The organism is Neobacillus sp. K501 (assembly GCF_053749995.1).
Window position 1 is genome coordinate 171,137 of the sequence record NZ_JBSLYA010000003.1, and the last position, 57,671, is coordinate 228,807.

At 37.9% G+C, this 57,671-nt stretch carries 58 protein-coding genes and 1 riboswitch (2 of these 59 running past the window's edge); of the genes, 25 read left to right on the forward strand and 33 right to left on the reverse strand.

What is annotated here, in order from left to right:
- Positions 1 to 702 carry the 3' portion of a phosphotransferase family protein gene (locus tag ACWM35_RS08855; RefSeq protein WP_454817437.1) on the forward strand. 351 nt of this gene lie to the left of the window's left edge, so only the last 702 of its 1,053 coding nucleotides appear in the window; the start codon falls outside the window, past its left edge; it ends in the stop codon at positions 700 to 702.
- A 160-nt stretch (positions 703 to 862) separates the two neighbouring features.
- Here ACWM35_RS08855 and ACWM35_RS08860 read toward each other — a convergent pair whose 3' ends face one another.
- Positions 863 to 1,402, reverse strand: coding sequence for a helix-turn-helix domain-containing protein (locus ACWM35_RS08860; protein WP_454818154.1), 540 nt, complete (start codon positions 1,400 to 1,402; stop codon positions 863 to 865).
- Between the two features lie 227 nt (positions 1,403 to 1,629).
- On the opposite strand from ACWM35_RS08860, the gene trhO reads away from it, so the two are divergent.
- Complete coding sequence (gene trhO, locus ACWM35_RS08865; protein WP_454817439.1) at positions 1,630 to 2,577, forward strand: oxygen-dependent tRNA uridine(34) hydroxylase TrhO; 948 nt, start codon at positions 1,630 to 1,632, stop codon at positions 2,575 to 2,577.
- 107 nt (positions 2,578 to 2,684) lie between these two features.
- On the opposite strand, the gene ACWM35_RS08870 is transcribed toward trhO, so the two are convergent.
- On the reverse strand, positions 2,685 to 3,836 hold the full coding sequence (locus ACWM35_RS08870; protein ID WP_454817441.1) for a glycoside hydrolase family 18 protein: 1,152 nt from the start codon (positions 3,834 to 3,836) through the stop codon (positions 2,685 to 2,687).
- A 178-nt stretch (positions 3,837 to 4,014) separates the two neighbouring features.
- Between ACWM35_RS08870 and ACWM35_RS08875 the strand changes: the two genes are divergently transcribed.
- From ACWM35_RS08875 to ACWM35_RS08910, 8 genes are all read left to right on the forward strand, one after another.
- On the forward strand, positions 4,015 to 5,118 hold the full coding sequence (locus tag ACWM35_RS08875; protein WP_454817443.1) for a metallophosphoesterase: 1,104 nt from the start codon (positions 4,015 to 4,017) through the stop codon (positions 5,116 to 5,118).
- A 130-nt stretch (positions 5,119 to 5,248) separates the two neighbouring features.
- Complete coding sequence (locus ACWM35_RS08880; protein ID WP_454817445.1) at positions 5,249 to 5,545, forward strand: 4a-hydroxytetrahydrobiopterin dehydratase; 297 nt, start codon at positions 5,249 to 5,251, stop codon at positions 5,543 to 5,545.
- Between the two features lie 28 nt (positions 5,546 to 5,573).
- The gene (locus ACWM35_RS08885; protein WP_454817447.1) at positions 5,574 to 7,304 is read left to right on the forward strand and encodes an aromatic amino acid hydroxylase; all 1,731 of its coding nucleotides are present in this window, start codon (positions 5,574 to 5,576) and stop codon (positions 7,302 to 7,304) included.
- 138 nt (positions 7,305 to 7,442) lie between these two features.
- Complete coding sequence (locus ACWM35_RS08890; protein WP_454817449.1) at positions 7,443 to 8,036, forward strand: DUF6944 family repetitive protein; 594 nt, start codon at positions 7,443 to 7,445, stop codon at positions 8,034 to 8,036.
- A 55-nt stretch (positions 8,037 to 8,091) separates the two neighbouring features.
- Positions 8,092 to 9,006: a CBASS cGAMP-activated phospholipase gene (locus ACWM35_RS08895; RefSeq protein ID WP_454817451.1), complete on the forward strand. Its 915-nt coding sequence runs from the start codon at positions 8,092 to 8,094 to the stop codon at positions 9,004 to 9,006.
- Between the two features lie 175 nt (positions 9,007 to 9,181).
- Positions 9,182 to 10,048: an ABC transporter permease subunit gene (locus tag ACWM35_RS08900; protein WP_454817453.1), complete on the forward strand. Its 867-nt coding sequence runs from the start codon at positions 9,182 to 9,184 to the stop codon at positions 10,046 to 10,048.
- Positions 10,045 to 11,079, forward strand: coding sequence for a hypothetical protein (locus tag ACWM35_RS08905; RefSeq protein WP_454817454.1), 1,035 nt, complete (start codon positions 10,045 to 10,047; stop codon positions 11,077 to 11,079). Before ACWM35_RS08900 ends, ACWM35_RS08905 begins: the two co-directional genes overlap by 4 nt.
- A 189-nt stretch (positions 11,080 to 11,268) precedes the next feature.
- Positions 11,269 to 12,159 (forward strand): DUF2935 domain-containing protein, encoded by an 891-nt coding sequence (locus tag ACWM35_RS08910; RefSeq protein ID WP_454817456.1) that lies wholly within the window; start codon positions 11,269 to 11,271, stop codon positions 12,157 to 12,159.
- A gap of 126 nt (positions 12,160 to 12,285) precedes the next feature.
- On the opposite strand, the gene ACWM35_RS08915 is transcribed toward ACWM35_RS08910, so the two are convergent.
- Complete coding sequence (locus ACWM35_RS08915; protein ID WP_454817458.1) at positions 12,286 to 13,128, reverse strand: DUF2935 domain-containing protein; 843 nt, start codon at positions 13,126 to 13,128, stop codon at positions 12,286 to 12,288.
- A gap of 117 nt (positions 13,129 to 13,245) precedes the next feature.
- Between ACWM35_RS08915 and ACWM35_RS08920 the strand changes: the two genes are divergently transcribed.
- The 5 genes from ACWM35_RS08920 (at position 13,246) to xerS (ending at position 18,974) form a co-directional block, all read left to right on the forward strand.
- Complete coding sequence (locus ACWM35_RS08920) at positions 13,246 to 14,697, forward strand: spore germination protein (protein WP_454817460.1); 1,452 nt, start codon at positions 13,246 to 13,248, stop codon at positions 14,695 to 14,697.
- Between the two features lie 2 nt (positions 14,698 to 14,699).
- Entirely contained in the window at positions 14,700 to 15,785 is a 1,086-nt protein-coding gene (locus tag ACWM35_RS08925) for a GerAB/ArcD/ProY family transporter (protein WP_454817462.1), read from the forward strand.
- Positions 15,778 to 16,875, forward strand: a complete 1,098-nt coding sequence (locus ACWM35_RS08930) for a Ger(x)C family spore germination protein (RefSeq protein ID WP_454817464.1) — start codon at positions 15,778 to 15,780, stop codon at positions 16,873 to 16,875. Before ACWM35_RS08925 ends, ACWM35_RS08930 begins: the two co-directional genes overlap by 8 nt.
- A gap of 18 nt (positions 16,876 to 16,893) precedes the next feature.
- Entirely contained in the window at positions 16,894 to 17,685 is a 792-nt protein-coding gene (locus ACWM35_RS08935; protein WP_454817466.1) for an alpha/beta fold hydrolase, read from the forward strand.
- Between the two features lie 209 nt (positions 17,686 to 17,894).
- Positions 17,895 to 18,974 carry a tyrosine recombinase XerS gene (xerS, locus tag ACWM35_RS08940; protein WP_454817468.1) on the forward strand — a complete coding sequence of 360 codons (1,080 nt, stop codon included), beginning with the start codon at positions 17,895 to 17,897 and terminating at the stop codon, positions 18,972 to 18,974.
- Positions 18,975 to 19,117: 143 nt separating this feature from the next.
- On the opposite strand, the gene ACWM35_RS08945 is transcribed toward xerS, so the two are convergent.
- The 7 genes from ACWM35_RS08945 to ACWM35_RS08975 form a co-directional block, all read right to left on the reverse strand.
- Entirely contained in the window at positions 19,118 to 19,555 is a 438-nt protein-coding gene (locus ACWM35_RS08945; RefSeq protein ID WP_454817470.1) for a PH domain-containing protein, read from the reverse strand.
- A 109-nt stretch (positions 19,556 to 19,664) separates the two neighbouring features.
- Complete coding sequence (locus tag ACWM35_RS08950) at positions 19,665 to 20,429, reverse strand: hypothetical protein (RefSeq protein WP_454817472.1); 765 nt, start codon at positions 20,427 to 20,429, stop codon at positions 19,665 to 19,667.
- A 97-nt stretch (positions 20,430 to 20,526) separates the two neighbouring features.
- Positions 20,527 to 22,965 carry a DNA topoisomerase IV subunit A gene (gene parC, locus ACWM35_RS08955; protein WP_454817474.1) on the reverse strand — a complete coding sequence of 813 codons (2,439 nt, stop codon included), beginning with the start codon at positions 22,963 to 22,965 and terminating at the stop codon, positions 20,527 to 20,529.
- Positions 22,965 to 24,941 (reverse strand): DNA topoisomerase IV subunit B, encoded by a 1,977-nt coding sequence (gene parE / locus ACWM35_RS08960; protein ID WP_454817476.1) that lies wholly within the window; start codon positions 24,939 to 24,941, stop codon positions 22,965 to 22,967. The genes parC and parE overlap by 1 nt, the downstream gene beginning before the upstream one ends.
- A gap of 305 nt (positions 24,942 to 25,246) precedes the next feature.
- Positions 25,247 to 25,660 (reverse strand): CoA-binding protein, encoded by a 414-nt coding sequence (locus tag ACWM35_RS08965; protein WP_454817478.1) that lies wholly within the window; start codon positions 25,658 to 25,660, stop codon positions 25,247 to 25,249.
- Between the two features lie 119 nt (positions 25,661 to 25,779).
- The gene (locus ACWM35_RS08970) at positions 25,780 to 26,580 is read right to left on the reverse strand and encodes a sensor histidine kinase (protein WP_454817480.1); all 801 of its coding nucleotides are present in this window, start codon (positions 26,578 to 26,580) and stop codon (positions 25,780 to 25,782) included.
- Between the two features lie 274 nt (positions 26,581 to 26,854).
- Complete coding sequence (locus ACWM35_RS08975; RefSeq protein WP_454817482.1) at positions 26,855 to 28,588, reverse strand: glycosyl hydrolase family 18 protein; 1,734 nt, start codon at positions 28,586 to 28,588, stop codon at positions 26,855 to 26,857.
- A gap of 154 nt (positions 28,589 to 28,742) precedes the next feature.
- Here ACWM35_RS08975 and plsY point away from each other — a divergent pair, with 154 nt between their 5' ends.
- The 4 genes from plsY to ACWM35_RS08995 all read left to right on the forward strand — a co-directional run bounded on the left by plsY (position 28,743) and on the right by ACWM35_RS08995 (position 31,177).
- Positions 28,743 to 29,327, forward strand: a complete 585-nt coding sequence (plsY, locus tag ACWM35_RS08980) for a glycerol-3-phosphate 1-O-acyltransferase PlsY (protein ID WP_454817484.1) — start codon at positions 28,743 to 28,745, stop codon at positions 29,325 to 29,327.
- Positions 29,328 to 29,449: 122 nt separating this feature from the next.
- Positions 29,450 to 29,629 carry a hypothetical protein gene (locus ACWM35_RS08985; protein ID WP_454817486.1) on the forward strand — a complete coding sequence of 60 codons (180 nt, stop codon included), beginning with the start codon at positions 29,450 to 29,452 and terminating at the stop codon, positions 29,627 to 29,629.
- A 432-nt stretch (positions 29,630 to 30,061) separates the two neighbouring features.
- Positions 30,062 to 30,811: a CPBP family intramembrane glutamic endopeptidase gene (locus ACWM35_RS08990; protein ID WP_454817488.1), complete on the forward strand. Its 750-nt coding sequence runs from the start codon at positions 30,062 to 30,064 to the stop codon at positions 30,809 to 30,811.
- 75 nt (positions 30,812 to 30,886) lie between these two features.
- The gene (locus ACWM35_RS08995) at positions 30,887 to 31,177 is read left to right on the forward strand and encodes a HesB/YadR/YfhF family protein (RefSeq protein ID WP_454817490.1); all 291 of its coding nucleotides are present in this window, start codon (positions 30,887 to 30,889) and stop codon (positions 31,175 to 31,177) included.
- 33 nt (positions 31,178 to 31,210) lie between these two features.
- Here the strand turns inward: ACWM35_RS08995 and ACWM35_RS09000 are convergent, their stop codons facing one another.
- The 13 genes from ACWM35_RS09000 to acnA all read right to left on the reverse strand — a co-directional run bounded on the left by ACWM35_RS09000 (position 31,211) and on the right by acnA (position 44,838).
- Positions 31,211 to 32,119, reverse strand: coding sequence for a Gfo/Idh/MocA family protein (locus tag ACWM35_RS09000; RefSeq protein ID WP_454817491.1), 909 nt, complete (start codon positions 32,117 to 32,119; stop codon positions 31,211 to 31,213).
- Positions 32,120 to 32,137: 18 nt separating this feature from the next.
- Positions 32,138 to 32,428 (reverse strand): hypothetical protein, encoded by a 291-nt coding sequence (locus ACWM35_RS09005; protein WP_454817493.1) that lies wholly within the window; start codon positions 32,426 to 32,428, stop codon positions 32,138 to 32,140.
- 21 nt (positions 32,429 to 32,449) lie between these two features.
- Positions 32,450 to 32,878 (reverse strand): acyl-CoA thioesterase, encoded by a 429-nt coding sequence (locus ACWM35_RS09010; protein WP_454817494.1) that lies wholly within the window; start codon positions 32,876 to 32,878, stop codon positions 32,450 to 32,452.
- Positions 32,879 to 32,891: 13 nt separating this feature from the next.
- Positions 32,892 to 35,210: an AAA family ATPase gene (locus tag ACWM35_RS09015; protein ID WP_454817495.1), complete on the reverse strand. Its 2,319-nt coding sequence runs from the start codon at positions 35,208 to 35,210 to the stop codon at positions 32,892 to 32,894.
- A 117-nt stretch (positions 35,211 to 35,327) separates the two neighbouring features.
- Positions 35,328 to 35,543, reverse strand: a complete 216-nt coding sequence (gene tlp, locus ACWM35_RS09020; protein ID WP_454817497.1) for a small acid-soluble spore protein Tlp — start codon at positions 35,541 to 35,543, stop codon at positions 35,328 to 35,330.
- Between the two features lie 151 nt (positions 35,544 to 35,694).
- Entirely contained in the window at positions 35,695 to 35,838 is a 144-nt protein-coding gene (locus ACWM35_RS09025; RefSeq protein WP_454817499.1) for an acid-soluble spore protein N, read from the reverse strand.
- Between the two features lie 68 nt (positions 35,839 to 35,906).
- Positions 35,907 to 36,038, reverse strand: coding sequence for an FbpB family small basic protein (locus tag ACWM35_RS09030; RefSeq protein WP_454817501.1), 132 nt, complete (start codon positions 36,036 to 36,038; stop codon positions 35,907 to 35,909).
- A 186-nt stretch (positions 36,039 to 36,224) separates the two neighbouring features.
- The gene (locus ACWM35_RS09035; RefSeq protein WP_454817503.1) at positions 36,225 to 36,758 is read right to left on the reverse strand and encodes a redoxin domain-containing protein; all 534 of its coding nucleotides are present in this window, start codon (positions 36,756 to 36,758) and stop codon (positions 36,225 to 36,227) included.
- A 114-nt stretch (positions 36,759 to 36,872) separates the two neighbouring features.
- Entirely contained in the window at positions 36,873 to 37,661 is a 789-nt protein-coding gene (locus ACWM35_RS09040) for a class II aldolase/adducin family protein (RefSeq protein WP_454817505.1), read from the reverse strand.
- 23 nt (positions 37,662 to 37,684) lie between these two features.
- The gene (gene mtnA, locus ACWM35_RS09045) at positions 37,685 to 38,731 is read right to left on the reverse strand and encodes an S-methyl-5-thioribose-1-phosphate isomerase (protein ID WP_454817507.1); all 1,047 of its coding nucleotides are present in this window, start codon (positions 38,729 to 38,731) and stop codon (positions 37,685 to 37,687) included.
- A gap of 412 nt (positions 38,732 to 39,143) precedes the next feature.
- Positions 39,144 to 40,850 carry a ribosomal protection-like ABC-F family protein gene (gene abc-f / locus ACWM35_RS09050; protein ID WP_454817509.1) on the reverse strand — a complete coding sequence of 569 codons (1,707 nt, stop codon included), beginning with the start codon at positions 40,848 to 40,850 and terminating at the stop codon, positions 39,144 to 39,146.
- A 285-nt stretch (positions 40,851 to 41,135) separates the two neighbouring features.
- Positions 41,136 to 42,074 carry a phosphotransferase enzyme family protein gene (locus ACWM35_RS09055; RefSeq protein ID WP_454817511.1) on the reverse strand — a complete coding sequence of 313 codons (939 nt, stop codon included), beginning with the start codon at positions 42,072 to 42,074 and terminating at the stop codon, positions 41,136 to 41,138.
- Positions 42,075 to 42,132: 58 nt separating this feature from the next.
- Positions 42,133 to 44,838: an aconitate hydratase AcnA gene (acnA, locus tag ACWM35_RS09060; protein WP_454817512.1), complete on the reverse strand. Its 2,706-nt coding sequence runs from the start codon at positions 44,836 to 44,838 to the stop codon at positions 42,133 to 42,135.
- 329 nt (positions 44,839 to 45,167) lie between these two features.
- Between acnA and sspO the strand changes: the two genes are divergently transcribed.
- A complete protein-coding gene (sspO, locus tag ACWM35_RS09065) occupies positions 45,168 to 45,317 on the forward strand; it encodes a small acid-soluble spore protein O (protein WP_454817514.1) in 150 nt (49 codons plus the stop codon).
- Positions 45,318 to 45,352: 35 nt separating this feature from the next.
- Here the strand turns inward: sspO and ACWM35_RS09070 are convergent, their stop codons facing one another.
- Positions 45,353 to 45,631: a hypothetical protein gene (locus tag ACWM35_RS09070; protein WP_454817516.1), complete on the reverse strand. Its 279-nt coding sequence runs from the start codon at positions 45,629 to 45,631 to the stop codon at positions 45,353 to 45,355.
- 115 nt (positions 45,632 to 45,746) lie between these two features.
- Here ACWM35_RS09070 and ACWM35_RS09075 point away from each other — a divergent pair, with 115 nt between their 5' ends.
- Complete coding sequence (locus ACWM35_RS09075) at positions 45,747 to 45,887, forward strand: small acid-soluble spore protein P (protein WP_454817518.1); 141 nt, start codon at positions 45,747 to 45,749, stop codon at positions 45,885 to 45,887.
- A 66-nt stretch (positions 45,888 to 45,953) separates the two neighbouring features.
- Here the strand turns inward: ACWM35_RS09075 and selA are convergent, their stop codons facing one another.
- The gene (gene selA, locus ACWM35_RS09080) at positions 45,954 to 47,360 is read right to left on the reverse strand and encodes an L-seryl-tRNA(Sec) selenium transferase (RefSeq protein WP_454817520.1); all 1,407 of its coding nucleotides are present in this window, start codon (positions 47,358 to 47,360) and stop codon (positions 45,954 to 45,956) included.
- A gap of 99 nt (positions 47,361 to 47,459) precedes the next feature.
- Here selA and ACWM35_RS09085 point away from each other — a divergent pair, with 99 nt between their 5' ends.
- Positions 47,460 to 47,852 (forward strand): Hsp20/alpha crystallin family protein, encoded by a 393-nt coding sequence (locus tag ACWM35_RS09085; RefSeq protein WP_454817522.1) that lies wholly within the window; start codon positions 47,460 to 47,462, stop codon positions 47,850 to 47,852.
- 95 nt (positions 47,853 to 47,947) lie between these two features.
- Here the strand turns inward: ACWM35_RS09085 and ACWM35_RS09090 are convergent, their stop codons facing one another.
- A complete protein-coding gene (locus tag ACWM35_RS09090) occupies positions 47,948 to 48,154 on the reverse strand; it encodes an Rdx family protein (RefSeq protein WP_454818156.1) in 207 nt (68 codons plus the stop codon).
- 173 nt (positions 48,155 to 48,327) lie between these two features.
- Between ACWM35_RS09090 and selD the strand changes: the two genes are divergently transcribed.
- Complete coding sequence (gene selD / locus ACWM35_RS09095) at positions 48,328 to 49,380, forward strand: selenide, water dikinase SelD (protein ID WP_454817524.1); 1,053 nt, start codon at positions 48,328 to 48,330, stop codon at positions 49,378 to 49,380.
- 28 nt (positions 49,381 to 49,408) lie between these two features.
- Here the strand turns inward: selD and ACWM35_RS09100 are convergent, their stop codons facing one another.
- Both ACWM35_RS09100 and ACWM35_RS09105 read right to left on the reverse strand, forming a co-directional pair.
- Positions 49,409 to 50,377 (reverse strand): L-threonine 3-dehydrogenase, encoded by a 969-nt coding sequence (locus tag ACWM35_RS09100; protein WP_454817526.1) that lies wholly within the window; start codon positions 50,375 to 50,377, stop codon positions 49,409 to 49,411.
- 36 nt (positions 50,378 to 50,413) lie between these two features.
- Positions 50,414 to 51,604, reverse strand: a complete 1,191-nt coding sequence (locus ACWM35_RS09105; protein ID WP_454817528.1) for a glycine C-acetyltransferase — start codon at positions 51,602 to 51,604, stop codon at positions 50,414 to 50,416.
- Positions 51,605 to 51,962: 358 nt separating this feature from the next.
- Positions 51,963 to 52,064, forward strand: a riboswitch (purine riboswitch).
- A gap of 115 nt (positions 52,065 to 52,179) precedes the next feature.
- Here ACWM35_RS09105 and ACWM35_RS09110 point away from each other — a divergent pair.
- Together ACWM35_RS09110 and ACWM35_RS09115 are read left to right on the forward strand one after the other, a co-directional pair.
- Complete coding sequence (locus ACWM35_RS09110; RefSeq protein ID WP_454817530.1) at positions 52,180 to 52,773, forward strand: xanthine phosphoribosyltransferase; 594 nt, start codon at positions 52,180 to 52,182, stop codon at positions 52,771 to 52,773.
- Positions 52,773 to 54,083 carry a nucleobase:cation symporter-2 family protein gene (locus tag ACWM35_RS09115; RefSeq protein WP_454817532.1) on the forward strand — a complete coding sequence of 437 codons (1,311 nt, stop codon included), beginning with the start codon at positions 52,773 to 52,775 and terminating at the stop codon, positions 54,081 to 54,083. The genes ACWM35_RS09110 and ACWM35_RS09115 overlap by 1 nt, the downstream gene beginning before the upstream one ends.
- A gap of 61 nt (positions 54,084 to 54,144) precedes the next feature.
- On the opposite strand, the gene ACWM35_RS09120 is transcribed toward ACWM35_RS09115, so the two are convergent.
- From ACWM35_RS09120 to ACWM35_RS09140, 5 genes are all read right to left on the reverse strand, one after another.
- Entirely contained in the window at positions 54,145 to 54,309 is a 165-nt protein-coding gene (locus ACWM35_RS09120; RefSeq protein WP_454817534.1) for a hypothetical protein, read from the reverse strand.
- 259 nt (positions 54,310 to 54,568) lie between these two features.
- Entirely contained in the window at positions 54,569 to 54,769 is a 201-nt protein-coding gene (locus ACWM35_RS09125) for a CLC_0170 family protein (protein WP_454817536.1), read from the reverse strand.
- A 23-nt stretch (positions 54,770 to 54,792) separates the two neighbouring features.
- Positions 54,793 to 56,007, reverse strand: a complete 1,215-nt coding sequence (locus ACWM35_RS09130) for a Ger(x)C family spore germination protein (protein WP_454817538.1) — start codon at positions 56,005 to 56,007, stop codon at positions 54,793 to 54,795.
- On the reverse strand, positions 55,988 to 57,097 hold the full coding sequence (locus tag ACWM35_RS09135) for a GerAB/ArcD/ProY family transporter (protein ID WP_454817540.1): 1,110 nt from the start codon (positions 57,095 to 57,097) through the stop codon (positions 55,988 to 55,990). Before ACWM35_RS09135 ends, ACWM35_RS09130 begins: the two co-directional genes overlap by 20 nt.
- On the reverse strand, positions 57,045 to 57,671 hold the 3' portion of the coding sequence (locus ACWM35_RS09140) for a spore germination protein (RefSeq protein WP_454818158.1). Its footprint extends 996 nt past the window's final position; the window shows 627 of its 1,623 coding nt (coding positions 997-1,623); its start codon lies beyond the right edge, outside the window; it ends in the stop codon at positions 57,045 to 57,047. Before ACWM35_RS09140 ends, ACWM35_RS09135 begins: the two co-directional genes overlap by 53 nt.

The window sequence follows — 57,671 nt, forward strand, 5'->3', positions numbered from 1 at the left end:
GTACTTGATGATTCTCTTCCTGAAGAATATAAAAATCGAACAGATACGGGAAGGCTTGTTTCAATTGCGGTTGTAGATACTTTAGTCCGATTACATGCTGTTGATTATGAAGCAGCTAGTTTAAGCAATCTTGGATTTCCGGACGGTTATTTAAAACGACAGGTGCATGGCTGGATAAAAAGATTCCATAATTCAAAAACCAATGATATTCCAGAGGTAGAAGCTTTAGAAAAATGGCTGATTGAAAACATTCCACATTCCCCTGCACCCACGATTGTCCATAATGATTTTAAATTGAATAATATGATGTTCTCCACAACCAATCCAGGAGAAGTGGTCGGAGTGTTTGATTGGGAACTAAGTACCATTGGAGATCCCTTAACTGATTTAGCTGCTATGCTGGCCTATTGGACCTCTGCCGGTGAAAGTGAATCTGGATTAACATCTGTGACCACCAATCCAGGTTTCTTTTCGAGAAAAGAGTTGTTAGAGCTTTATGCAAAGAAAAGCGGCCGGGATGTTTCCCAAATTGACTACTATTTATCGTTTGCCTTTTATAAAATTGCAGTTATTCTTCAGCAAATTTATTATCGCTGGAAAATTGGCGAAGCTGCCGATGAGCGCTTTGGAAAGTTAGATGTTGGAATAAAGAATTTACTCGAACAGGCAGAAAAAGCAAAGCGAAAAGCGATTTTACGATAAGCTCGACCAATACAAAAACAAAAGAAGGTGTAAGCTCTTTCTTAAAAAAGTCCACCACAGTTCAAAATGAAAGTAAGCACGGATATTCCGCCATTTTACCTATGGTGGAAAGAATTAGTGAAGGGTGTACCTTTCTATTAAGGTGCAGCCTTCTTATGGTTTATATACTTTCGTTCGACTGATTATCTGAATAAACCGCAATCAGGACGACTGACTTTCCATCTCCAATATTCGTAACCGTATGGGGGACACTCGCATTCCAACTAAAGGAGTCACCTTCTTCTAAAATAATCGAGTCTTCACCTTGTTCAGCAAGGACCTTCCCCTCTAACACTAAATGACATTCTTCTCCTTCATGCGAATGGGCATCACCAATGGATGCACCTGGAGGAAATTCGACACTGCGAATTTTTAATCCCCCCATGGAAGAAATATGTTCGATCTGTAAATCGTTAAAACTAGAAGTCATCCTGGCATCTTTTCGTACCACTCGCATATGTTGGTTCTTTTCTAATAGGAGATAGGGAAGTGGGACTTCTAAAAAGCTTGCTATGGTTTGAAGTGTATTGATTGATGGTGACGTATTATTGTTTTCAACATTACTAATAAAACCTTTTGAAAGGCCGGTCCCCTCACACATTTGGGCAATCGTTATTTTCTTCCGGTTTCTAATTGCTCGGATTTTTGATCCAATGTCCAGTATAATCACCTCAAAGGTTTCCTAATATAAAACATATTTATATATTAGCTAAAAACAAATCGACAATCCAGAGAATTTGGAGCATTTCTTTCTTTTAATCGTATAGAGGTTGAGTGATGACCTATCGTTCTGGGCAGATTAATTGTATGTACAGGTCTATTTTTGATATAATCATACGGTTAATGTTATAAACTAAAATTATTTATAAAAGTTTTAAGGTGGTTAATATGAGTCAAGATTATCGAATTTTATTGTATTATAAATATGTCACTATAGAAAACCCAGAAGAAACATCAAATGAGCATCGTGAATTTTGTAATCAATTAGGGTTAAAAGGACGAATTATTATTGCGGCTGAAGGAATTAATGGGACGGTATCAGGTACCATTGAACAAACCGATGCCTATATAAAATATATGGATGAACATCCGCTTTTCAAAGGAACATGGTTTAAATTTGATGAGGCATCTGAGCATGCATTTAAGAAGATGAAAGTGCGTCACAGACCAGAGTTAGTAACGTTACGACTAGAAGATGATGTAGATCCCCATATCACAACAGGTAAGCATTTAAAGCCGAAAGAGTTTTTTGAAGCTATGCAACGTGAGGATACCGTTGTGATTGATGCTCGGAATGATTATGAGTACGATTTAGGTCATTTTAGAGGAGCAGTTAAACCAGATATTTTGAATTTCCGTGACCTGCCACAATGGATTCGGGAAAATAAAGAGCAATTTGAAGGCAAGAAGATACTTACTTATTGCACTGGCGGCATCCGTTGTGAAAAATTCTCTGGCTGGCTTCTAAAAGAGGGGTTTGAAGATGTATCCCAATTAGAAGGCGGAATTGTCACATACGGAAAAGATCCAGAAGTGCAAGGTGATTTATGGGATGGACAGCTTTATGTTTTCGATGAGCGGATTAGTGTCCCAGTAAATCAAAAAGAGCATGTGGTCGTTGGTAAGGACTATTTTTCAGGTGAGCCTTGTGAGCGCTACGTCAATTGCGCGAACCCTGAATGTAATAAAAAAATCCTTTGCTCGGAAGAAAATGAGCACAAACATTTACGCAGCTGTTCTCATGAATGCAGGACGCATCCTCGTAACCGCTATGTCGCAGAGCATGGCTTAACAGAAGAGGAAGTAAATGAAAGATTAATGCAACTTCAATCATAATAAAAGGCTGTACACTCATCATTTGAGAGTACAGCCTTTTTTAGTAATCTGGAGTTAAGTTTCATTTACCGAAAACCCGAGTGAAGCCATTTTTACTGTCAATGAAATTATTTTTTCACTACCATATTTGCATTTTTTAGTTCTTCAAAAATAACAGATGTTAAACTTTGAGCTCCTTGGGAATCATGTCCAGCTTCCCAGAGCATCATCCCACCAAAACCATGTTCTAAAGCTAAAGTGGTTTTCTTTTTCATCGTATTCACACCATTATAATGATAGGTTGTTCCGTTCATACTAACCGTATCGTTTGCGGCATTTGCCGGATCCTGGTTAATAATCGCTGCATAGGAAACCTGCTTAATGGCTGGGTCTTCGGGTTGTGCATAAAATGGAACGCCTAGCACAAGCTTTTCTTTTGTAATCGAAAGCTCGTCAAAAAGATTCGCCCAGTAGTTTACGATTTTCTCCGCAAAAGGATACGGTGATAAATTGGCTGCATTATAGCCGCCATCCCATTGTCCATCATAGGCCATAATGTTTACATGATCTACATAGAGAAATGTCGATGGATCAAAAATAACAAAGTCTGTAACGGTGCCAGCTCCTGCGTGAATTTTAGGATAAACAGCAATCGACAGCTCTTTTCCTTTCGGCTGCAGCTGTGTGCTTAATTCCTGTGCAAATGCAGCAAGATTTGCCGCATCCGCTTGAGAACGAGGGTGTTCAAAGTCGATATCAATCCCATCTAAATGTTCCCGGTCAGCAATACTCGAAAGCTCATTGACAAGCTTGGTTCTTGATACAGGGTTGCTAATCGCTGCTTTAAAAATATCATACGATTCCCCGCCATTCATATGAAACCAGCCGCCTACTGCTAAAATCGCCTTACTATTATGATCATGTGCTTTTTTTACCATTGTACGCAAATTATTTATAGCAGAATCCCCATTTAGCAAAATTCCACCATCGGTTGTCGGATGGGCAAAGGAAAAAATGACATGGGTTAATTTTGAATAATCCACTACTTCTGGATCTCGAAAATCCTGGACATATCCAATTAACACTTTCGATGATTCTTCCAACCCTAACTTTGGTGTTTCTTTCGCTTCAAGTTTTTTTGAAGATTCTGCAGCTTTGTCTATTTTAACAGCTTGTGACGCTTGTTCAGATTTATTTTTTGAAAATAATACTCCTGTTAAAATTCCCCCTACAAAGGTAAAGACCATTACCAGGGCAAGGAGGAGTGAACGTTTTTTCATAGTATGAATCCTCCTATCATTCTTCTAACTATGAAATTGTAACAGATAAATAAGAGGTTGAGAGATGGTAATAAAAACCTTAGCAAATAAATAGAATCGGCGAAGGTTAAAAAGTTGTGATATTACCGCAAATATTGTCTAATAGATCAAGACTTTTAAAAGTAAAGGAGATTCGTCTGTGTGGCTTGTTGGAATAGGAATTATTCTGCTATATAATTTATTGATTTTTTACATTGGTTACAATATCTGGACTTGGTTAAAAAACATAAGTAGTGATAAAAAGAGTATTAAGTATATTTTCTGGTTCGTTCTTGTCTTATTTGCCTATTCCTTTATTTTGGGACAATGGGTGAATGATAGTTTATTCTTATCGTGGATGGGAGCGATATGGTTAACCCTCTTTTATTTCTTTGTATTACTGCTTCCCATCGCCAATATTGCTGTCTTTTTAAGAAGATTTACCCGTATCCCTAAGGAAAAGTTTATTAAATGGACTGGGTATTCACTTTCGGTATTGATTGTTTGTTCTTTCTCTTATGGAATGAATAATGCTTACAGCCCTGTTTTTAAAACCTATGATATTACGATTCCAAAACAGGTGAAAAAGAAAGACAGCTTAAAGATTATCATGGCATCAGATCTCCATTTTGGTGACCTTGCAGGAGATAAACAGGCAAGAAAACTTGTGGAAAAAATTAATGTAAGAGAACCCGATCTTGTCTTATTCCCAGGAGATATCATCAATGATGATATTACTCCGTACCTAGAAGAAGGGATTCCGGAAATCTTAAAGGAGATAAAGGCACCTGTTTATGCCTCATTAGGAAACCATGACCGAGATGAAGTTGACCTCGTCCAGATTTTTAATAATAGTGGGATGAAGGTTCTTGATGATGAAGTGCTCTTACTTCCAGAGGGGATTACACTTATTGGGAGGAAAGATCGAGGTTATCAAGATGTAACGAGAGCAGAGCTAAAGGAATTAATGAAACAGGTGGATTTGACAAAACCGAATATTCTTTTAGAACATCAGCCTTATGATTTTGAAATTGCTGAAAAAAACGGCGTTGATTTAATCCTCTCCGGCCATACCCATCGTGGACAAGTGGCGCCAGGCAACCTGATAACCGACAGATTATTTGAAAATGACTGGGGCTACCTAAAGAAAGGAAAACTACAATCCATCGTCTCTTCTGGCTATGGTTTCTGGGGACTGCCGCTTCGAATTGGAACACGCTCTGAAATCGTGCAAATTAACTTAACTTTTAATAATGCGAAATAATGTATGAAATTAATCCATCTTCCGTTAGATGGATTTTTTCATATATTAGTTTATAAATAATATTATGGTAATGATGGCTGATTTTCAAAAACCATGTAAGCGTTTTATTCGTGTTGAAGGAGAGAAGCGAATGGAAAAATTAACCCCGTCAGAAGTAACCGAAAAGTTATCCACGGTCCCAGCTTGGAAGTTAACGGATGAGAAATGGATTGAAAGAAAGTACCGGTTTCGTGATTACCTTAATGGAATTGATTTTGTTCAACAAGTAGCAAATCTATCGGAGAAAAGCAATCATCACCCATTTATATCAATCGATTATAAAGTCGTAACAATAAGAATCTCATCATGGAATGCCAAGGGACTAACAGTATTAGATTTTGAATTAGCACAGAAATATGATGAATTTTATCAACAAGTAAAGAAATAAACGGTTTTTATAAGGGGAGGAAAGAGCCATGGGTGATAAGAAAAGAAAAGTTCCGAGGCATTTACAGAAATATGTTTTAAATCAACAGTATGAAAAATATACCCCTATCAATCATGCGGTATGGCGTTATGTCATGCGGCAAAATCACCATTTTCTTAAAGACGCTGCTCATGAGGCATATGTGGGCGGACTTAAAGCCTCAGGTATCTCCGTGGAGAAAATTCCAAATGTCATGGAGATGAACAATGCATTAGCCCCTTTTGGCTGGGGTGCAGCGAATATTGATGGTTTTATTCCTGGTGTTATCTTTTTTGATTTTCAGGCTCACGGTATACTGCCAATTGCCTCTGAGATACGGAAATTGGAAAACATTCAATATACACCAGCCCCAGATATTATTCATGAGGCAGCCGGTCACGCCCCGATCCTTTGTGAGGGAAAATTCTCTGATTACGTAAAGCTATTTGGAAAAATTGGTTCGAAGGCATTGGCCACTAGTGAAGAGCATGAATTATTTGAGGCCGTTCGTACCTATTCGAATTTATTAGAAAGCGGCCAAGCAACACAGGAAGAAATAGCAGAAGCGAAAAGAAATTTTGAAGTAAAACAGATGGCAGTTACCGAATTGTCCGAAGCAGAGCAAATTTCCCGGTTATATTGGTGGACGGTTGAATACGGTTTAATTGGAACCGTTGAGCAGCCACAAATTTACGGGGCTGGGCTGCTTTCCTCTGTTTCAGAAGGAAGAAGTAGTTTGACAGACTCCGTTCAAAAGCTTCCATTTGACTTGCAGACGGTTATTAATACGGGTTTTGATATTACCAAGCCACAACCACAGCTTTTTGTGTGTGACAGCTTTGATCAATTAATTGATGCCGTGAATGAGTTTGCGGAAACGATGGCCTTTAAAGTGGGTGGAACAGAAGCTTTAGATAAGGCATTGCGCTCGAAACATACAGCTACGGTGGAGTTTAGTTCCGGGCTTCAATTAACAGGGACATTGACTAGGTTGATAAAGAATCAACATGGTGAAGCGGTTTATCTAAAAACGGAAGGACCTTCCGCTTTGGCGATAGCAAATACGGAACTTCTTGGTCATGGTAAAGTAACTCATCAAGATGGCTTTGGAGCACCAATTGGGAAACTAAAGAATACGGACACCCCGTTAGAGTCTCTTTCAGAAGAACAGCTTAAAGGATTCGGGATAGAAGTTGGAAGAGAGACTAATTTATGTTTTGAAAGTGGAGTTACCGTAAAAGGTGTTGTTTCAAACTTATTGCGAAGAGAAGGAAGGGTTATTCTGATTTCATTCAATAACTGCAAAGTAGAATATAACGAGGAAGTACTTTTTCATCCTGATTGGGGAAGCTACGATTTAGCTATTGGTGAGAAAATCACCTCCGTTTTTGCAGGGGCAGCTGATTCTGAAAAATACTATGCTGACCTTGAGGACGTGGAGACCAAGCCAATTGTTAAAAAGGAATTATCAGCACTTGAAAAGTTGTATGGAAAAGTAAGAGATATTCGTGAATCTGGAAGTAAGAATCTAGAGAATGAACTATTGCCAATTATTGAAAAAGTATCAACCGAATTTAAGGATGATTGGCTTTTAAGAGTTGAAATCATGGAGTTGTTAGTGAAGAATAATCTTTTACCTGATCAGCAGGTTTTGTTGAAACAACAATTAGAAGCTATCAAAAAGGTTCATGAGGAATATCCTATATTAATCGAACGAGGACTCATGCTGGCCGCATACTAGCAGATGGGGACTCTACATTCCTTAAAGCCTCCAGCGTAGGAGGCTATTTCTTTTATTAAAAATCTTCATTCGAGTGAACAACTGAGTGCCCATGTGAATATCATTTAATCATAATGCGTAAAGATGGGCGGCACTGGGATGGATAATCAGCTTAAAGAACTTTTCGGGGCATGGATACAAGCGATTGGAACCGTAATTGCAGCTGTTGGCAGCACCCCGTCAAAAAGGCTAAGCAGTGAATTCAGAGAACATCTAAGTTTGTGGGGAAACGAACTTCAAGCTGCTGGGAACGCCTTAATTGCTGACGCCATTGGAACGTTTTCATTAGAAAAGCTTGGGAATGAAATCCAAGCGATAGGAAACGTCACCGTGATAGCTGGAATCGTTATTGATTTCCAGGAGGAGACAAAACAAAGGTTAGAGATAACCGGAAACTGGCTCCAGGCTCTAGGTGGTGGAACGGCACTTCCAGATGATTTAGTGGATGAGCCCTCCACGATTAGGACGCTTAACATCGCAGGAAATGTTTTGCAGATAATTGGGAACTCCTTGCAAGCGATTAGTGGCACGGATGAACTTAAAAGTAAACTAAAAGAGAAGTATAATGGCTATCAACAAAGCAACGAGGCGAATGAGTCTGAGCATGGTTATTCTTTGGACTTTTATGGCAGCTGGATTCAAGCTGTAGGTTCGGTCATCTCTGCGATTGCTCAAACAAAAGAATCCTTATAAGTGGATGGGATAAAGGGAACACTGAAAGAAAAATGAGTAGGTATAGGTGAAGCGGATGAAATTGTTATGCATCGATGGCGGTGGGATACGCGGAATTTTTGCCATTGCCATCCTTCAGGCATTGGAAGAGGATATGAAACAACCAATCGGGGATTATTTCGATATGATTTCTGGGACAAGTACCGGCGCAATCATAGCCGCATCCGTTTCTTTAAAGATTCAGATGGCTGAAGTCCATCATAATTATAAAACATTTGGTGAGAAAATCTTTGTCCGTCAATCAAAGGTTGGTCTACTTAGGAGTGTTTACAGTGATCGATATTTACGACATCTATTAAAAAATGCTTTTGGTGAACGGTGTCTTGCCGATATAGAAAAACCGTTTCTTATACCCGCAGTTGATGTAACCCATGGGAAACCGTTTATTCATCGTTCCAATTACGGAAACCCAGAAGGTGAAGATCTTGAGATAAAGATTTGGGACGCCGTTCTATCGTCCTGCTCGGCACCTGTGTATTTTCCTCCTAATAATGTTGAAAACAAATATTTATCCATTGACGGTGGATTATGGGCAAATAACCCCTCCTTAGTGGGACTTACGGAGGCAATGCACTATTTTCAAAACAAATTGGAGGATATAAAGATATTTTCTATCGGAACCGGCTTACAAAGGATTGATTTTACAACGAATGGTAATAAGTATTGGGGAATTAACCACTGGCTGCCTTTTCATTTTCCTTCTATGAAAGTCACACCGAAATTACTTGATCTGGCCCTCCACTTATCATCCGAGTCTGTTTCCTATCAATGTCAGTTACTCCTTAAGGATCATTATCTTCGAATTAATGAAGATTTAGGGGAAGAAGTCCCGTTTGATGATGTCACATATTTGGATCAACTTACTGAGCTAGGAAGGAAAGTGTACATAAAGCGGAGAGAAGAGATGTTGAAATTTATTGAAGGGAAGTAAGAAAGTATACTAAGAAATCCACCTTACGTTAGCAGAAGGTGGATTTCAAATTAGATTGATCATGGACAAAGAACCAAAGGGAAATTATAATTGAGAAAAAAAGGAAATGTTTTTTGAATACTCAAGAATTTCTGTTAATATTAGTAGTAAGATATTTCATTATGCGAGGTTATCTATGGGGCGAATTGTGCATTATCTACTAAGAATTATCTGTATTTTACTAGGATTTTCCTTATTTCTTTCAATTCCAAAATTATTTAATGTTGAAAATGGTCAGTTAGAATTAACACTAAAGAACTTCAAGCTACAGTTTGAAAATACACTCCAGCAAATCACCCATTTTACACAAAGTTCTATAGTAGAAGTTTGGTTGGAAACGGGAATTGTTGATAGATACCTATATACATTGAAAGTTTTAGGGATATCTATTCTGCTTGTGACCACGGTTGGTCTGATCATTTCCGCTGTTGTAATATTTACAAATGGTAGAACAAGAAATGCTTTAAAGAATATCGTTAATTTTAGCGAGGCCATTCCTGATTTATTAATTATTTTTGTGCTGCAAATTTTCGTTATCATCCTTTATAAAAATACCGGAATTAAGTTCCTGCAGCTTTATGGCTTTAGTGGAGATCCATATTTTATTCCCATTGTAGTGGTGTCTTTTTTACCTAGCTTATTCTTGGCACAATTTTTTATTAAAGTGTTTGAAGAAGAACTCGGAAAAGACTATGTCATCTTAGCAAAAGCGAAAGGTCTTAGTTTCTTTCGCATTTTTACCGTTCATTTATTTAGGAATGTTATTCCGTTATATCTTGTCCAGCTAAGGAGTATTATTTGGATCATTCTATCAAATATCGTATTAATCGAATTTATCTTTAAAATACAAGGATTTACCCATGACATCCGTACGTTTTTTAACGTAGATGCTGCGATGATGCTATTCAATTTTATTTTATTCGCTATTCCGATTGCCTTGATTGACTTAATTGTAAAATTGGTTTCATTCTTGTCTCGCGGAAAGGAGGAACCAGGTATATGAAAAAGTATAAAAAAACCTTAATCGGCACCAGCATTATCACCTTGATATTTTTAATCAGCTGTCTTTATCCGCTATTTGGTCCAGAAGATTATAATAAAGAACCCTTTATCACCAATGATCAGGGTGAAATTATTGATCGAGCACCATTTCCTCCGTCTACAGAACATTTGTTTGGAACAGATCGAAATGGACAGGATGTCCTATTAATTGTAATTGATGGTGCTAAATTTACCATCTTTACCGCTTTAATTGTAACTTTGTTCAGAGTGTTTATTGGTGGATTAATTGGTATCATCATTTCATTGTGGTTACCAAAACTGAAGGTTTTTTTCAATGACTTTTTTCTAGGTTTCAAATACGTTCCATCCACCATAATTGCTTTGCTATTAATGGCGCCGGTAACCATTAGCTATACAGGAGTTCCCTTCATTATAATAATCAGCTACCAATTGTTTGTATTATTCTTAGTAGCATTTCCATCCATCGTGTCGACAACGATTGATATGACCGATGAACTGAAGAAAAGTTCGTTTATCCAAAGTTCCTATTTAATGGGTGGCAGCCATTTTCATGTTTTACGGAAGCACATGAAACCCTACTTGAAGTCCTTTGGACTTTTAATCGGAATCCAACAGATGATTAGTACGCTTGTGATTTTAATGCATTTAGGAATTTTCGGAGTTTTCCTTGGCGGGCCAACGAAATCAGGTATCTTTAACGGAGATATGTGGGGACCTCCAACTCCAGAATCATTATCAAGTGAATGGTCTGGTTTAATCGGCCAAAACTTTGCCGTTATCATTCAGTACCCATGGATTGTGTTAAGTACGATTCTAGGCTTCTTTCTACTTATTTGTCTGCTTAATATGATGAAAAAAGAATTGGAGTCACTAATTAATCATGGTCATAGTTTTGTAAAGAAAAATAAAACGGTAGAAAAGTCAATTCTAGTAAAAACGAAACCTTCATTTTCTTCTTTTACTTTTGTAAATGATAAGAAAACAAGCACAAAAGGGAAAAGCGTAGGTTAAGTGCAGTAATTGGATATCATCATAGGCAAAAAGATTGATAGCTTTGGTTATCAATCTTTTTTATTGTAGGAATTTGGATTTATTTGTATTTGGTGGTTCCTAAAAAATTCTAATTTTGTCCAAAACATAATCTTGATTTTTATCAAATATGATTAGAGATATAGCAATAGCCAAAAGGGAGGGGTAGTTATGCATCAACCGCAACTTCCTGGTCATGTGAATTTTGAACAATTTAATCAGATGTTAGTAGCTCCAGAATCTTTTGCTTCAAGGCCAGAATCGCTTACAGAACAGTTATTTGTGGATCGGTCTCTTACAGAAAATAGGTTTTGGTTAAGAATTATGAAGGAGCATGCCTTGTTCTTAGGGGAGGGATTTAACCGGAAAGATACCCATCTCATTCAACAAACAGATCGTTTTTTCCAATATTTTGAGCAGCAAGAGAAAAAGGCATACCAAATATCTAATAATGTAGAATTAGTAAGGAAATTCAACGAAGAAAGTATCGAGTTAGTCCTGGGATTCCGCAATTTCAAGAGAAACCTGTTAATCCTGATCATTAATTGTAAAGTAAGCGGCTTTAATTTTCCACTGCTCGTGGATCACATCGCGCGAGAAGCGGAATATTTTATGCGGACGTTAAAAAAATTCAATAAAGGGATATTAGATCCGATTCAAGACGCGATCATTAACGAAAATGTATTCTGGCTGCGAATTATGATGGAGCATTCTCGCTTTATATCCGCATTGCTAGACCAGTCAGAGCGAAATTTAGTCAACACCGCTAGGAAAATTGCGGATGATTTTGAGGTTTTGCTTAATCAAGCAAGAGATGTTGAGTCAATGTTATTTCATAAACAGCCAACCTATCCGATTATCGGTAAAATGAATCAAGACAGTGAAAATGCAGCACAAGAAATATTAGCTTTTAAGAAAACAGGCTTAGAGCTAATTAAGTCCTGCCAAATTCGTAATGTCATAAATCCTTTATTAGCAGATCATGTTGTCAGGGAAGCAGAACACTTTTTATACATGATTCACATATTAGAAGAACGGCTAAAGAAAAAGAAAAATGAATGAATTTCTGGAAAAATGAAATAGGAATAGAAGGCAGCCCCTTCTATTCCTATTTTTAACATCTTTGCCTTACATTCCTTTTAAAAGGTCCAAATAAAAGCTAAAACAGATCTTATGAGATGATCTGTTTTAGCTTTTATTTGTATAGTAATTTTTAAAATATGCAGTTAATGAACAGTTTGGTTTCTCCATTTCTGGAACAAAAGCACTAAGTTTTGTTAAAAAGTAGCAGGACTCTGGAAAATGATGTTCTAAAAATCGAAGTGTTGTGGCATTAAAAACAGCCTTTCCTTTGTAAAGACGGATTACATGCTCTACAAGTTGATTAAATGCCTGACAGGTACCACTAACTTCACGCGCAAAGGAAATCTGAGCAGGAAATTGAGGAGGTAGAAATTGTAAGTACCCTTTGATTGCTTCATTTTTTAAAATATGAGCGGAGAAAAGTTTTGTAAGTGTATTCACCTGTTCAATCAGAATTTGTTCAGAACCATCAAGTGCTCTCCTTAAAAGTGCGGCATGGCCCAGTTGGTCCTCTAGCCACATATCAAGTAACTCAACTAGCGATAGTGGCGGATATTCGGTTCCCTTCATGTAATATTGAAGAATTCTTAAATATTCCCTGTTTTCAAGTAGAGTTCCGTTAAAATAAGTCGGGGTGATATTGATTTGAATTTGATTATTAACTGATAAACTTAAGAGTTTCCCTTCAAACAAATAATAATCATAAGAAACTTGAGCGGAATAGTTAGAGAATTGGATTAAGGGTTGAGAGTTAATCGGACTTGTTTCCGGGATTTGTTCTAATTGTTTCCGCACCTCGGTAAATCTTCTAATAAACTGGTTTGCCTCTGCCACTAGTGTCGTTTCCACAGGGGATAAATAATCCCTGACAAATACCGCGTGGTCCAATAGGATATTGACCCAAAAATAATGTTCTTCCCAAGGAGTGTATGGATTTAATTTTTTCACATATGACCTCCTATATTTGACATTATTCTTCTTATATAAATATTAGGATGTTTTCTAATAAATGTATAATTTTCCATTGTTAGCAAAAAATAAAAGAAAAAGATGGGGCGGATGCGAATGCGTAAAGATCGCAATCGCTTTTTGAAGGATTTCAAACGGCCGAGGGAAATAATAGCTGAAAATAACAACACTTTGGAACAACAGTCATCAGATGGAGAGTCAATTTTACAAAAATTTCTCACTAGTTTTAAAAATAGTTCTGATTTAAGTGTTACTGAATTTCCACTTTTAAACTTAAAAATTTATTATTTTAGTTACTTGATAAATAAAGACCATTATGAACAACTTTTAGCCAAGTTAAGAACATTAACCTTAGAACAGTTTCAATCTTACTTAAAGCAGTCCGATTTTAAAGCCCTCCAAGATATGAATCTTGTAGAGGAAGCAATCTTATCTGGGAGTGGTATTTTATTTATAGATACCCAGGCCTATGAGCTTCCTTTTAAAGAGGGGATGGCGCGGTCAATATCTCCATCAGAGACGGAAACCGTTATCCTTGGAGCCCATGATGCTTTTGTTGAATCGGTTGACGTGAACTTATCACTTATTCGAAGAAGAGTGTTGAGTTCACAGCTTAAATCCATAAAGTTACATGTGGGTCAAAAGGCAAAAAGGACGGTTTATTTACTCTATATTGAAGGTGTTACCTCTGAGAAAGATATAGAATACCTAAAAAAACGCATTGCATCGATAAAAAATGATGCCATTGTTGATACAAATATGCTTGTTCAATATATTGATGAACATCCTAATTCACCATTTCCCCAATTTTATACAACGGAGAGACCAGATGTAACGGCTTATAAATTGTTTGATGGAAAAATTGTCGGGTTAATGGATAATAGTCCGTTTGCTTTTTGCACACCAGTTAGTTTTTTTGATTTTATGGAATCGATGGATGATTTCGGACAAAGGTGGATTGTCAGTACGTTTATTAAGGTCACACGTTATATTGCGATTTTAGTTACCCTTCTCTTTACTGCTTTATATGTAGCTGTAACAACTTTTCATTATGAAATGATCCCACAGGCATTACTTCCGACTTTGCTGGAATCACGAAGTAAGGTACCGTTTCCACCAGTGCTTGAGGCACTTTTTTTAGAATTTTTGTTGGAGCTGTTAAGAGAAGCAGGAGCAAGACTACCAACCAAAGTTGGACAGACAATCGGAATTGTTGGGGGTATTGTAATCGGCCAGGCTGCGGTTCAGGCAGGGATTACCAGTAATATCCTCATTATTGTGGTAGCAGCATCAGCCATTGCATCTTTTGTTGTACCTAGTTATTTATTAAGTGCATCTATTAGAATAGTCCGTTTCGGATTTATTATCATGTCTGGATTTTGGGGTAATATCGGGATTATTTTTGGGATGGGAATCTTAATTATTCATTTAAGCAGCCTGACAAATTTAAATTCTCCATATCTACTTCCTATTTCGCCTATTTATCCTAAGTTTTTCAAATTCACACTAATAAGGGGCCCATTTAAGAAAAAATCGGAAGGGGGATGAGCATGGAAATCACAGAAAAGTTATCTCCCTTTCAAACTTCAATCCTGATTTACTTAATACAGTCGGGTGTTACATTATTTTCTTTACCACGACTTGTTGCTGAAGCATTTGGAACAAACGGATGGATTGGGCTTGTTATTATTTACATGATCGTAAATTTCAATCTAATATTAATTTGGCTGGTATACAAAGTAAGTAATGGGAAGTCAGTGTTTCAAATTTTAGGGATTATTCCAAAATGGATTACCCTCCCATTTTGTTTGTTTATTGCAGGGGTATGGATGCTGTTAGGAGTAATGGTCATTGTTAAATTTTCAATGATCATTAAGGTATTGTTCTATCATAACGTGTCTCTTTTTTACTTATTACTTATGGCCTATATCCTGATGTATATGTTGTTAACGAAAGGACTGTATCAGATCGCGAAGTCAACGGTTGTAATATTTTTTTTTACGATATGGACTGTACTTTTACTGGCTTTTCACCTTCCAGAATTTAGTTTAATCCGGCTTACTCCGTTTATCTTTAAGGGAGAAACGGATTATTTTAATGGGGGAATGTCTATTTTTACTGCCCTTTTAGGATATGAAGTTTCTATTTTATTTTTACATCTGATTGAGAAGAAACAATTGAGATCTCTAATAGCGGGAAATACAATCACATTTCTTATATATTTGGGAGTTACGTTTGTAAGCTTCGGATTTTTTAGTTTTGATCAATTACTGAGGGAAATGTACCCAGTTGTAACTTTGTTGGGATACATTTCATTTCCAGTCCTTGAACGGGTGGAAAATTTTACATTTTCTATTTTTGGCTTAAAAGTACTTTTGACAACGGTCATGTATTTATGGGGTTCAAAGGAACTAATACAGTATCAATTTAAAGGAATTAAACCTCAGTTTCTTTTGTTTGGCCTACTGCTTGTTAGTTTTTCAGTTTCATTCATTCCGAAAGTGATAAAGGATGTTGAACAATGGTTAACCTATATTACTTATGCATCAACAGCTATTGCCTTTTTACTTCCAATTCTTTTGTTGGTAATTACACTAATTTCGAATAAGATGAATAGGAAGCCTGCCAATGATTAAATTTATTGTATGCATATTAATATTTTTCCTAAGTGGATGTGCCGAACAGCTCATTATCGATGATTTAGCTTTAATAAACGCAGTTGGCTATGATCTTACGGATAACAGAGAAAATCCAACAAAAGTTTCAGCCACCTTCCCAATCATAACAAAAGACGGGAAGTATGATCGAAAAACGATTATTGTAAACGGGAAATCCAGTAAAGAGGCAAGGGAAAAAATTAGATATGAGACGAATTTAAGACTGGAAAGCGGACAAATCCGTGTGGCATTATTTGGTCAGAAATTAGCAAACCAGGGGATGCTGCCTTATTTAAATTCCCTAGTCAGGGATCCGAGTATAGGTACTAGACTAAAGTTAGCAATAGCTGAAGATGAAGCTAGTGATATTTTGATGTTGCAAATAAAAAACGAAGGACAAAATGCTACGTATCTAGAGCAGTTTTTAACGAAACTGAATAAAGAAAACCTTAGGACGAATTTTAATATATATCAATTTCTTAGAGATTATTATGATGACGGTATAGATCCAATTCTGCCGGTATTTAAGGTCAAAAATAATAATATAACCTACAATGGCATAGGTTTATATCATCAAGATAAACTAGTTGATATGCTGAATCCTATGGATGCCCGGTATCTTTTTCTTTTTCGTGAAGAGATGAGAGAAGGTGTGTTTGTTCAACAAATAAATGTGAGTGGTGATGAGACTGCCTCCATCATGCTTTCCTATGAACTGCGGGGTCATGAAATTGACGTACAATCGACTTCTAAAAATCGCAGGAGTGCTACGATTCATATTGAAATTTTGGGTGATGTACTTGAATTTACAGGTAAAGAGGACGTTTCAGATCCGAAAATCCAAAAAAAAATGGAGAAAATTATTACCGAAAGGATAAATAAGGAGGGTGAGGAACTTTTTTTAAAATTGCAAAAACTTCAGGTGGATCCACTGGGAATTGGTCGATTTGTACGGAATAAAATGAGTTATCATCAATGGAAAGCGTTAGACTGGTATAAAGCGTATAAAGATATGAGCATTAATGTTGATGCAAAAGTTATCTTGAATAGTTCTGGAAAATGGAAATAGATAATGGAGGGAGTTAATATGGGAAAGTATGTCCTTGATTTAAATGGTTCAATCATAACCTACATTGATGAGGGGAAGGGAAATCCGGTTGTTCTACTCCACGGGTTCTGTGGGAGCAAAGACTATTGGCAACAGGTGATACCAGAACTGTCCAAAAACTTTCGAGTGATTGCACCAGACCTTCCGGGACACGGGGAATCTTCTAACCTGGTAGGAGCCTCTAGAATAGAGGATATTGCAGAACATATTAAAGTTTTATTGAATCACTTGAATTTATCACATGTTACCATGTTCGGGCATTCACTAGGAGGTTATATTACTCTTGCATTTGTCGAAAAGTACAGTGACCAATTGAAAGGATTTTCTTTAATACATTCAACTGCTTTTCCAGATTCTGAGGAAGCAAAAAAGGGAAGAGAGGCGAATGTTGAGAAAGTAAAAAGGGAAGGAATAGATGCTCTGATTGACGGGCTCGTACCAAAACTTTTTTCACCAGATAACTTAGAGAAAAATCCTGAAGCTGTAAAAATAGCAAAGGAAATTGGTTATTCAACATCAGCGGAAGGGGTAATGAAAACACTCCTTGCAATGAAAGAAAGACCTGATCGAAATCATGTTTTAGAGGGAAGTTCGTTGCCAGTTCTATTAATTGCAGGCGAAAAGGATCAAATTATCCCAAGTGATAAAACTTTTTCTGTCAGTAAGTCTAATATAAAACAGGTCTTAATTAAAGAAAGTGGTCATATGAGTATGTATGAGAACCCTTCTAATTTGATCTACGAGATTCATGAATTTTTGAATAACCAATGACAAAAGAAAACAATCCACACCTCTAGTGGATTGTTTTCTTTTGTATTATCATCAAATGAAAGAGTAACCTTATTGCAGTAAGGTTACTTTTCCTCTTACAACAGTCCGAAAGTGTAAACTTAACTATATGGTTGTTCTTTAGATAATTACGTAAAATATAAATTTGACGTAATTATCCATGTTGGGTAAAATATAGAAGAGGTGTTTATATGGTTAACCAACAAAATCAATTGAATTTTAAAAAGCTGCAAGCCTTACTTAACGATCTTCCCTGGTATGTTGAAGAATATATAAACCATAAATTAAGGAAACTTTCGACGGCTTCGTTATTCAATTACTGTCATGACTATAAAATCTTTTTCAACTGGATGGTCAGTGAGCAATTAGTTCAGGGTGATATTAAGGATATTCCTCTAGAACGTCTAGAACGATTGACGGTTCTTGAAATTGAAGGCTTTTTGAACTTTCTTCATTATCAGTTAAACAATAAAGAATTAACCGTGAATCGTAAGTTATCTGCCTTAAAATCTTTGTTTAATTATCTGCAAAATGTTGCTGAAACCCCTGATTTAAAGCCATATATCAATCGAAATGTCATGGCGAAAATTGAATTCAATGAAGTGAAAGACAGTATGGAGACGAAAGCAAATAAAATGGAAGGCAAAATCCTTCTAGGCGATGAATATGAAAAATTTCGCTTATTTGTTGCTCATGAGTATGGTGAATTGAATAAGGAAAACAAAAAGATCTCAAATTTTTATCAATTTAACAAAGAACGTGATACTGCAATCGTTTCTCTAATCTTAGGCTCTGGCCTTCGTCTTTCTGAGCTGGTGAATCTTGATTTGGATGATATCGACTTCAGCAAATATAGTGCACGAGTCATTCGAAAAGGAAATAAAGAGCAATTTGTATTCTTTAGCCAAGTGGCAATGGCGGATTTGCAGGATTATTTGGCTGTAAGATCGTCTAAATACCAAGTGGATAAGAATAATCATGCATTATTTATCTCAGCTGCTATTGGCCCTAAAGGTAAAACACGCAGACTAACGGCACGTTCAGTCGAAAAAATGATTGAAAAATACGCTTCAGCTTTTGGCAAACCCTCATTATCCGTACATAAACTTAGGCATTCCTTTGCAACCAGATATCATGCGGAGATTAACGATGTACCGAAATTAAGACGGCAATTAGGTCATTCATCCATTCAAACAACGATGATCTATACGCATATTAAGAATGATGATTTAAAAATTGCTGTCGATAAGATGGATATGCCAAAGGAATAGATGGAATAAACTGTCATTAGATGGCGGTTTATTTTCCTTTCATTAGTTTACATAATATATATTATGTAAACTAATTCTAGTTTTGTCTCAAATATAAAGTATACTTAAGAAAATGAGATTTTTTAAAAATTTTCACTAGTTTACTAACCATTTTTTTTCTTTAAATCTACCACAATTGCTGGATTTATTTCGTTCAATTTGTTACAAAAGCTCACTTCATCCTTTGGTGAAATGATGGCAAAATCCCATTTTCCGTACTCAAGTTTTATTCTTTTCAAAGATAAAGCTGGACTTGAAAGCGGATTATTTGTGCTTTTTATTCTTTTAATATTCATTATGTTAACATTTTGTTTAAATGGACCTGCTACGATTTTTAGGTCCTCCCCATCGATCTCATAGTAGGTCCAAAACCAAAGCCAGGAGAAAAAACTAGTTACCATGAGAAACACGATAATAGCAATTATCCGCCCTACCCATCCATCATCTTTATCCGGGAGAAAAATCGTTGAATATCCCATAAAGAGTATCGAGCCCCAGAGTAAAATCCCAATAAAGATCCCCTTTTTAGAATAAAATCTCATTATTTCTCCACCCCCATTTATCTTTTTAATTGTATTTACGTTTTTGTTTCAAAAAAGTTCCCGACTAGCAATGTTAATACGTAAAAAAACACAGGAATAACCTGTGTCCTTATCGTTTCTTCTTCTCTTTTTCGGTTCGAACCTTCGTATTGACTAAGCTCCATTTCCCATCTTTATAACTCCAAGAGGATTCTACAAAAGCAATTGTGTCAGCGTTCGTAATTCCTGTTATTTTTTGTATCCCTCTTAACCCTGTTTCCCCATTATCTAAAAGAACAGGTTTTAAAGAATGAAAGGAATTCACGGTCAATTCTGTAGGTTCATTTATCTTTCCTTTATAGTAAAGTCCAAGTTTTTTGTAATACTTTTTTCGATCCTTTAAATCAAACTCATAGGTTTTCCCTGTTTGATTAATCGTTAATTTTGCTTTATAACCATTGTCAAATCCACTGCTGATTTCTAATGGGTCAGGAACGGTTAATTCCTGGTGGATAAAATCCTTTAACGAGTATAAATAATTTAGGGTATTTTCTCCCCCATCTTCGAGTAGAACATTGGCAAAGATATCTTTAACGCCATCTTGATTTAAATCAGCAATTTTAAGTGCTGCTTTCGTTCCACTTTCAAGGGGAATCGTAACCCGATTATCATTAGAAGCGTTGACTTCAATATATATTTCTTTTAAATAATGTTCATCTTCATCATAAGGTACCCCTTTTAATGAGATTGTCTCCATAATACCATCACCGGTAATATCCGTTTCTGCTTTTGAAATGGTTACTGTGTTTGCTCTCTCCTCCATTGCATATACACCGGTAATTGTAACTGACATAAGAAAGAATGCTGTAGCTGCCATGATAAGCTCTTTTTTCATTCTTTACCCCTCCAAAGTCTGATAAAGGTAGTATGCCCCATTCATGGTAAAAACATGAAAAAAGCCTCCCTAAATTTAAGGGAGACTCTAAAAATTTTTATTCACTCAGTTTTTCTTGAACTTCTACCTTCCAAATGGTTGTTGCTTTTCCATTTTCCGTTTCATCCAAGATAAACGAGCCATTGGAATAACGATCACTAAAGCGAATCTCTTCGGCTGTTATTTGTTCCGTTTGTCCTTTTTCGGTTTGAATGAACACAATATCCTGTTCATTCGCAACAACAAAGCCGACTATCCGATGTGGATTTGCTTTTAGCTCGCGTAGAATGACAACTCCACGTTTTGCACGACCTGATTTTTCAAATTCCTTCAGCTTCATTCGCTTGATCGAGCCACGTTGTGTAACGATGACAACGGCTGGGCTGTCATCAGGAGAAAGGACTTTACCACCGACAACGACATCGCCGTCTTTTAAGTTAATACCTTTTACGCCCGCCGCTCTGACACCAACAATACTTATCTCATCCTCAGCGAACCACAATGCGTATCCCAATTTTGTAATTAAGAAAATTTCCTTTGTGCCATCAGTTAAATGAACATCAATTACTTGGTCATCATCTTTAAGGTTCACACCAACTAGAGGCTTCGAATATCGCTGTGCTTTATATTGCTTCAGTTCGGTTTTCTTGACCATACCTTGTTTAGTGACAAACACTAAATAGGCATCCTTTTCGAAATCTTTTACCGTTATGGCCTGTATAATTTCTTCATCACGCTCAATTGGGATAATATTGGCAATATGCTGACCAAGATCCTTCCACCGGACATCTGGCAATTCATGAACTGGACAGAATAAATAATTTCCCTTATTTGTAAACAGTAACAGGACATCCTTCGTATTCATATCCAACTGTGCCAGCATTCGATCAGATTCCTTCATGGCGAAATCTTGTCCGTTTGAGGCTGCGAAGGAACGTTGACTTGTCCGTTTTACATAGCCTTCCTTCGTAACAGTGACAATAACATCCTCACTGGCAACCATGACCTCTAGATTGATTTTTAATTCTTCTATTTCTGCTTCAATCTTTGAACGGCGCTCATCAGCAAATCGTTTTTTTACATCTCTTAATTCTTTTTTAATCACTGAAATTAGCTTTTTCTCACTGTCCAAGATGGCTGTCCATTCTTCGATTTTCTTTGCTAATTCTTCCGCTTCATTTCTTAATGCTGTGATATCTGTATTGGTTAAACGATAAAGCTGTAAGGAGACAATCGCTTCAGCTTGTGCTTCTGTGAAGTCAAATTTAGCTATTAAATTGTCTTTCGCGTCACGCTTGTCTTTTGATGCACGGATCGTCACAATGACTTCATCGAGAATGGATAATGCCTTCATTAGCCCTTCGACGATATGCTGTCGTTCTTTTGCTTTATTAAGCTCAAATTGAGTTCTTCTAGTTACAACCTCTTTTTGATGCTCGATATAGGCGTCAAGTAATTCCCGAATACCTAATAATTTCGGACGTTTATTAGAAATAGCAACCATATTAAAATTATAGGTCACCTGTAAATCGCTGTTTTTATATAAATAGTTTAGGACACCATTTGCATCCGCATCTTTCTTCAATTCAATGACGATGCGCAGGCCTGTTCGGTCCGTTTCATCGCGAATCTCAGAAATGCCCTCTACTTTTCGGTCTAAGCGAAATTCATCGATTTTTTTTACTAGATTCGCTTTATTGACTTCATAAGGAATTTCTGTGACAACAATCTGCTGTTTACCGCCACGAACATCCTCAATTTCTGCTTTACTGCGGACGATTATTTTTCCTTTACCAGTTTCATAGGCTTTTTTAATTCCATCGATTCCTTGTATGATGCCACCAGTTGGGAAATCGGGACCTTTGATCACCGTCATTAATTCATCAACAGAAACATCAGGCTGATCCATTTTCATGATGACACCATCAATGACCTCACCTAAATGGTGGGGTGGTATATCGGTTGCATAACCAGCAGAAATACCGGTTGATCCATTGACAAGTAGATTTGGAAACATTGCTGGGAATACAGTTGGTTCCTTTGATGTATCATCGAAGTTTGGAATAAACTCTACGGTGTTTTTCTCGATATCACGTAGTAACTCAGTGGCAATGGCTGATAGCCTAGCTTCTGTGTAACGCATCGCTGCAGGTGGATCACCATCGACACTACCGTTGTTTCCATGCATCTCTACTAGGACATTTCGTACCTTCCAGTCCTGGCTCATCCGAACCATCGCTTCGTAAACGGATGAATCACCATGGGGGTGATAGTTACCAATTACATTCCCAACGGTTTTAGCTGATTTTCGGAAACCTTTTTCATGGGTGTTCCCTTCCACATGCATCGCAAACAATATTCTTCGCTGCACTGGCTTCAAGCCGTCCCTGGCATCTGGCAGGGCACGTTCTTGAATTATATATTTACTATATCGACCAAAACGATCACCAAGGACATCCTCTAAAGGCAGGTCACGGAACTTTTCATTTGTACTCATTATTCAGATTCCTCCTGGGCGACCGTAATATTTTCATTTTCGAGAATTGAATCATCTTCTTCTAAACCAAACGCCACATTGCTTTCAATCCATTTACGGCGCGGTTCCACTTTATCACCCATAAGAGTGGTTACGCGGCGTTCTGCTCTTGCCGCATCATCAATTTTTACACGGATTAACGTCCGTGTCTCCGGATCCATGGTTGTTTCCCAAAGCTGGTCAGCATTCATTTCACCAAGACCTTTGTATCGCTGAATGATATAGCCTCTACCGACTTTTTTAATAGCACCTTGTAATTCGTCCTCATTCCAAGCATACTCAATCACTTCTTTTTTGCCGGTACCTCTGCTTACCTTATATAAAGGAGGCAATGCAATAAAAACCTTACCTGCTTCGATAAGCGGCTTCATGTAACGGTAGAAGAAAGTTAATAGTAATACCTGAATATGGGCTCCGTCAGTATCAGCATCCGTCATTATAATCACTTTATCATAGTTAACATCTTCAACAGTAAAGTCAGACCCGACTCCAGCACCCACAGCATGGATAATGGTATTGATTTCCTCATTTTTAAAGATATCGGCAAGCTTTGCTTTTTCGGTATTAATTACTTTACCTCGTAAAGGAAGAACCGCTTGAAAGCGGCGGTCGCGTCCCTGTTTCGCGGACCCACCTGCAGAGTCTCCTTCGACCAAATAAAGCTCATTTTTCTGAGGATTACGTGATTGTGCAGGGGTAAGTTTACCTGAAAGACTAGCTTCTGAACGTTTCCGTTTCTTACCACTTCTGGCATCCTCCCGCGCTTTCCTTGCAGCTTCCCTTGCTTGATAGGCTTTTATTGACTTTTTGATTAATAAAGAGCTAATATCAGGATTTTCTTCAAGAAAATAGGATAGATTTTCAGACACCACCGCATCGACTGCGGAACGGGCCTCACTCGTTCCTAATTTACCTTTGGTCTGACCCTCAAATTGTAAAAGCTCCTCTGGAATTCTAACTGAAACAATGGCAGATAATCCTTCACGAATATCAGCGCCATCAAGATTTTTATCTTTTTCTTTTAAAAGTGAAACCTTACGGGCGTAGTCGTTAAATACACGAGTCATCGCCGTTTTTGCCCCTACTTCATGGGTGCCACCGTCTTTCGTCCGGACATTGTTTACAAACGAAAGGACATTTTCGGAATAACCGTCATTAAATTGAAAAGCAAATTCAACTTCAATGCCATTTTGACTACCTTCAAAACTAGCAACAGGATGAAGCTCATCTTTTTCTTCGTTCAAGTAACTAACAAAAGCCTCAATTCCATTTTCGTAATGGAATACTTCATGGACACTATTGCGGTCATCGATGATTTCAATCTTCAATCCTTTTAAAAGGAATGCTGATTCTCGTAACCTTTCACACAATGTTTCAAAATTATATGTCGTGGTAGAAAAAATGGTGGTATCTGGTTTAAAGTGAATGGTTGTACCCGTTTGATTGGTTTTCCCGATTTTTTCTAGTGTGGTTACTGGTTTACCGCCATTTTCAAACCGCTGTTCATAAATAAAACCGTCCCTCTTAATCGTAACGGTTAACCATTCAGATAAAGCATTGACGACAGAGGCGCCAACTCCATGTAAACCACCGCTCGTTTTATAACCGCCCTGGCCAAATTTCCCACCAGCATGAAGCACTGTGAGAATGACTTCAGGGGTTGGTTTTCCTAATTTATGCATACCCGTAGGCATTCCGCGTCCTTTATCAATTACACTTATCGAATTATCTTTATGGATACGTACAATAATTTGATCCCCATATCCACCTAGAGCCTCATCCACGGAATTATCGACTATCTCATATACGAGATGGTGTAGTCCTCGAGAATCTGTACTGCCAATGTACATCCCTGGCCGCTTTCTGACGGCCTCCAGTCCCTCTAGTACCTGTATGGCATCATCATTATATTCAAACACCTGTTGATTTTTTGCCACTAAAATACCCCTTTCACTGCCTACAAAAAGAAAACACTTCTGATTGCTAACATAATCATCACATTTCTCATTCGTGCCAGATATTTTTAATATCTTAAATTTTATTAATTAAGTTAGAACGAACGTTTGCCACTATCATTTTATCATATGTTCTCGCTTCGTCTATGCTTTATTTTAGCGATTTATTTCATTTTGGCAAATGCAATCTTTGAAAACAACAAATTATTGCAAGATATAATTGCTGTAATCTAAAGTGAAAAAAATAAAATAGCTGCCAGTTTTTAGCAGCTATTTTATCTAATTGTTTATTTTGTTAAAGCATGGGCCACTTTTATACAGAGGTCCATAATGACTGTATAGCCCTTATCTTTTAAGTACTGATAAGCTTCTTCATCGACGCAGCCTTGCTGAGCCCAATACACATCTGCATCGATTTCATCAAATTCTTTGGCAACATCTAATAATTGTTCAGAACGGCGGAAGACATTAACAATATCAATATGACCCTCGATATCCTTTAAGGAGGCTACCGCCTTTACGCCAAGTGCTTCATCAATGGTCGGATTCACTGGAATAATTTCATATCCAGCTTTTTGCATGACCTCAGAAACCATGTATGAGGTTCTATCGGGTTTATTACTTAGACCAACCACAGCAATTCTCTTAGCCTTTTTTAAAATGGCCCCAATGTCATCAAGACTTGGATTTTGAACAGACATCTTCAACACTTCCTTATTTTCCTATATTTAACCTGCTAAACTAACTATAACATAACCAAGATATCAGGAAAAAAACATAAACTCAGAATAATATGGAATTAATCCATTTTTCCGATAGTTTATCTGGAAGCCTTCGGGACAAGTAATGTAATGCTTGTTCCATCCCCTGTATTTTCAGCTTTCACACATCCATTCATATTCGCTACGACTGTGTTTGTAAAGTAGTATCTGAGCCCGCTACCGTGAGTTTGTTGGGTAAAATTCGGCTCAAACATACTAAAATGGGATGCGGGCTCCCTCACATCAGCCTTATAGGTAAATTGGGCAGCCCAAAAATTCGCTTCCTCATAAATTTGGATTTGAATTTTCCTGTTATGTTGTTCGCGATAGTCAAAGGCATCCTTGGCGTTTAAGAGGACATTTAATACAGCTAAACGATAATCATTTGGATATCCAAACGTAAGTGGCTGTCCGCGATGAACAAATTCAATATCGATATCATGGCTTTTCAGACAAGGAGAAAAGATCGATAAGGCATCTTCTATAGCATCAGAAACCGAAAAGCGCTTCTCTTTATTGGGCAGATAAAATTTTCGAAGATCATTCAAAAAACCTGTCATATGCTGAATTTGATCCATACTATCTTTGGTGAAACGGTCAAGATATAGCTCTGTTATTTCCCCAAACTCGAGTGCATCGCGTAAGTCCTGAACTAGGAGAGTTAAGCTGTTTATCGGTTGACGCCAGTGGTGCCCAATACTTCCAACCATTTCCCCCATCGCCGCATGTCTGGATTGCTGGATGAAGAAATGATCTTTCTCTTTGTTTTTGGCTATCTCTTCCGCTAATTTTTTCTCTAACATCCGATTCAATTCGACCAATTCATCATAGCTCTTTTCACTTTCCTTAAGAATATTCATACTATCACTACCTTTATTAAATTTATTGAGATTAAAAGAAGATTATGGTTTAGGGGACAACCAGAGGATTTTATATATGAAAACCGACCATTTTTACTGTGAAAGTGGTCGGTTCTTCGCTTTAACTTTTACTAATATTTAGGTAAATTATATTCCAAGATAATAAATTTTATCTATAAATCAGCGAATGATTTGAAAATTCTCCATATTTTTGTAATAAAATTGCCCATAATTGTTCTTAATATAGACAGAAAAATAGACCGTATTTTACGGTCTATTTTTGGGTAACAGTTTGATTATTATTTAAGTCTAATGCGGTCCATGCACTTTCGTCACCGAAGAAACGCGACCAAGTCCCTATCCCAGCAAGCTGAAACGAATTGACTAGATCGGCCCGTTTGTTTAAGGATAATTCATCCTCAATCCAAATTTTATAAGTGGCTTTCTCATCCTCTGCAAAATATTCCACAAAGTTTTGTCCGCTTGCCTCGTCATAAACCGGCAGTACACCCATTTCTGTGATCCATTCCTTCACTTGAGCCATCGACAATGCTTTGGCGGTCACCTCAGTCGTGCCATCCTCTTTTAGCTGTTCTTTCCAAAGTCTTGCATATAATGGAACACCTAGGATTAGCTTTTCATTCGGAACCTCTTGAAGTAATTTTTGCAGATTGGTTTCTACCCACGGTATACTGGAGACACTTCCGGCACCAGTGGATGCACCTGTATGTTCATCATAAGCCATCACGATTAAATAATCGACAATTTCCGCAAGCTTCTTTCGTTCATAAAAGGAGGACCAATTATTATTTTCGCCAGCATAGAAAGTGATGTCCATCGAAACGACTAAACCTGCTTCATGCAAATAAGGAGTTGCTTCCCGCATCAATTGCGTTACAAGCGGTCCATCTTCTTGTTTCACATTTTCTATGTCAAAATTAATTCCTTGCAGCTGGTACATTTGGCTAAAATGAAGAAGCTGACGAATAATGGTTTGCCTTGTTTCAAAGTCTTTTAAGGCTTCATGAGTAAGTTCGGGGTCAAAGTTATTAGAAAATAATCCCCACACCTGGTAGCCTTTTGACTGAGCCCATTTACTATATTCTAATGATGCGATGTTTTTTATCGTTCCATCATGACTGGCAAGAGAAAACCATGTAGGTGAAACGACATTGACTCCGCTCATGTCTGGAATTAAGGTATGGTCAGGATTTTTCGTATACACAGCTTCCCACGTTAACTGAATGGGCCCATCAATTTTCGCAACGGAATGCGGTGTGGTTTCATGTGAGATGCTAATGGTGACTTCTTCGTTTTTAGTAACATATTCCTTTTTTATATAACCGCTAACACCATTTTCTTTTCTAACGAGGTAATAGTCTTCTTTCTCAGCTTCAATCATAACGGATTCCTTATTCTTCATGTCAGTAGTATAGGGAGATGATAAGGAAGGCTCTGTTCGTAGTCTTAGCTTTTCCTGATTGACTTCCTTGGAGATGATTTCTCCTTTGTTCCACTGATCTCCATGCTGCTGAATCCAAATCGCTTCTGTTCCTGCTAATTTCTTGTATTGAAGTGGATAATAGGTAAGTAACGGGTCAAGGGCCACAAAAATTTCCCCATCTTTAGAAATAATGGGAGATACCTGGAGATCCACAGGATTTTCATTAACAAAGAAGGTTAACGAATCTGTCGGCATTTGAATGACTTTCTCAGCGGTTGTGATGATGACTGATTTCGATTTTTCGTCAAAAATAATCGTGTTGTCGATTTTTTCTTGGATAAAACGGAGTGGAAGAAACAAAGTATTTCCCTCAACCAATGCGTTCCCCTGCTGCTTTCCTTCAAATAGGATCGGATATTTGTTATGAAAATAAGGAACCTTCTCCTTTGATGCAAAAGGATAGAGTAACCAAAATATGGATGATGCAATGATTAATACTGCAATCATCAAGCCACCGATGATCCAATTCGGCGATCTTTTTTTATTGTATTCCATCTGTGCCATCTTTCTTTCCTCCTCCCTACTATCGTAAGGTATCATTGGAGAATTGAGAAGAATTTTTTCTGGCTTTTTCTGTGTTAACGGTTGTGATAGCGTTTTTTCACCATTCCATGGTAGAATAAACATACTGTATCAATATTAGAAGGAGAAATGATGGATGCTTCAAATCGTTTTAGTTTTAATCCTTGCCTATTTACTTGGCTCGATTCCGTCAGGGTTAATCGTTGGTAAATTATTTTATAAAACGGATATACGAGAGCATGGCAGTGGAAATCTAGGGGGAACCAATACCTTTCGGACACTTGGGGTAAAAGCCGGATTAGCGGTGACACTTGCAGATATCTTAAAAGGAACGCTCGCAGCGGCCTTGCCTGTCCTTTTTGGACTAGATATCAACCCTTTACTTGCAGGAGTATTTGCCGTAATCGGTCATACCTACCCAGTATTTGCAGGATTCCGTGGCGGTAAAGCAGTTGCAACCTCTGGTGGTGTTTTATTGTTTTGTGCCCCGATGATGTTCTTAACTATACTTCTCGTGTTTTTCTTAAGTCTTTACATAACGAAGTATGTTTCCTTATCATCGATGCTTGCAGGGGTTTGTGGTGTGATTTATGCTTTGTTTGAATGGGACATCCCATTACTAATTGTTGTAACCTTACTGGCTTCTTTTGTTATCTATCGGCACCGCGCCAATATCAAACGTATTATGAATAAAACTGAACCTAAGATTAAATGGCTATAAAGGGATCAATATGTGATTCCTTTATAGCCATTTTTATTTTTCACGAATATTTCATATTCACCATGAATTCCTCACGATTCTTTTTCGTAAAATATAGGTAAGTACATTGAGGAGGCGATAAATTGTACACCTCGAATGAAACCTTTATTTTTTCTACCGATGTAACCGAAGCCACAACGGAAAATGAGTTTATCGTTGAGATTTTTCACCAGCTGGAAGATACTTCTCAAGGTGATACACCGATTAAAGTCACCCAAACCTTCGATGAAATTATCGACTTTTTTGAACAAATGGATAGGTAAAGTAAAAAACGGAGATTCCTGGCAAAGGGTTCTCCGTTTTTAGATTTTAAGCAGCTTGAATGCCCCTTTTCCTAAAACATCACTTACATAATCTAGTTTTGTGTGGTCAAAATAGACAAATTCTTTCTCATGAATGAGGATCATAACCTCTTCAAATTTAAAGACAAAATCGCCGCTAATCTTCTGCTCTTCCAGAGACAGATTTAATTTTGGACCTCCTCAACCAACACCCATGCTTAGGCGAACGAATAACTGCTCATCTGGGGTTTGCTTTTCTTTCTCAACCAACATTTTAAAAAGTTGGAGGGCATTTTCAGTAACTTTAAACAATAAATATCACTTCCTTTTCAAAAGTAGAAGAAAGTCGAATTATCCCACAGATATATATTATATTATTGTTATGGTATAAAGGCTATTAATTGGAGGTTCTAAGTGAAACAAAGGGAGAATCAAGCTGTTTTTATTTCGATTATTTTTATCATTTCAACCTATTTATTTAGCAGAGGGAATTTTAGCTATTTTTTTATGCTAGTTTTTGGATTCATGTTAATGATTGCTTTTTTTAATGAAGAAAACCGTTTATTTTCGTGGATTTTCCTTTCTTTTTTCGGAGGGAATTTAATCCGTTTTTATTTAGATAAGTTTCTCGAAGGAATTGAGTTAAACCCTTATTACGTGCTTATCGGAAGTCAATTATTAACTATTATTCCAATCCTCTCTGTTTGTTATGTTAGCAAAGCATTTAATCGGGAAATCATGTCTTTTTGGCAAATACCATCGAAAAGAATGCTTTCATTTACATTAATCCCATTTCCACTTGTGTTTATTATGATCACCATAACCCATGGTGGTCCCAATTTCTTGCAGGGATTTCTATCTTTGCTATTATTTGCAGGTGTTCATGCCACCCTTCAAGAATTTATTTGGCGTGGTATTTTATTGACCCAAATGATTAAAATTACCAATATAAAATATGGAATTCTAATCACCAGTCTAGCTTTCGGTATCAATTCGACGCTACTTGGTTTTTCAACAATGATTTTCATCAGCTATTTCTTATTGGGCCTCCTATTAGGTTACCTAACAATCAGGACCAAAAGCATTGTTCCAGCGATTATTGCCCATATATTAGCTCTATGTATCCTTTTTCTTACTGGAATACTGCAAATCCCTATTCTTTAGGTGAAGCACCATGATCGATAATTTTCTAACGGTAATATATAATAACTAAATAGTAGTGTTAGAAAGGAGTTTCCAATGAAAATACAAATCAGCCATGATGCTGTAGCCTGGTATAAGCAAGAACTAAATCTTAATAAAGGTGATTATGTCCGATTCTTTGCCCGCTACGGCGGTTGCAGCACTGTCCAAAGTGGCTTTTCGCTTGGAGTATCCAATGAAGAACCAACCGATGTCGGCACAAAAGTGCAGGAGGATGGAATTACTTTTTATATCGAAGAAAAGGATTTATGGTATTTTGACGACCATAATCTCATCATCGATTATCAAACAAAATACGAGGAACCAGTCATAAGCTATGAAAAGTAAAAAGCACACTTGATTTTCAAGTGTGCTTTTTTACTAGCTATTTTCTAATTGTTGGACAATCATTTCACAAATTTCATGTGTTTTTAGGGCATCTGCTGCAGAGATTGAGGGCTTGGAATTCGTACGTAGCGCATCAAGGAATTCCGCAATAATTTGTTCAAAGCCCCGTTTATAGAGTGTAGGATCCCAATTATTAAAACCGATGGTGGATTCTTGATTCCCCTGAAGAATCGTCATCCTTTCCAGATCATAGACCATTCTTTTTTCAGCAGGGCCCATCACCTCGAGCCGTTCCTCACCGGCACCGCTATCTCGATTCATAATCGCCATGCCTGTCATGTTCTCAGAGACAAATTGAACCACTACATGGTATAGGAGTCCATCCTTTTTTCGCCCGTTTACAATGATCTCTTTCATTTCCCCGTCCATTAGGAACCGAACGGTATCAATGCAATGAATGAAATCATCAAAAACAAAGGTACGGATATCTCCTGGCTGAGAATGACGATTTTTTTGCAATAGAACCATATTTGGCTCTGCTATTTCTTGCATGGCCTTGTAAAATGGTGCAAATCTGCGATTAAAGCCTGTCATGAGGATTAAATTATTGGTATCTGCTAATTCTACAAGTTGTTTTGTCGTTTCGTAATGATAGGTAATCGGTTTATCAACATACACATGAATATTATTTTCTAAAAGCTCTTTCACAATGAACTCATGCGACTCTGTAGAAGAATGGACAAACGCTCCTTTAATCCCACTGTTAATGAGTGAAGAAAGGCTGGTATGAGTCTGGGCAAATCGGTATTTATTACTAATTTGCATTAGCTTTTCCGCATTTCTTGTAAAAAGGTGGACCTCGACATCATTTAATGCACCTATTACCGGTAAATAGGCTTTTTTTGCAATATCTCCTAAACCAATAATCCCTATTTTTAGCATGTTTACACCTCTCCATAGTTACCAAATATGATCTTCCAAGCCTTCTATTCTTAATATTTCTCTCTGTCTTTCCCCGATTAAGTCAAAATGAGAATAACCGTCTCGGCGGTAGTGAATCCATTCTTTTTCTAACCCATATCTTTTTCCCCAGTCAGCTAGTCGATCAAGATCATGACAGCCAACTTTAGTGACCGTTTTACATCCTGGAAAACGGTCATCAAGCCAATAATGAGTTAAAAAGGCGATTTCACCAGCATCAATTTTTCGTTTCCACTCTCTTATTTCATGTCTTTTAATTCCAAATGCCATCGAGGTTCACCTCATCATTGACTACTTTTTCTTTATTTCTTCATATTTTAGGAACCATTCTGGGAAAGCCTTTTTGAATGATGTTGGTCGAAAATTATCCTTCTTGACGATAATATGTGTAGAGGTTCCTTCTGCACATATTTCATTGTCTCCATTTACAATCGTATAGCCATAAATAGTCTTAATCCCATCATTTTTTTCTACCCATGTCTTGACGAAACCTCTATCACCATACCGCAATGGTTTCTTATAGGTAATTTGGATATCATAAACAGGGGCATAATAACCCGCATTCTCCATTTCCAAATAACTAAAATCTAAATCTTCAATTAAGCCTGTTCTCCCCAATTCGAAATACTTCAAGTAATTAGCATGATAAATGACCCCCATCATGTCTGTATCTGCATATAATAGCTGAATTTCCCGTGTTGAAATAAATAACTCTTCCACTTTCATCTTCTCCCTATTGTTTCAATTTATTAAGTGATTTGACAACATCTTCTTCTTCTAAATCATTCGCCTTTTCCATTAATTCTTCTTCATTTTCTATGGCTACGAGGCGCAATGCTTGGGCTTGAATCATTTCATCAATCAAATTGGTGGCAAACCTTCCATTTGCTTTAAATACTCTATTTTCTATCATTTCCGTTAGTCGTTTTTTAGCTGCTTTGGTTAATTGATACTGGAATCTTTCAGCATAAGCTTCCATAATCGCGAGAATTTCTTTAGCAGAGTAATCTGGGAAAAGAAAATACTTTTTAAAGCGGGAGCGTAGTCCTGGATTACTACCCAGCAGCTGTTCCATTTCATTTGGATAACCCGCAAGGACGACGACTAAATTTTCATTATGCTTGGTCATCTCGTCCACGAGAGTGTCGACAACCTCTTTTCCGAAATCACCGGCTGTTTGACTTAGCAAGGAATAAGCCTCATCAATAAATAATACTCCCCCTAGAGCTTCGCGAATTTTTTTCTTTGTTTTTCCTGCCGTTTGTCCGACATAACCAGCTACAAAATCAGCCCTGCTGGCAACGATGAGATGGCCTCTTTTTAACATCCCACATTCACGGAGGAGCTCAGCATAGATTTTGGCTACCGTTGTTTTTCCGGTACCAGGATTCCCGGTAAAAACAGAGTGTAGTTGAATCGGGACGACTGGGAGACCTTTTTCCCTTCTGAATTGCTGTATTTTCACCAAGGAAACAAGTGTTTTTATTTCTTCTTTCAACTCTGTTAAACCAATTAATTTTTCCAGCTGATCAAAGGATGATTCGGCGCTTTCCTTTTTTTCAATACCAAAATCTGCCCCTTCTAAAAGAGTGAAATCAAGAATGTCATTTGCTGTGCTCTGCAGGTTGGCGCCCTTTTTAAATATTGCATCTAAGACAATATTTCGGACAGAGCGGGCATTGCCAAAGGTGTCATCCACTCGCTCTTGATTGAGAAGATAATCGATTTGACGTTTCGCATCCTCTGTAAGGATAAAATCATTTTCAGCAGCAATTTTCTCCGCGATTAAGATTAGCTCTTGATTTGAATAATTATCTAGATGAACAAGATTCGATTGCGGGAACCGGCTCCGTAATCCAGGATTGGCATTTAAGAATGTTCGCATTTCTTCAGGATAGCCAGCCAGGATAACAGCAAATTTACCGCCATATTCTTTTCCAGTCATAAGTGATACGAGCGTATCGATAGCCGTTTGTCCATAATCATTTCCTGTTTGACCTTCGCGTTTTAAACTATAGGCTTCATCGATGAACAGCACACCGCCTAAGGCACGTTCTACTGCTGCCCTGACATTTTCCTCTGTTTGTCCCACATAAGCCCCAACGAGTTGGGAACGATCCATCTCGATTACGTCTGCTCGTGGCAAGACATCCAGTTCATGATAGATTTGTGCCAAAAGCCGGGCAAGTGTCGTTTTTCCTGTTCCAGGATTACCTGTAAGGACCATATTTAAGCTAAGGGCATCTTTTATTTGAAATCCTAGTTCTTTCCTTTGTTTCTGATATATTAAAAAGCGATAGAAATCATTAATACGCTTCTTGACGCTTTCCATTCCAATCATTTCATTTAGTTGTTCTAAAGCTTTTTTGGAAGTATGTTCAGTCTTTTTTTCTTCAACAAATAGCTGTAACCACTGGTTTTTGTTTTCCTCAAGTTTAGATAGCTGTACTTTTAAATCCTCATAATAGGAGGAAGTATGAAAGACGCCAATAATCGACTCTTCGTATTCCTCGGCTGCTTTAAGTAGATGGACGGTAATATCTATGGTTGAGGATAGGTTGTCTGCTAAATTTTTATATTGTTCATACAGTTTTTTATTATGTAACGTTTGAGCAAGCTTTAGATTTTCCTGTAGATCATCCATGTGATCTTCAGCATCGAGTAAAAATGCTTGGCAAATCTCTATGTATTGTTCTGCAATTTTCTTTTTTGCCGTTCGGTTATCCGTTTCCCTAATCGACGGGAAGGTAAGAACGTCTAATAAATCTTGTTTCTTTTTCCAATCAAACTCAATAAAAAAAGCTTTTGCTCTATCGTTTTCAGGATGTAATTGTACTGCCTTCTCCAGCCAGGCAGTAGCCAGCGAGTCTGAGTTATGCCGACATAAACGGGAAAGAGCTGCAATAGTTAACATCCGAGAAAGTAAGATAGCATCTGATTCCTTGCTTATAGTGTTAATTAAATGACTTTCATTGGAAATAAAGCCATTTTCCCCTAGTTCAATTTCCCATTTTTCAAGAAGTTCCTTCTTGTCTGTTTGTTGTTGATTCACATTTATCACTTCTTCATCAAAAATTTCCCTTTTATCTTATCACAACATATCTCCTCGTACTAATAAAGAGACACGAAAAGGACCTGTTAGGATTAACAGGTCCTGGGCGAAATGGGTTTAGGTTTCATCCTTTATTTCAGCGCGATAGGATTCGACACTTTCACGGCGGCGTTGATTTTTTTCCTCAATTTGTCGACGCTGGGTATCACTATCGGTTAGCGCCAGTGAGTCTTCCGCTGCTTCGATGTTTTCCAAGGTGTCATGGATCATGGATTGCAGCTTTTCTGCATTATCACTTCGATCATCTGGTTTCGGTTTATTATTATAAGTCATTCGAAGTTTCCTCCTTCATATGGGTCGTGGTACAGATATAGTTTGTATCGAAGGGGGAAAAATATCACAACAAATTTGCGGATTTTTTTATGGAAATTAAACAAAACAAAAGACCCGTTGGCACTTGCCGGCCGAGTCTTTTCCATGATAATTATTCACCTTTAGTTTGAATGACTTGAGCATGCTTTCCAGATGTATCTTGGTATTTTTTTCCTTTGTTGCCTCCGAAGCGTTTGGAGAGGTTTCCAAGTTCATCAGGGTGAAAGTTTTGCGGTCCTTTTTTTGGATTACTCATATAATATCCCTCCTCTTTAACATTTTGTCCATTTTAAAGAGGGGACATGATTGGTAATCTATGTGAGATTACTCCGCCTTGCCTAAACGTTTGGCTTCTAGGCGTTGTTCAATTTTTTCCATTGCCGCTCTATCCTTCAAAAGTTGACTTTTATTTTCAGAAACAAGCTCTGCAAATGAGCGTTTTCTTGGTTTTCTCATGTGTATCACCTTCCTTACGTACTATTGTAACAGTTATTATGTCCGGAAACGGTTGCAATTATTACAACTTTTCGAAAATTTATTTTTTAAAAGAAAAGTGCAAGCACAAGGCGCTGGACAATTCTCATAGTCAAATTTTTTACTTATCGTAAAATAAAAAAAGACATTGGTTCGAAGACCAATGTCTTATTTTAATTCTTTTGTATATTGTTTCATTAATTCATAATTCATGGCACCAATATATTTGTTACCGATATTTCCATTCGAGTCAATAAAATAGGTAGTTGGAATGGAAAGAACCTGATATGTTTCATTTACTATATCCTCTTCGTCTAATGGAATTGGAAAGGTAATTCCGTTCTCATCCACAAATGCTTTTACATCTAAGTGAGGGTCGATGTTCACGGCTAAAATAACGATCTCCGTACCTGCCTCTTTATGAAATTTCTCCATGGCTGGCATTTCTGCTTTACATGGTGGACACCATGTCGCCCAGAAATTGAGCATTACTTTTTTTTCTTTTAAATCCGAAAGCTTGATTGTATCACCTGATAATGTCTTTAGTTCAAAATCAGGTGCCTTGGCACCAACTTTTAGCCCTCCCATATTCGCTGTTTCCTGACTAAGTTGATCGGGTTCAGCTTTTTTATCCATTGCTTGAACAATCGCTACCGTAAGTAAGGTGATTAAGATGATAGCAGCAACGATTTTTTTCACCATACCTTGGAACCCCCTTTGATCGATATTGTGATATATCGATTTTACACTATATAGCAAGTTGAAACAAAACCTGTCTATGTCAAATAGGTGACAATCAAAAAATGTAAGGATTTTTTACTTTTTTAAAGCAATAAGTAGGTTTTTAGTAACACGGTCGGCAATGGCTTGAATATCCTTTTCTGACAATGATTTTTCTAGCGGTGGAGTTAGTTTTATCGCATGAATTCCTTCTGTGACATCCGAACCGACCGGAGATTCACCATGAATCCCCATTGTTTCTTTTATTTCATTTAGACGTGCAACATGCTTTTTAGAAAGCTCGCGGTCCCCATTCATTTGTTTAGCAAGCCAATTAATTTTTGCCGTGAATTCCAATGATTCCATTAAATAATAAGCATGTTCTAAGTCCCGCCCCCATGTTAACGCGCCATGATTTTCTAATAAAACGCCCTGATGGTTTTTCACATATGGTTGAACGGCATTCGGAACTTCTTCTGTAGATGGTGTGCCATATTCCGCTAGTGGAATGGAACCTAAATATACCACCGATTCAGGCATAAGCGCCTGGTCCAAAGGTATTCCAGCAATTGCAAAAGCGGTGGCATGTGGTGGATGTACATGGACAATCGCATGAATATCAGGGCGCTCTTTGTAGATGAGAAGGTGCATCTTCATTTCGGAAGTCGGCTTATTGTCCCCCTCTAATACATTTCCGTCCCCATCGACTTTGATGATCATTTCTGGAGTCATAAATCCTTTGCTAATGCCTGTTGGCGTGATCAAAAACTCATTTTCGCTGATACGAACAGAAATATTCCCGTCATTGGCTGCCACGAATCCTTTTTCATATACTCGTTTCCCAATATCACAAATCAATTTTTTATATTTAATTTCAATTATCATACGTACCCTGCTTTCGCTTCTTTTTACCGAAAAAGTTTTGGAAGCTCTTCCTTATAGTTATCCTTTAGTATACCCTTTTCTGTAATGATAGCCGTCACAAGTGCGTGTGGCGTAACATCAAAGGCAGGATTAAATACCTTCACGCCTACAGGAGCCGTCCTTGTTCCGAAGCCTTTGGTTATTTCTGAAGCATCCCTTTCTTCAATAGGAATATCTGCTCCTGTCTTTGTTTCCAAATCAATCGTAGAGGTTGGTGCAGCGACATAGAATGGAATGTTGTGTGCCTTCGCCAGCAAGGCAACCCCATATGTACCAATTTTATTCGCGACGTCCCCATTAGCGGCAACTCGATCACATCCGACAATTATCGCTTGAACCCAGCCTTTTTGCATGACCATAGCCGCCATACTGTCAGTAATTAAGGTCACATCAATCCCCGCTTGCATAAGTTCCCATGCCGTTAGTCTAGCGCCTTGTAGGAGCGGTCTGGTTTCATCAGCAAAAACTTTAATATTCCATCCTTTTTCTTTTGCTAAATATAGCGGAGCGAGTGCTGTACCGTATCTCGCTGTGGCAATACCACCCGCATTGCAGTGGGTTAGAATCCCGATTCCATCCTTTAGTAATGTTAAGGCATTTTCTCCGATTGAACGGCAAACTTCTTCATCCTCTTGGCGGATCAGATGGGCCTCTTTCTCAAGTGCTAGTTTAATGTTTGAAAGAGGTTGATCCTTTTCTTTCAAGGCACGGTCTTTCATTCGCTTTAATGCCCAAAATAAGTTAACAGCTGTTGGCCGTGAGCTCGCCAAGTAGTCCGATTGTTTTTGGAGGATAGCGAAAAATTCATCAAAGGAAGTTTCCGGGGCATCTTGAATTCCCAGTACCAAACCATAGGCCGCAGCAATGCCTATCGCTGGAGCCCCACGGACCTTTAATTGTTTAATGGCATCCCATGCATCTTCTATTTTGGTTATTTCGAGAAATTCCGTTACATTCGGAATCTTTGTTTGATCCAATATTTTTAAAACGCCATTCTCGAAGTATACGGATTGTAAAAAAGTATCTGCCATATTAGTCATCTCCTCTTACTATGTATCAATATCCGGTTATATTTCTATCATTCCATTGTTATTTTAACAATCTCAGTGTTTTATGCAATACATTTAATTTTTTGAAAAAGCAGAACAAGTTTTTAGCGTTGATTTGTTTGTTCGTGAAATAAATCATGACCCTTAATGGAAGCTTGAAAGCTATTAGGGGTCATGAATCAGGTTCTCATGACCCGTAATCCAAGCTTGAAATCTGTTTGGGGTCATGAATCAGGTTCTCATGACACGTAAACCATGCTTGAAAGCTGTTAGGGGGTCATGAATCAGTTCCTCATAACCCGTAATCCAGGTTTGAAAGCTGTTAGGGGTCATGAATCAGGTTTTCATGACACGTAATCCAAGTGTGATAGCAGTAACGTGTCATGAATTCCCATTATTCAATTAGATTTCTTTTCAACTTGAGTAGTTCATTAAATTCTTTATCTAGTTGTTGATATTTTGGGTCTTGTTGTTTAACCAAAGATAGTTCACCTAGTATCGTGGTAATTCTATTTTCAATCACCATTAATTCTTCCTTCACATTGACCTGTTCAGATACTTGTTTTCCATTATCGAAGTATTCCTCTGGTTTCATTTCTAACCGTTTTATCTTTTCATCCTCAAATACAAGAAGTTTGTTACATAGTTTATTAAGAAAGTAATAGTCATGTGAGACGGTAATAATCGTACCTGTAAATTCATTTAATGTCGTCTCTAACTGCCCCCTGCTTGGCAGATCTAGATGATTGGTAGGTTCATCGAGGATCAGGACATCATATTCTTTCATCAGCATGTCGACTAACTTGACCCTTGTTCGTTCACCTAGGCTAAGAGTGTGTATCGGCTTTGTAATGTGCTCCTCTTTTAACCCAAGGTTAGCGAGATAGGTTCTTGCTCGTAATATATTTTCTCTATCGGTAAATCCCAATGCCTCGATGGCATTTTTATCTTTAGGCAAATCGGCTACATCCTGGCTTAAATAGGCAACTTTTATAGAATCGCTTTTCCACAGTTCTCCATTAAAATTAGCTTCATCTCCAAGAATCATCTTAATTAACGTCGTTTTACCGCAGCCGTTTTCACCAATAAGACCTACACGATCACCTTGATTAATATAAAAATGAGAATCATGAAACAGGATTCTGTCACCGAATTCTATACCAAGAGATTTTGCTTCAATTATTCGCTTGCCACGTTTTCCATGACTGTCGAATTGGAACCTGATTTTTGCATCCTCAATCGGCTTTTCAATTTTATTCTTTTCAAGCTCTTGTGTAAGCCGCTTCATTTTTGATTTTACTTGTTTGTCACGACTTTTTGCCTTAACCCGGTGATATTCTTTAAAGCCTTCTTCCTTCATTGATGTTCGATGGGCCTTATCAGACCAAGATTTTAGTTGCGTCATTTGCATTTCAATTTCTTCTTTTTTTCGTTGCTGGACATTGTATTGATGTAAATGAGACTGAACCCGGTGCTGTTTTTCCTTTTGGTAATCACTATAATTTCCGTTGAAAAAATGCATTTTGCCATTTTCTATTTCAAAAATACGGTTAACCGTCTTATCTAAAAAGTGGCGATCATGAGAAATAATCAATACAGGTCCTTGGAATTGCTCTAATTCTGAAATTAACCACTTAATTCCATTAAAATCAAGATGATTTGTCGGTTCATCCAGAATTAGAAATCCAGGTTTCGAAGCCCAGATCATCGATAAGGCAAGCTTTAGCTTCTCCCCACCACTCAAATGGCTTAGACGTGAATCTTCCCATTCATAAACTTTAGTAAGACCAAGTTCACTCGCGTGCTGGAATAATTCTCTCACTCCTGTCAGAGATTGTTGAAAATCACTCACCTCATAATCAATCGATTGAGAGAGTGCGCCAATGACTAAGTTGTTTGCTTTCCCAATGGTTCCTTTATCAGGTAAAAGTTTCCCTAGCAGCAAATTCGCTAGCGTCGTTTTTCCTGTGCCATTATAGCCAACAAGACCAATTCTGTCGCCTTTTTTAATTTCAAATGAAATATTGTCTATTATCTTTCTTAAATGAAAGCTCTTTTCCAATCCAGTAATTTTTATTATTGGCAAATTATTTTTGTTCATAAAAAAACCCCCTTCAATGAACCTGAAGAGAGTGTTTAACGTCATGATAAATAATATATAGCCATAAAAAGAAGACACAAATAAACCTATAGTAGGGTATTTGTTTATGGAATATATGCGATCAGGACAAAAAAAGGACAGAATAATCCTATTCTTCAGGTTCATCATTTTTCGTTTATTCGAATAATGTGCTGAAAAAATAAGATTATAACTTCATGCCTCTTTACCATTCCTTTTCGTTTGTTACTAACATCATATTTTAAGATGGTTAAGATTGTCAACCATTTAAAATAAAGTGGAAAAGTCAAAATTAGAGTACGGACTACCGTTTTCAATATTTTGCTTTAATTCAGTTAAAGTATACTTCTGCCAACCTTCCAAATGGCTCATGTCCCATTTTTCTAAGAATAAAACATATAGGAATATTTCTCTTATTTTTAAGAAAATAGGAATTTGCAAAATCATTTCTTTATTGATAGGACGGGCCTGTTTGTAGCCCGATAGGAAATTATCCCAAAAAACGGTACTAAATTCCGTTTTTTCGGGTGTAAAAGCAGTAGCCTGCCAATAAGCATGATAATAGGATACTGCCAAATCATAGGCGAACCAATGATAAGCACAGTCATCAAAATCAAAGATAGTCATTTTACCCTCATTGACGAAAATATTCCCCTGGTGGAAATCATTATGAATGAGCCCGAAAAGATCTGTATTTTTATCAAAATTCTTAAGTGATGTTAACAACTTTATGTATTGTTCTTTAACCTGCTCTGAAGCAATTTTGGGGAGTAGATTTAAAACATCCGGTTCTTTTGCAGTCCACTCCGGTCGTGATAACTTTAAGTGTTTAACAGCTGAGTGCATTTTTCCAATTACATTTCCCCATTGATAAAATAATTGTGCATTCCAAACAGTATCATCCATTACATCTACAGGTTTACCTTCGACTCTTTCAAAAGCGACAACACGGTATTGTTTATTAATTGTTTCTATCCAATTCCCATAAATGGACTTTAATGGCTTTGCCACTGGTAAGTCATATTTTCCTAAAACTTTAATAAATTGAAGTTCAGCTTCAAGTTCAGCCAGACTTCGCCTACGGCTATCAGATATCCGAAGAATGATATTTTGATCTGTATATACAGTATTATGAAAACCATCATTTATTAAAACTAGCTTTTTAGCATTTACATTATATAATTTGGAAATTTGTACTTCCTTCATTTTTCCCCCTTGTAAAAAACCACCATGCAAATTGGCTGCATGGTGGTTTGGTATATGATTAAGCTTGTAATTTTTCGCGAAGTACCATTTGAAGGATACCACCGTGACGGTAGTAGTCAATTTCTACTTCAGAATCGAAACGAACAAGAACGTCGAATTCTTTCTTGCTGCCGTTTTCGTCAGTAGCTGTTACTTTTACAAGGTCACGAGGTTTCACGCTCTCATCAACCTGAACTTCAAATGTTTCTTTACCTGTTAAACCAAGTGTTTCAGCGTTATCGCCATCTTTAAATTGAAGTGGTAGAACACCCATCAACACAAGGTTTGAACGGTGAATACGCTCGAAACTTTCAGCAAGAACTGTTTTGATACCTAAAAGGTTTGTTCCTTTAGCTGCCCAGTCACGAGATGAGCCCATTCCGTAATCTTTACCAGCAAGAACCATTAAGCCTGTGCCGTTTTCTTTATACTTCATGCAAGCATCATAGATCGATGTAACTTCGCCAGTTGGCCAGTAAGTAGTAAATCCACCTTCTGTTCCTGGTGCGATTTGGTTACGAATACGGATGTTTGCAAATGTTCCACGCATCATAACTTCGTGGTTACCACGACGAGAACCGTAAGAGTTGAAGTCACGTGGTTGAACACCTTTTTCTAACAGGTATTTACCAGCTGGAGTATTTTTACCAATCGCTCCTGCAGGAGAAATATGGTCTGTTGTAACAGAATCTCCGAACTTACCTACGACACGAAGACCGCTTAAAGGTTCAACTGTTCCTGGCTCAGGTGATAAGCCTTCAAAGAACGGTGGGTTCGCAATGTAAGTGGAATCCTCATCCCAAGTATATAAAGGCTCATTGCTTGTCTTGATTTCGTTCCAACGCTCGTTGTCACCGAAAACATTTTCGTATTCACGACGGAATAGCTCAGGTGTAACAGTGCGTTTCACGACATCATTTACTTCAGCAGTAGTTGGCCAGATATCCTTAAAGAATACATCTTTGCCATCTTTATCTTTTCCGATTGCTTCATTTGCAAAGTCAATGTTTACTGTTCCAGCAAGTGCATAAGCGACTACAAGCGGTGGTGAAGCAAGATAGTTAGCTTTTACAAGCGGATGAATACGTCCTTCGAAGTTACGGTTACCTGAAAGAACAGATGTAACTAATAGATCGTTTTCCGCGATTGTCTTTTCGATTTCTTCTTTTAATGGACCGGAGTTACCGATACAAGTTGTACAGCCATAACCAACTAGGTTGAATCCAATTTGCTCTAGGTAAGGAAGTAATCCAGAATCACGAAGATAACCAGTTACAACCTTAGAACCAGGTGCTAAAGAAGTTTTTACAAACTTAGGAACTTCCATTCCTAGTTCAACTGCTTTTTTCGCAACAAGTCCTGCCCCAACTAGAACATATGGGTTGGAAGTGTTGGTACAGCTTGTGATCGATGCAATCGCAACAGCACCTGTTTTTATTGTAGTTTCGTCACCGTTATTAAAATTAACAACAGCTGACTTTTCAATCTCATCAGCTTGTAAGCCAAAGCCTTGGTTTCCTTGTGGAGCAGAAACAGCTTTAACGAATTCTTCTTTCATTTTTGAAAGTGGAATCAAATCTTGCGGACGCTTTGGACCAGAAAGGTTTGCTTCAATTTCAGAAAGTTCAATTTCAATAACATCTGTGTAAACCGGCTCATCAGCTGGGTTAAAGAATAGTCCGTTTGCTTTGCAGTATGCTTCTACTACTTGGATTTGTTCTTCATCACGGCCTGTTAGGCGCATATAGTTTAAAGACTCATCATCAATAGCGAAGAAACCACAAGTTGCACCATATTCTGGAGCCATGTTCGCAATCGTTGCACGGTCAGCTAGTGGAAGTACAGATACACCAGGGCCGAAGAATTCAACGAATTTACCAACAACACCATGGCTGCGAAGAACTTGAGTAACTTTTAACGCTAAGTCTGTAGCGGTAGCTCCGTTTGGAAGCTCACCAGTTAACTTAACCCCTACTACTTCAGGAACTGGGAAGTATGAAGGCTGTCCAAGCATGCCTGCTTCTGCTTCAATACCGCCAACGCCCCAGCCAAGTACTCCAAGACCGTTGATCATGGTAGTATGAGAGTCAGTACCTACTAATGTATCTGGGTATGCTTCTAATTCTCCGTCCGTTTCTGCAACATGTACAACATCAGCCAAGTACTCAAGGTTAACTTGGTGAACGATACCAGTTGCAGGCGGAACTGCACGGTAGTTATTGAATGATTTTTGCGCCCAGCTTAAGAATTGGTAACGCTCAGCATTCCGTTCAAATTCTAAATCCATGTTTACCTTTAAAGAGTCAGCAGAACCGTAGGCATCAACTTGAACAGAGTGGTCAATAACAAGGTCAACGGTCTTCTCAGGATTAATTTTGTCTGGGTCGCCGCCAAGATCAGCCATTGCTTTTCTTAAAGAAGCAAGGTCTACTACAGCTGGAACTCCAGTGAAGTCTTGCAGGATAACTCGGGATGGCTTAAATGGAACATCCACTTCTTTTAGCTCATCCGTCCCCCATTTTGCTAAGTTTTCAACGTGTTCTTTTGCAATAACACGGCCATCATATTGGCGCAGCACAGATTCAAGTAATACTTTCACAGAGTATGGTAATTTAGATACCTTTCCAATACCAGCCTCTTCAAGTGCACCTAAACGGTAATAATGATATTTCTTACCGTTTACTTCAAAGGAAGTGCGTGCGTTAAATACATCATTTTTCGCCATGTGTAAAACCCCCTCATTCGTCATCAAAAAACAAAATAAACGAAAAGTCGAAAAGTTTGAATTTTCCCATCCATCACTACTTTTCTCACAATTCCAATCTTAATACAACCTTTAATATAAGTAAATAACAAGAAAGTTATTGTGGTTGATAAGTTTTTCTTATATTTATTATGTAATAAGTTCAAAATATTTCGAAAACATCATTAGAATGCGCTTACTTATCTGTAATGGGGAAATATTCACTTTCTTTTTTATTATCTCAAAAAACTTTTTGTTTGTCATTAATTTATGTTTAAAGGAAATAGTAACTAATATAGGAGGTGAATGGCTTGCAAAGAAGAAAGTCAAATCATGTAATACCAGGCGCGAATGCTGCTAGCGGCCAAGGACAAGGTGCGGGCTTCAATGAAGAAATGGCCAATGAACCGTTAACGATTAAAGAAAAAATGAACAATAAAAAACGTAAGAAAAACCAATAAAAGCAGGAGACTTGTCCCCTGCTTTTTATCTATATTTATTCATTTAAATTAACTTCTGCAACAATACTTTGCAGGTCTTGTTGGAATCTTTCAAGCTGAGCGCGTTGGTGTTCAGACGCTACTTCTAGGGCGCTTTCAATTTGCTGATAGGCTTCATTTACTTCTTCTTTTAAATGCTTTAATTGATGACCGTAACTGGCACTGTCGTTAATAATCGTTGCAAATAGTCCTTGTGCTTCCTCATAACCTTGTTGGGCTGCTTGAAAAGCCTGCTGCTTGTCTTTGTTATAAGGAAATCTATCGATATCCACCATTTAATTGTATCACTCCCCTCAATTTTCTATAACGTTAAATTGCACTGGGGAATGAAAAATTATTCAGCATAAAAAGGCACAAGCATTGCATCCTAACATTATAGGAGGGATGGAAATGGTGAACAAGAACGACAGCAAAGACATGCGCCGTAATGCTCCGAAGCAGTCTGGACAGCCAGAGCCTTTGAGCGGATCAAAGAAAGTGAAAAATCGAAACCATACGCGCCAAAAACATAATTCCCACCATGATATGTAAAAAATAGTATTCACTGAAGCCTAAAACACAAGAAAATCCTCCTCAACTAGAGTGAGGGGGATTTTCTTATAGTTGAGTTAAGGCTTTAAGGAGTAGCTTTTCTTCCTCTGCGGTGACGGTTCGCAAATCGATCATGTATTCATCTTTTTGAATTCTGCCAATGATGGACGGTTTGAACTCGGTTCTTAATTTCTTGGCCACCTCTTGTGCTGTTAGGGTTTCGTGTTCTACCGAAATAACCACCGTTGGAAGCGCTACATCAGGCATCGTTCCTCCACCAACTTGACTTTGTCCTGGTAAAATTTTTGCTTGAATACGGCTTGTCCTTTGTAATATATTTGTAACAAACCTCTTCGATCTATCGTCTATTTCTTCAACAGTGGTTAATAAATCACGGACTGTCGGGATATTCTTAACTCCTTCCTCTCCCCTGGCATAGTCAATTAACGTTCCTTCAAGGGCTGCAAGCGTCATTTTATCAACCCGGACTACCCTTGCCAATTGATGCTTTTTTAAGCGATCGATGATAACTTTTTTTCCTGCGATGATCCCTGCTTGAGGTCCACCTAGCAGCTTATCTCCGCTAAAAGTAACAAGATCTGCACCCATTTCAATCACCTCTTTTACGACGGGTTCCTCCCCAATTCCATGTTTTCGAAAGTCAAAGAGGGCACCGCTTCCAAGGTCTTCATAAAAATAAACGTCCTTCACCTTTTGTGTGAGTTCGATTAATTCTTTTGTTTCAACAGATTTTGTAAATCCGACTACTTTAAAATTACTTGTATGTACTTTCATGACAATGGCCGTTTCAGAATGAAGGGCTTTTTCATAATCATATAAATGAGTTTTGTTTGTAGTTCCGACTTCGACCAGTTTCGCACCGCTTTCCTCCATGATAGAGGAAATTCGGAAGGAACCGCCAATTTCCACTAGCTGACCTCGTGAAACTATGACTTCTTTATTTTCTGCAAGTGCTCGTAACACAAGATAAACCGCTGCAGCATTATTATTCACCACCATAGCTGCTTCTGCCCCGGTGATTTCCTTCAATAGTCCTTCGACATGGGTATGTCTTGAACCACGCTCACCTTCCATGAGCTTGTATTCAAGATTTGAATAATTCATTGCTGTTTCTACCGCATGTTCGATTGCTTTGTCACTTAATCTTGACCTTCCTAGGTTAGTATGTAAAATGGTCCCTGTTGCATTAATAACTCTTTCGAGAGTATAGGAATATTGGTATTTAAGTTGTTTTTCGAGTAATAAAAAAACCTCATCAATAAAAAGTTTAGTACCGGGGATGGACCCTTTCCATTCGTCACTAATAATCCATGTCCTTATTTGCTCGATTAACTCCTTTAATCGTTTTGTTAATTGGGTATTGTCAAGTTGATACTCTTCTTGGAGAGATAAATACTGCCCATGTTTTTGCCATTCATGAATAGCAGGAATGGAGCGTAACCATTCTTTCACCATCAAAAACTCCTTTACTTTTCCTTCTTTTGACCTATTATATCATTTCTCACGAATTGATTTCTTTATGAATAAAATGAACTTGCAAGGGGGATTGTTATGAAGCCCAAAAAAAATGTACAGCCGATTGATTTTGATCTAGTGGAAAGGTGGCTGGAAAACTATTGTCTAGACCCACTAACTACACAAGATGATTTGACCCAATTTCGGATAGACCTTTATGAGACAGATCAGGAATGGATTGTTGAAGCATTATTAAATGAATTTAATAGCTCGGAAATTAAGGTATTTGTGGACGAAAAAAACCTAATTATTTCTGCCGGACACCAATCTACTTCTTCTCACTCACAAAAAAGAATTCGTTCTATCAATTTCCCTTTTCGAGTCATTAATCAAAAAGTAACAGCAAATTTTGTGAATGGAATCCTAGAAGTGTTCATTTCCAAAACGGAAAAAGGCTTAGGGAAAAACCGATATATAACCCTGCCCTAAATATACCTTATGGCATTTTTTTCGTTAATAGTTAACATAATATTGTTATAGAAAAATGTAATCCCTTCCATCCAAATTAGATAGAAGGGATTTTTTTACATCGATAACATTTGATTAATGATTTCTTCATCGTCTGGAAAAATTCCGGTTTCCAGCTTCGAATAGATTTTATCCCCGTTAACCGTGACTTCAAAAGCGCCGCCTGATACTGGGATCATTTCAAGTTTTTCGATATCTCGACGAAAATGGTTAAATAGCTCTTCCGCGAAACTCGCGGCTTTAGGTGCATAATTTCATTGCATGCAAAATTCAACAATGACATGATATTTCTTCAATTTTAACCCCCCTATTTAATAACATTGTTATAGTAAAAACATTTTAACTCAACCATGTTGTTGTCCGCAAATAGTTCGCTTACCTTGTATGTGCGAATTTTGAGTGAAAGAGTTATACTATTTTAATGGAGGTGGAATACATGAGTGAGCAAGAGAAAATTCGCCTAACCTCTTTATCAACTAAAGCTGGTTGAGGCTGCAAAATTGGTCCTGAGGACCTGGCGCAAGTTTTGCGTCTTTTACCGAAACAAGACCCTGTCCCTGAATTACTAGTTGGACATGAAACATCAGATGATGCTGGAGTCTACCAGTTAACAGATTCCATTGCACTTATACAAACGGTTGATTACTTTACCCCGATTGTGGACGACCCCTATATGTTTGGGCAAATTACTGCTGCGAATGCTTTAAGTGATGTTTATGCAATGGGTGGCGAGCCAAAAACTGTTTTAAATATTGTTGGCTACCCAATTAAAAAGCTCGGTGCTGCGATGCTTTCAGACATTCTCCGTGGTGCAGCAGATAAAGTAAAGGAAGCTGGGGCCATCACGGTTGGCGGTCATTCGATCGACGATCAGGAGCCGAAATTTGGATTGTCTGTAACTGGGATTGTTCACCCTGATAAAGTTTGGAAAAACGTTGGTGCCAAACCTGGAGATGTATTGGTCTTAACAAAACCAATTGGAGTAGGAATTATTACTACAGGAATTAAAAGAAATGCCGTCACTCCTCTGCAAGAGCAAATTGTTACAGAAACGATGGCGGAATTGAATAAAGTTGCAGCAGAAGTTTTAACTAATTTTCATCCACATGCTGTAACCGATGTTACGGGATTTGGCTTGTTAGGTCATGGCAGTGAAATGGCCCGCGGAAGTAATGTTAGCTTTGAAATTTCTTTATCTCAAGTACCAGTTTTGGAAGGTGCGTTGGAGCTCGCAAAAAATGGTGTCGTTCCAGGTGGTTCTAAGTCCAACCACAAATGGTTAAGTGATGATATCGTTTATGAGGACATCCTGCTTGAAGAACAATTACTTCTTTGTGACGCGATTACATCAGGCGGTCTCCTTGTTTCAATCAGCGAGCAAGAAGCTGTCCATTACGTGGACATGCTTCAGAAAGCTAGTAATCATTCTGCTGCAATCATTGGTAGAGTTACTGAGAAAAAAGAAAAATTGCTTTATGTTTCTAGGTAAGATATATTTCCCACAATAAAACTCGGGCTTATTTGGCCCGAGTTTCATTCATTTTTAATTTATGAGTAAGTTTTTCTAGCATATCTGTTGTCATTCTTGCTAAATCATAATCGAACTTAAAGCCCCATTCTTCTTCAGCAGAAACAGCATCGATTGAATTTGGCCAGCTGTCGGCAATTTTTTGACGAACAGGATCAACGTTATAGGTCAATTCAAAGTTAGGTATGTGCTTCGTTATTTCAGCCGCAATTTCTTCAGGTGCAAAGCTCATCGCTGTAACGTTAAAGGAATTTCGATGAATAAGCTTACAAGGGTCTGCCTCCATTAAATCAATTATCGCATTCAGGGCATCCGGCATATACATCATATCCATATAGGTGCCTTTATCGATATAGGATTCATATTTACCCTTATTGATTGCTTCATAGTAGATTTCAACTGCATAATCCGTTGTACCGCCACCTGGCATAGCAACGTGGGAAATTAAGCCTGGGAATCGTAAACCTCGCGTGTCCACTCCAAACTTATGGTAATAGTAATCGGATAAAAGTTCGCCTGCTACTTTATTTACACCATACATGGTCGTTGGGCGCATAATCGTATCTTGCGGTGTGCTGTCCTTTGGGGTGGATGGTCCAAACGCACCGATGGAACTCGGAGTGAAAAATTGTGCGTTCAGTTCTCTAGCTGTTTCAAGTGCATTCATTAATCCACCCATATTTAAGTTCCAAGCGAGAACCGGTTTTGCTTCAGCAGTAGCCGATAGTAGTGCGGCTAAATGCATCACGGTATCGACGTTATATTTTTTTGCCACTTCACCCATCTGCTCTAAATTGGTAACATCGACGATTTCGAAAGGGCCGCTTTGGGCAGCTTCACTATCATTTTTCCTGATATCGGTAGCGATGACATTGTCGGTACCATACGTTTCTCTGAGCTTCATGGTCAACTCAGAACCAATTTGGCCTAGTGCCCCTGTAATTAGTATTTTTTTCATTCTTCTCCGTCCTCTTCTTGTTAGCTTATCTTTTTGTTAAATAATACCCATTTCTTTACCGACTTTTTCATAAATGGAGATGGCTTTGTCGAGCATTTCTTTAGAGTGGGCAGCTGTTGGCATATTTCGAACACGGCCCGTTCCTTGTGGTACAGTTGGGAACACAATAGCTTTCGCATAAACGCCCTCTTCGTTCAAACGTTTACTGAACTGCTGTGTTAATGTTTCATCACCGATAATACAAGGAGTAATTGGTGTCTCACTGTTCCCAATATTGAAGCCTAGCTCTTTTAAGCCCTTTTTAAGATAATCTCCGTTTTCCCATAGCTTTTGATTAAGCTCGGTGCTTTCCATTAGAATTTCAATGGATTTTTTGCTTGCTGCTACATCAGCAGGTGTTAAGGAAGTTGAGAATAGGAAAGGACGGCTGCGAACTTTTAGCCAATCAATTAAATTCTTCTTCCCTGCAACATAACCGCCCACTACGCCGATTGCCTTCGACAATGTTCCAATTTGGAAATCTATCTTATCGGATAGACCGAAGTACTTCACTGTCCCTGCTCCATCACCTAGAACACCTGAGCCGTGAGCATCATCAACGTATGTAATAAGATCAAATTCTTCTGCGATTTTCACGATCTCAGGCAGTAAAGCAATATCCCCATCCATTGAAAAAACGCCATCAGTAATCACCATTAATTTATTATATTGGCCAGATTCTTTCGCTGCCTTCGCTTTTGCACGCAGATCCTCCATATCGGAGTGATTGAAGCGGATAATTTTTGCTTTTGACAGACGGCAGCCATCAATGATCGAAGCATGGTTGAGCTCGTCAGATAATATCGCGTCATTCTTATCCATTACAGCTGAAATTGCCGCCATATTACAGTTAAATCCTGATTGATAGGCAATCGCGGCTTCCGTATGCTTGAATTCTGCTAATTTTTCCTCTAATTCTACATGGAGCTTAAGGGTTCCATTAATGGTACGGACGGCACCAGCACCTACTCCGTATTGTTCAAGGGCATTCGCCGCTGCTTCCTTCAATCGCTGATCTGTTGCCAAACCTAAATAATTATTAGAAGAAAGATTTACTAATTCTTTACCGCTTATGGTAATCATCGGCCCATTCGGACTTTCTAATGGATCGATGACATTATATAACCCCTTGCTTTTAAGATCTTCCAGGTTCTCATTTAAAAATTGCTCCAAAATATTGCTAGACATATAAATTCCTCCTTAATGTCGTTAATAGAAAAACATTTGTCCACTCCACACGGACAGTGTGATATTGGATAATTGTTTGTGTGAAAGGGTTTCTGTATTATACTTTATCATATTTTCATGAAAATGTTCACACCAAATGGACATTCGCTTAAAAAAATTATTACTTTATTTAGAATATCCAAATTGAAATAAGGTTATTTTCCTTCTCGCCTGTTCAAAGGGAATAACTTGTTCAACCAATGAGTAAAAAAATGAGTAACCGTTTTCAAATAACGAATATTAATTCTTTTTTATTATGTAATGTTCGCTTTTGTAAAAAAATAGATTGATAACCCCTTCTATTAACGATATAATATGTATAAATTCATATGGTATCACTCATATAATCGCGGGGATATGGCCTGCAAGTTTCTACCGGATTGCCGTTAACAATCCGACTATGAGTGAGCAATGGACGGACGTATTTATTTGCGTCTATGCACTTGTTAGTAAGCCCAAAGTTCATTGCCTCACTCAATTTTTTGTTGTGAGGCAATGAACTTTGGGCTTTTTTATTTTTTTACAGGAGGCAAACTATGAAATTACTTGAAGAAAAGATTAAAAATGATGGAATGGTTCTAAATGAAAATGTCCTTAAAGTAGATTCATTCCTGAATCATCAGATTGATCCACCATTAATGGATGCCATTGGTAAGGAGTTTGCTGAAAGATTCGCAGCAGAGGGTGTTACCAAAATCGTTACGATAGAATCATCAGGCATTGCTCCCTCTGTATTTGCTGGTTTGCATTTACATGTTCCGGTTATATTCGCAAGAAAAAGAAAATCGGTCACATTAACGGATGAATTATTAATTTCTCAAGTCCATTCTTTTACCAAAAACGAAACAAATGAACTCTCGATTTCGAAGAAATACTTAAACGAAAATGATAAAGTACTGATCATTGATGACTTCCTTGCGAATGGTCAGGCTGCCCTAGCCTTGGTGGATATGGTTCGACAAGCAGGAGCTTCAGTTTCTGGAATCGGAATTGTCATTGAAAAATCATTCCAGCCGGGCGCACAAAAATTAGCTGAACTAGGTTTAAGAGTGGAGTCTCTTGCTAGAATCGCTTCCTTAACCAACGGAGAAGTAAATTTTAAATACAACAAAGTGGAGGAATACATCTAATGAAACAAAGTCCTTTTAAAATCGCCTCTTTAGGGATTCAACATGTGTTAGCGATGTACGCTGGTGCCGTGATTGTCCCTCTGATTGTTGGCGGTGCCTTAAATCTGACAGGCGAACAATTAACTTACTTGGTTTCCATTGATATCTTAATGTGTGGGATTGCAACTATTTTACAAGTTTGGCAGAATCGCTTCTTCGGGATTGGACTTCCCATTGTCCTAGGCTGTACATTTACAGCTGTTGGCCCGATGATTGCGATTGGCGGAGAATACGGTATTTCAGCCATTTATGGATCTATTTTAATTTCCGGTCTGATTGTTGTTGTGATCGCTACTTTTTTTAGTAAATTGATTAAGTTCTTCCCTCCTGTTGTGACTGGTTCTGTTGTTACGATCATAGGAATTACTTTAATCCCTGTTGCCATGAACAATATTGCTGGCGGTCAAGGAAGTCCAGATTTTGGTAGCCTCTCAAATATTAGCCTAGCATTTGGAACGTTATTATTTATTATTTTCCTTTATCGTTTTACAAAAGGCTTTATCCGCTCGATTTCCATCCTATTAGGTTTAGGTGCTGGAACGATCGCTGCTGCGTTGATGGGTAAAGTGAATTTTACAGCTGTGGGAGATGCTTCGTGGTTTCATATGGTAAAACCTTTCTATTTCGGGACACCTACCTTCGAAGTAACACCCATTATCACGATGACCCTTGTGGCAATTGTTAGTCTTGTCGAATCAACCGGCGTTTATTTTGCCCTAAGTGATATTACTGGAAGAAAGCTATCAGAAAAGGATTTATCAAAAGGATATCGTGCTGAAGGAATTGCCATTATGTTAGGTGCGCTGTTTAATGCTTTCCCTTATACGACCTACTCGCAAAATGTTGGACTTTTACAACTTTCGGGTGTGAAAGGGAAAAATGTGATTTACACAATGGGTGCAATGCTGATTGTTCTAGGATTTGTTCCGAAAATTGGAGCTTTAACAACGGTCATCCCAACTCCTGTATTAGGTGGTGCCATGGTAGCAATGTTTGGAATGGTCATTGCCTACGGAATCAAAATGCTGAGTAAAGTGGAATTTGCCTCACAAGAAAATCTCTTAATTATTGCATGTTCTGTTGGAATGGGGCTCGGAGTAACAGCTGTTCCAGATTTATTTGCCCAGCTGCCTGAAAGTGTGAAAATCCTAACTAATAACGGGATTGTCGCAGGTAGCTTAACGGCTATTTTCTTAAATATCGTCTTCAATGTTGCTAGGCCAGTAAATCAAAAAACGTCTACAAAAGCAGACGCTCAAAGTATTGCCTAATACAATAAAAAAGCTGCCTGGATCCAAAACGGATTCAGGCAGCTTTTTTTAATCAAATTTTTCACTCACTATCTGAATTCCCTGAATCATCTTGTGCAGGATTGCTATTTTCAGAACCAGAAATGGTTTTTGTGATTGTAATCGGGGATATATATACGGCACCGCCAAAGTTAACAATACCGCCGGATATTGTTCCGATGGTTACACGCTCATGTTGACCTGTCATGAAAAGTCCCCCCTCCTTTGTTTTACTAATATTTTATGTACAAGGAGAGGGGCTTGTTCTTAATGCCATATGTGTTTAGAAAAAGGACTTAAATAATTCTTGTTGTTCGCTGCACTCACGACAGATATATTCAATTTCTAGTGGGTCTTCTCGAACCATATGTACTGTTTCTTTCCCACACTGTTCGCAAAATCTAGTCTCCATTATTTCTTGCATACTCTCACACCACTTTCATATTTTGATTTATTTATCATCCAATTTACCAAAAAAAGTTTTTGTATATCCAATTCGCCAGCATTAATAGTAATCCAAGTGAAATATTAAGCCATCCTAAAATTAGTGAAGCTTTTCGTTCCTTTTTCATATTTGCATTTTTATATGCTTTTACATCAGTCAACAAAACTAAAGACCCAGTGAAGTAAAACAAGATGACTACATATCCTGAAAATCCGATATCCAAGATTTCAACATCCTTCCAGTCATCTACTTTGCTTTCATGCCAACTCGATGTATATTGGTTTCCACATGAACGTCATAAGTAAGATCTTTAAAGTATTCTCTCCAATTTTCTTTTGTTTTAATTTTTTTATTCCAGTATTTTGGAAGTTTAGCCCGGAAATGTTCTCCAAATCCAAAGATATCTGCTTTTTCTTCCTGCGTCTTCGAAATTAAACTTCGAATGGATTCAGCTGTGTCCTTTGAAGCTTCCTTTTCAATTTTATCAATCATACTTGAATTGGATAAAGATATCTTTGCACTATGCTTTTCATCTATTTCGCTCTCGTAGCGAACCTTCATTGCAACATGAGGTTTTCCATCCTTTAGACGAATCTTCATTTTGATTTTTCGGTTAACCGCCCTGACCATAACCATTTTTTCCGTTCCAGGTACCTTCACAAAGGCACCATATCCTCCCTTATTAATTCCGATAACGGACATATAGACGCCTATTTCTAAAGGTGATGTTGTTCCGACAAGCCGATCTCCGCGAAAGAAAGCAAGTCCATCTAGCTGGATGCTAGATTTTTTTTTAAGAGTTAAGTAAGGAAGAATGGGTTCCTGTCCTTTACTGGAGTAAATTGTCCAAAACAGACCAATAAAACTGGGTGGGAATTTTCCAAGTGCAGCTAAATTATCAACCATGTCAGCCAAATACAATGATGGAATCCTTTCAAGTTCCGGTGACAATTTCATATAGGTAGCGGCTGGCTCTTTTGATACAACAAGTGATGCAGTTCTTCTAATTTCTGGATTACGCCTAAGAAAATCATTAAATCTCTCAATGCCTTTTTTCGCAACGTCTTCATTCAAAACGATAATCCTTAAATGTCCTAGAAATATCTCATCCGCTACCTGTTGCTGAAGATTGAGAATCGCATCATCAATCGTATGTCCCACCACATTTATGATCAATACTGACTTACTTGTTCCTTCTGTTTGTTCAGGACCTAAGGGGATTCTTCCGGGTACGGCAATTTGGACCGTTAACTTAATCATTTCTTCATTTGGAATTGGAAATTGACCTTTTAAATGAGAAACTTCAGGTTCTTTTTGATCATCCGAATCTGCTTCATCTATACCTATGGCTAAAACAGTTGCACGCTGTTCAATTTCTTGACTATCCCAGCAGCCAGAGAGTAAAGGGAAAATTAGGAAAAAGGGAATGAATAGGCGTCCATTACATTTGCTGAGATACACTTTTTTTCCGCCTCCAACCCTTAAAGAAATCAATCAATAGCAACAATCCTGGATATAGAATTGTAATCAATAGACCTGCTCTACCCACAAACTGGATAATCTCATACATTTGTAATATATCTCTTGGCATCATTGCTAAGATAAATACAAATGGCAGAATAAAATAAGATATCATTTTGTGATCCTTTAAGCTGAAGAGTTCTTTTATAGAATGGATTGTTAAGTAATAGCTGGAAAATAATGTCGTGAAAACGGCGGTTACCCATACCGCTAAAAAGATTACATCTAGCCTCTGTAAAATATTCCCCGGCATAGTGGTGGTCCGAGCTAGTTCTAATGTTGGCCAGAAAATTTGTTTAATCTCTTCTGGCCCAAAAACAGCGACTGTAGCAATAACAATTAATAAATATAATCCACCAGAAATGAAAATTCCCCAGAAACTAGCCTTTAGGGCTTTAATCGGCGTTTTCATGGCTGGAATAATCATGGTGATAACAAATGATCCTTGGAATAATGCAGAAATAGTAAACATGCCTTTAAACATTTCATTTAAATCGTTACCAATAATAGGCCGCAAATATAAGATGTTCGCATTTTTTAAAGAAAATGCAACGACGATCAAAACTGGAGCTAAAATCATAGGAACATAGAAGTTATGAATGTAGGCAAACACATTGATATTGTTCCGGCAGCTTAGGCATGCAAGCATTAGCATAACTATCACGGTGATTTCCAATGGAGTTTCTCGCAAAACCGCCGATACAACAACAGCCCCAAATTCACGAGCAGCGAGTCCTGTTAAGACTAAGAAAAAGAAAATCACAAAAATGCTGCAAAATCGACCCAGCCATTTACCTATTATTTCTTGACTATAAGTAATTATGGTCTTTTGTGGATGACGAACTCCAAGAAGTGTGAGAATAAATAACCCTATGGCCGCAAGAATAATTCCGGTTAAAGTAACAAGAGGTGCCGCTGTTTCACCTGCGCGAACAGCAAACAAAGGTAATGGAAGAACTCCTACCCCAATAATCGTACTAATTAAGATCGTTGTTGCTTGAAGTGTTGTTATCTGTTTTGGATCCCCCATTACTATTACCCTCCCGCTGATCATTTCCCATTTTATTGTGTTTTAAGACCGTATTATCATTTTTTTTTAGTCGGCTGCGGTTAGCCGGCTGGAGGAATTCAGGTCTTTTTGGCATCCACCACAACGGGCTGCGAATGACAACGTCTTTCATTCCTTGATAGTCCTCTGGAGAGACAGGAGCCATGTACGGGACTCCAAATGATTTTAAAGACAGCATGTGATTAAAAATAAAGATAATTCCGATTACAACCCCGTATAAACCAAAAATTCCAGCCATGATCATGATTGGAAAACGAAGCATCCTTAATGCAAAAGCAGCAGTATATGCAGGTGTAGCAAAAGAACCAATGGTGGTAAGGGCAATGACGACGACAGTGATCGGACTTGATAAACCAGCTTCAACGGCTGCCTGTCCAATAACCAATACCCCCACAATCGATAATGCGCCACCTACTTGTTTAGGGAGACGAACAGTAGCTTCCCGTAAAATCTCCATTGCCACTTCAATAAGTAATACTTCAATCACCGCAGGATATGGAACTCCAGCCCTTCCTCCAGCGACTGCCACAGCAAA

Excerpts from the sequence above, each read along its gene's own strand:
- trhO (WP_454817439.1), top strand. The coding sequence starts at position 1,630 with ATGAGTCAAGATTATCGAATTTTATTGTATTATAAATATGTCACTATA.
- ACWM35_RS08870 (WP_454817441.1), bottom strand. The coding sequence starts at position 3,836 with ATGAAAAAACGTTCACTCCTCCTTGCCCTGGTAATGGTCTTTACCTTT.
- ACWM35_RS08880 (WP_454817445.1), top strand. The coding sequence starts at position 5,249 with ATGGAAAAATTAACCCCGTCAGAAGTAACCGAAAAGTTATCCACGGTC.
- ACWM35_RS08885 (WP_454817447.1), top strand. The coding sequence starts at position 5,574 with ATGGGTGATAAGAAAAGAAAAGTTCCGAGGCATTTACAGAAATATGTT.
- ACWM35_RS08890 (WP_454817449.1), top strand. The coding sequence starts at position 7,443 with ATGGATAATCAGCTTAAAGAACTTTTCGGGGCATGGATACAAGCGATT.
- ACWM35_RS08895 (WP_454817451.1), top strand. The coding sequence starts at position 8,092 with ATGAAATTGTTATGCATCGATGGCGGTGGGATACGCGGAATTTTTGCC.
- ACWM35_RS08900 (WP_454817453.1), top strand. The coding sequence starts at position 9,182 with ATGGGGCGAATTGTGCATTATCTACTAAGAATTATCTGTATTTTACTA.
- ACWM35_RS08905 (WP_454817454.1), top strand. The coding sequence starts at position 10,045 with ATGAAAAAGTATAAAAAAACCTTAATCGGCACCAGCATTATCACCTTG.
- ACWM35_RS08910 (WP_454817456.1), top strand. The coding sequence starts at position 11,269 with ATGCATCAACCGCAACTTCCTGGTCATGTGAATTTTGAACAATTTAAT.
- ACWM35_RS08920 (WP_454817460.1), top strand. The coding sequence starts at position 13,246 with ATGCGTAAAGATCGCAATCGCTTTTTGAAGGATTTCAAACGGCCGAGG.
- ACWM35_RS08925 (WP_454817462.1), top strand. The coding sequence starts at position 14,700 with ATGGAAATCACAGAAAAGTTATCTCCCTTTCAAACTTCAATCCTGATT.
- ACWM35_RS08930 (WP_454817464.1), top strand. The coding sequence starts at position 15,778 with ATGATTAAATTTATTGTATGCATATTAATATTTTTCCTAAGTGGATGT.
- ACWM35_RS08935 (WP_454817466.1), top strand. The coding sequence starts at position 16,894 with ATGGGAAAGTATGTCCTTGATTTAAATGGTTCAATCATAACCTACATT.
- xerS (WP_454817468.1), top strand. The coding sequence starts at position 17,895 with ATGGTTAACCAACAAAATCAATTGAATTTTAAAAAGCTGCAAGCCTTA.
- ACWM35_RS08945 (WP_454817470.1), bottom strand. The coding sequence starts at position 19,555 with ATGAGATTTTATTCTAAAAAGGGGATCTTTATTGGGATTTTACTCTGG.
- ACWM35_RS08950 (WP_454817472.1), bottom strand. The coding sequence starts at position 20,429 with ATGAAAAAAGAGCTTATCATGGCAGCTACAGCATTCTTTCTTATGTCA.
- parC (WP_454817474.1), bottom strand. The coding sequence starts at position 22,965 with ATGAGTACAAATGAAAAGTTCCGTGACCTGCCTTTAGAGGATGTCCTT.
- ACWM35_RS08965 (WP_454817478.1), bottom strand. The coding sequence starts at position 25,660 with ATGTCTGTTCAAAATCCAAGTCTTGATGACATTGGGGCCATTTTAAAA.
- ACWM35_RS08970 (WP_454817480.1), bottom strand. The coding sequence starts at position 26,580 with ATGAATATTCTTAAGGAAAGTGAAAAGAGCTATGATGAATTGGTCGAA.
- ACWM35_RS08975 (WP_454817482.1), bottom strand. The coding sequence starts at position 28,588 with ATGGCACAGATGGAATACAATAAAAAAAGATCGCCGAATTGGATCATC.
- plsY (WP_454817484.1), top strand. The coding sequence starts at position 28,743 with ATGCTTCAAATCGTTTTAGTTTTAATCCTTGCCTATTTACTTGGCTCG.
- ACWM35_RS08995 (WP_454817490.1), top strand. The coding sequence starts at position 30,887 with ATGAAAATACAAATCAGCCATGATGCTGTAGCCTGGTATAAGCAAGAA.
- ACWM35_RS09000 (WP_454817491.1), bottom strand. The coding sequence starts at position 32,119 with ATGCTAAAAATAGGGATTATTGGTTTAGGAGATATTGCAAAAAAAGCC.
- ACWM35_RS09005 (WP_454817493.1), bottom strand. The coding sequence starts at position 32,428 with ATGGCATTTGGAATTAAAAGACATGAAATAAGAGAGTGGAAACGAAAA.
- tlp (WP_454817497.1), bottom strand. The coding sequence starts at position 35,543 with ATGACTTATAATAATAAACCGAAACCAGATGATCGAAGTGATAATGCA.
- ACWM35_RS09025 (WP_454817499.1), bottom strand. The coding sequence starts at position 35,838 with ATGAGTAATCCAAAAAAAGGACCGCAAAACTTTCACCCTGATGAACTT.
- ACWM35_RS09030 (WP_454817501.1), bottom strand. The coding sequence starts at position 36,038 with ATGAGAAAACCAAGAAAACGCTCATTTGCAGAGCTTGTTTCTGAAAAT.
- ACWM35_RS09035 (WP_454817503.1), bottom strand. The coding sequence starts at position 36,758 with ATGGTGAAAAAAATCGTTGCTGCTATCATCTTAATCACCTTACTTACG.
- ACWM35_RS09040 (WP_454817505.1), bottom strand. The coding sequence starts at position 37,661 with ATGATAATTGAAATTAAATATAAAAAATTGATTTGTGATATTGGGAAA.
- mtnA (WP_454817507.1), bottom strand. The coding sequence starts at position 38,731 with ATGGCAGATACTTTTTTACAATCCGTATACTTCGAGAATGGCGTTTTA.
- abc-f (WP_454817509.1), bottom strand. The coding sequence starts at position 40,850 with ATGAACAAAAATAATTTGCCAATAATAAAAATTACTGGATTGGAAAAG.
- ACWM35_RS09055 (WP_454817511.1), bottom strand. The coding sequence starts at position 42,074 with ATGAAGGAAGTACAAATTTCCAAATTATATAATGTAAATGCTAAAAAG.
- acnA (WP_454817512.1), bottom strand. The coding sequence starts at position 44,838 with ATGGCGAAAAATGATGTATTTAACGCACGCACTTCCTTTGAAGTAAAC.
- ACWM35_RS09070 (WP_454817516.1), bottom strand. The coding sequence starts at position 45,631 with ATGGTGGATATCGATAGATTTCCTTATAACAAAGACAAGCAGCAGGCT.
- ACWM35_RS09075 (WP_454817518.1), top strand. The coding sequence starts at position 45,747 with ATGGTGAACAAGAACGACAGCAAAGACATGCGCCGTAATGCTCCGAAG.
- ACWM35_RS09085 (WP_454817522.1), top strand. The coding sequence starts at position 47,460 with ATGAAGCCCAAAAAAAATGTACAGCCGATTGATTTTGATCTAGTGGAA.
- ACWM35_RS09100 (WP_454817526.1), bottom strand. The coding sequence starts at position 50,377 with ATGAAAAAAATACTAATTACAGGGGCACTAGGCCAAATTGGTTCTGAG.
- ACWM35_RS09105 (WP_454817528.1), bottom strand. The coding sequence starts at position 51,604 with ATGTCTAGCAATATTTTGGAGCAATTTTTAAATGAGAACCTGGAAGAT.
- ACWM35_RS09110 (WP_454817530.1), top strand. The coding sequence starts at position 52,180 with ATGAAATTACTTGAAGAAAAGATTAAAAATGATGGAATGGTTCTAAAT.
- ACWM35_RS09115 (WP_454817532.1), top strand. The coding sequence starts at position 52,773 with ATGAAACAAAGTCCTTTTAAAATCGCCTCTTTAGGGATTCAACATGTG.
- ACWM35_RS09120 (WP_454817534.1), bottom strand. The coding sequence starts at position 54,309 with ATGACAGGTCAACATGAGCGTGTAACCATCGGAACAATATCCGGCGGT.
- ACWM35_RS09135 (WP_454817540.1), bottom strand. The coding sequence starts at position 57,097 with ATGGGGGATCCAAAACAGATAACAACACTTCAAGCAACAACGATCTTA.